The sequence below is a fragment of the Ensifer sp. EB106-05-01-XG146 genome (genome assembly GCF_058791875.1).
The window spans coordinates 2610385-2666463 of sequence record NZ_JBYTDX010000001.1; the positions used below are offsets into that span (position 1 = coordinate 2610385).

General features: G+C 63.3%; 54 protein-coding genes (2 of these 54 cut by a window edge). 25 read left to right on the forward strand and 29 right to left on the reverse strand.

Annotation, left to right across the window (positions count from 1 at the left end; genetic code table 11):
* The 6 genes from AC3WVQ_RS13030 to AC3WVQ_RS13055 all read right to left on the reverse strand — a co-directional run.
* A protein-coding gene (locus AC3WVQ_RS13030) for a DUF6638 family protein (protein ID WP_060581717.1) crosses the window boundary here: on the reverse strand, window positions 1-494 show its start. It extends 796 nt beyond the left edge of the window; 494 of the gene's 1290 nt are visible here — the first part of the coding sequence; its start codon is at window positions 492-494; its stop codon lies beyond the left edge, outside the window.
* 19 nt (window positions 495-513) lie between these two features.
* Window positions 514-2430 carry an AAA family ATPase gene (locus AC3WVQ_RS13035; protein WP_090298408.1) on the reverse strand — a complete coding sequence of 639 codons (1917 nt, stop codon included), beginning with the start codon at window positions 2428-2430 and terminating at the stop codon, window positions 514-516.
* 2 nt (window positions 2431-2432) lie between these two features.
* Window positions 2433-3581, reverse strand: coding sequence for a hypothetical protein (locus tag AC3WVQ_RS13040; RefSeq protein WP_492382794.1), 1149 nt, complete (start codon window positions 3579-3581; stop codon window positions 2433-2435).
* Between the two features lie 58 nt (window positions 3582-3639).
* Complete coding sequence (locus AC3WVQ_RS13045; protein ID WP_060606673.1) at window positions 3640-4728, reverse strand: coiled-coil domain-containing protein; 1089 nt, start codon at window positions 4726-4728, stop codon at window positions 3640-3642.
* A gap of 221 nt (window positions 4729-4949) precedes the next feature.
* Window positions 4950-5351, reverse strand: coding sequence for a c-type cytochrome (locus tag AC3WVQ_RS13050; RefSeq protein WP_090298540.1), 402 nt, complete (start codon window positions 5349-5351; stop codon window positions 4950-4952).
* Window positions 5352-5428: 77 nt separating this feature from the next.
* A complete protein-coding gene (locus AC3WVQ_RS13055; protein WP_060606671.1) occupies window positions 5429-6016 on the reverse strand; it encodes a thymidine kinase in 588 nt (195 codons plus the stop codon).
* Window positions 6017-6265: 249 nt separating this feature from the next.
* Between AC3WVQ_RS13055 and AC3WVQ_RS13060 the strand changes: the two genes are divergently transcribed.
* The 6 genes from AC3WVQ_RS13060 to AC3WVQ_RS13085 all read left to right on the forward strand — a co-directional run bounded on the left by AC3WVQ_RS13060 (window position 6266) and on the right by AC3WVQ_RS13085 (window position 11725).
* A complete protein-coding gene (locus AC3WVQ_RS13060; RefSeq protein WP_034788927.1) occupies window positions 6266-7222 on the forward strand; it encodes a choline ABC transporter substrate-binding protein in 957 nt (318 codons plus the stop codon).
* Window positions 7223-7304: 82 nt separating this feature from the next.
* Window positions 7305-8150 (forward strand): choline ABC transporter permease subunit, encoded by an 846-nt coding sequence (gene choW, locus AC3WVQ_RS13065; protein ID WP_034788930.1) that lies wholly within the window; start codon window positions 7305-7307, stop codon window positions 8148-8150.
* The gene (gene choV, locus AC3WVQ_RS13070) at window positions 8147-9196 is read left to right on the forward strand and encodes a choline ABC transporter ATP-binding protein (RefSeq protein ID WP_090298406.1); all 1050 of its coding nucleotides are present in this window, start codon (window positions 8147-8149) and stop codon (window positions 9194-9196) included. Before choW ends, choV begins: the two co-directional genes overlap by 4 nt.
* A 93-nt stretch (window positions 9197-9289) precedes the next feature.
* Complete coding sequence (locus AC3WVQ_RS13075; RefSeq protein WP_090298404.1) at window positions 9290-10033, forward strand: HugZ family pyridoxamine 5'-phosphate oxidase; 744 nt, start codon at window positions 9290-9292, stop codon at window positions 10031-10033.
* A gap of 119 nt (window positions 10034-10152) precedes the next feature.
* Window positions 10153-10497: an ArsR/SmtB family transcription factor gene (locus AC3WVQ_RS13080; RefSeq protein WP_034788940.1), complete on the forward strand. Its 345-nt coding sequence runs from the start codon at window positions 10153-10155 to the stop codon at window positions 10495-10497.
* Window positions 10498-10687: 190 nt separating this feature from the next.
* The gene (locus tag AC3WVQ_RS13085; protein ID WP_090298403.1) at window positions 10688-11725 is read left to right on the forward strand and encodes a Gfo/Idh/MocA family protein; all 1038 of its coding nucleotides are present in this window, start codon (window positions 10688-10690) and stop codon (window positions 11723-11725) included.
* A 44-nt stretch (window positions 11726-11769) separates the two neighbouring features.
* On the opposite strand, the gene AC3WVQ_RS13090 is transcribed toward AC3WVQ_RS13085, so the two are convergent.
* Entirely contained in the window at window positions 11770-12858 is a 1089-nt protein-coding gene (locus AC3WVQ_RS13090) for a Gfo/Idh/MocA family protein (protein ID WP_210336608.1), read from the reverse strand.
* 60 nt (window positions 12859-12918) lie between these two features.
* Entirely contained in the window at window positions 12919-15171 is a 2253-nt protein-coding gene (locus AC3WVQ_RS13095) for a glycoside hydrolase family 9 protein (RefSeq protein WP_244546797.1), read from the reverse strand.
* 264 nt (window positions 15172-15435) lie between these two features.
* Between AC3WVQ_RS13095 and aptA the strand changes: the two genes are divergently transcribed.
* Window positions 15436-16761, forward strand: coding sequence for an omega-aminotransferase AptA (gene aptA, locus AC3WVQ_RS13100; protein ID WP_034788948.1), 1326 nt, complete (start codon window positions 15436-15438; stop codon window positions 16759-16761).
* Window positions 16762-16891: 130 nt separating this feature from the next.
* The gene (ade, locus tag AC3WVQ_RS13105; RefSeq protein WP_060528885.1) at window positions 16892-18589 is read left to right on the forward strand and encodes an adenine deaminase; all 1698 of its coding nucleotides are present in this window, start codon (window positions 16892-16894) and stop codon (window positions 18587-18589) included.
* 13 nt (window positions 18590-18602) lie between these two features.
* On the opposite strand, the gene aac(6') is transcribed toward ade, so the two are convergent.
* Window positions 18603-19067 (reverse strand): aminoglycoside 6'-N-acetyltransferase, encoded by a 465-nt coding sequence (gene aac(6') / locus AC3WVQ_RS13110; protein ID WP_090298396.1) that lies wholly within the window; start codon window positions 19065-19067, stop codon window positions 18603-18605.
* A complete protein-coding gene (gene bglA, locus AC3WVQ_RS13115) occupies window positions 19067-20698 on the reverse strand; it encodes a beta-galactosidase BglA (protein WP_492382795.1) in 1632 nt (543 codons plus the stop codon). Before bglA ends, aac(6') begins: the two co-directional genes overlap by 1 nt.
* Before the next feature lie 174 nt (window positions 20699-20872).
* Here bglA and AC3WVQ_RS13120 point away from each other — a divergent pair, with 174 nt between their 5' ends.
* Window positions 20873-21790 carry a sugar kinase gene (locus AC3WVQ_RS13120; protein WP_090298387.1) on the forward strand — a complete coding sequence of 306 codons (918 nt, stop codon included), beginning with the start codon at window positions 20873-20875 and terminating at the stop codon, window positions 21788-21790.
* A 78-nt stretch (window positions 21791-21868) separates the two neighbouring features.
* Here the strand turns inward: AC3WVQ_RS13120 and der are convergent, their stop codons facing one another.
* The 4 genes from der to AC3WVQ_RS13140 all read right to left on the reverse strand — a co-directional run bounded on the left by der (window position 21869) and on the right by AC3WVQ_RS13140 (window position 25335).
* Window positions 21869-23299 carry a ribosome biogenesis GTPase Der gene (gene der / locus AC3WVQ_RS13125; protein ID WP_034788953.1) on the reverse strand — a complete coding sequence of 477 codons (1431 nt, stop codon included), beginning with the start codon at window positions 23297-23299 and terminating at the stop codon, window positions 21869-21871.
* 269 nt (window positions 23300-23568) lie between these two features.
* On the reverse strand, window positions 23569-24237 hold the full coding sequence (locus tag AC3WVQ_RS13130) for a tetratricopeptide repeat protein (protein WP_034788954.1): 669 nt from the start codon (window positions 24235-24237) through the stop codon (window positions 23569-23571).
* Between the two features lie 285 nt (window positions 24238-24522).
* A complete protein-coding gene (locus AC3WVQ_RS13135) occupies window positions 24523-25110 on the reverse strand; it encodes an NnrU family protein (protein WP_060518793.1) in 588 nt (195 codons plus the stop codon).
* A 33-nt stretch (window positions 25111-25143) separates the two neighbouring features.
* Window positions 25144-25335, reverse strand: coding sequence for a hypothetical protein (locus AC3WVQ_RS13140; RefSeq protein WP_060609314.1), 192 nt, complete (start codon window positions 25333-25335; stop codon window positions 25144-25146).
* Between AC3WVQ_RS13140 and AC3WVQ_RS13145 the strand changes: the two genes are divergently transcribed.
* On the forward strand, window positions 25334-26341 hold the full coding sequence (locus tag AC3WVQ_RS13145; protein WP_034789068.1) for a polysaccharide deacetylase family protein: 1008 nt from the start codon (window positions 25334-25336) through the stop codon (window positions 26339-26341). The two genes, AC3WVQ_RS13140 and AC3WVQ_RS13145, sit on opposite strands and share 2 nt — an antisense overlap.
* A 21-nt stretch (window positions 26342-26362) precedes the next feature.
* Here AC3WVQ_RS13145 and sbmA read toward each other — a convergent pair whose 3' ends face one another.
* The 5 genes from sbmA to AC3WVQ_RS13170 all read right to left on the reverse strand — a co-directional run bounded on the left by sbmA (window position 26363) and on the right by AC3WVQ_RS13170 (window position 31902).
* Window positions 26363-27622 carry a peptide antibiotic transporter SbmA gene (sbmA, locus tag AC3WVQ_RS13150; protein ID WP_060581794.1) on the reverse strand — a complete coding sequence of 420 codons (1260 nt, stop codon included), beginning with the start codon at window positions 27620-27622 and terminating at the stop codon, window positions 26363-26365.
* 154 nt (window positions 27623-27776) lie between these two features.
* The gene (locus AC3WVQ_RS13155; protein WP_181432615.1) at window positions 27777-28976 is read right to left on the reverse strand and encodes an MFS transporter; all 1200 of its coding nucleotides are present in this window, start codon (window positions 28974-28976) and stop codon (window positions 27777-27779) included.
* Between the two features lie 218 nt (window positions 28977-29194).
* Window positions 29195-29944: a type I methionyl aminopeptidase gene (gene map, locus AC3WVQ_RS13160; RefSeq protein ID WP_034788960.1), complete on the reverse strand. Its 750-nt coding sequence runs from the start codon at window positions 29942-29944 to the stop codon at window positions 29195-29197.
* A 97-nt stretch (window positions 29945-30041) separates the two neighbouring features.
* Entirely contained in the window at window positions 30042-31100 is a 1059-nt protein-coding gene (locus AC3WVQ_RS13165) for an LLM class flavin-dependent oxidoreductase (protein ID WP_090298384.1), read from the reverse strand.
* Between the two features lie 106 nt (window positions 31101-31206).
* Entirely contained in the window at window positions 31207-31902 is a 696-nt protein-coding gene (locus AC3WVQ_RS13170) for a TetR/AcrR family transcriptional regulator C-terminal domain-containing protein (RefSeq protein WP_090298382.1), read from the reverse strand.
* Window positions 31903-32098: 196 nt separating this feature from the next.
* Between AC3WVQ_RS13170 and AC3WVQ_RS13175 the strand changes: the two genes are divergently transcribed.
* Window positions 32099-32587, forward strand: a complete 489-nt coding sequence (locus AC3WVQ_RS13175) for a RidA family protein (protein WP_060581693.1) — start codon at window positions 32099-32101, stop codon at window positions 32585-32587.
* Between the two features lie 70 nt (window positions 32588-32657).
* Here the strand turns inward: AC3WVQ_RS13175 and glpK are convergent, their stop codons facing one another.
* On the reverse strand, window positions 32658-34145 hold the full coding sequence (glpK, locus tag AC3WVQ_RS13180) for a glycerol kinase GlpK (protein ID WP_110819315.1): 1488 nt from the start codon (window positions 34143-34145) through the stop codon (window positions 32658-32660).
* A gap of 254 nt (window positions 34146-34399) precedes the next feature.
* On the opposite strand from glpK, the gene AC3WVQ_RS13185 reads away from it, so the two are divergent.
* The 3 genes from AC3WVQ_RS13185 (at window position 34400) to xdhB (ending at window position 39146) form a co-directional block, all read left to right on the forward strand.
* Window positions 34400-35176, forward strand: a complete 777-nt coding sequence (locus tag AC3WVQ_RS13185) for a 3-hydroxybutyrate dehydrogenase (protein WP_089045040.1) — start codon at window positions 34400-34402, stop codon at window positions 35174-35176.
* A gap of 155 nt (window positions 35177-35331) precedes the next feature.
* Complete coding sequence (xdhA, locus tag AC3WVQ_RS13190) at window positions 35332-36807, forward strand: xanthine dehydrogenase small subunit (RefSeq protein WP_110819335.1); 1476 nt, start codon at window positions 35332-35334, stop codon at window positions 36805-36807.
* A 2-nt stretch (window positions 36808-36809) separates the two neighbouring features.
* Window positions 36810-39146, forward strand: coding sequence for a xanthine dehydrogenase molybdopterin binding subunit (xdhB, locus tag AC3WVQ_RS13195; RefSeq protein ID WP_110819316.1), 2337 nt, complete (start codon window positions 36810-36812; stop codon window positions 39144-39146).
* A gap of 18 nt (window positions 39147-39164) precedes the next feature.
* Here the strand turns inward: xdhB and AC3WVQ_RS13200 are convergent, their stop codons facing one another.
* On the reverse strand, window positions 39165-39413 hold the full coding sequence (locus AC3WVQ_RS13200) for a hypothetical protein (RefSeq protein WP_060518807.1): 249 nt from the start codon (window positions 39411-39413) through the stop codon (window positions 39165-39167).
* A gap of 102 nt (window positions 39414-39515) precedes the next feature.
* Between AC3WVQ_RS13200 and AC3WVQ_RS13205 the strand changes: the two genes are divergently transcribed.
* From AC3WVQ_RS13205 to AC3WVQ_RS13220, 4 genes are all read left to right on the forward strand, one after another.
* Window positions 39516-40430, forward strand: coding sequence for a LysR substrate-binding domain-containing protein (locus tag AC3WVQ_RS13205; protein ID WP_034788978.1), 915 nt, complete (start codon window positions 39516-39518; stop codon window positions 40428-40430).
* A gap of 72 nt (window positions 40431-40502) precedes the next feature.
* Window positions 40503-41741: a urate hydroxylase PuuD gene (puuD, locus tag AC3WVQ_RS13210; protein WP_034788980.1), complete on the forward strand. Its 1239-nt coding sequence runs from the start codon at window positions 40503-40505 to the stop codon at window positions 41739-41741.
* Window positions 41738-43054 (forward strand): guanine deaminase, encoded by a 1317-nt coding sequence (guaD, locus tag AC3WVQ_RS13215; RefSeq protein WP_110819317.1) that lies wholly within the window; start codon window positions 41738-41740, stop codon window positions 43052-43054. The genes puuD and guaD overlap by 4 nt, the downstream gene beginning before the upstream one ends.
* A 115-nt stretch (window positions 43055-43169) precedes the next feature.
* Window positions 43170-44306 (forward strand): alpha-hydroxy acid oxidase, encoded by a 1137-nt coding sequence (locus AC3WVQ_RS13220; protein WP_110819318.1) that lies wholly within the window; start codon window positions 43170-43172, stop codon window positions 44304-44306.
* 217 nt (window positions 44307-44523) lie between these two features.
* Here AC3WVQ_RS13220 and uraH read toward each other — a convergent pair whose 3' ends face one another.
* From uraH to puuE, 4 genes are all read right to left on the reverse strand, one after another.
* Window positions 44524-44886: a hydroxyisourate hydrolase gene (gene uraH, locus AC3WVQ_RS13225; RefSeq protein WP_043623670.1), complete on the reverse strand. Its 363-nt coding sequence runs from the start codon at window positions 44884-44886 to the stop codon at window positions 44524-44526.
* 59 nt (window positions 44887-44945) lie between these two features.
* The gene (locus tag AC3WVQ_RS13230; RefSeq protein WP_090298371.1) at window positions 44946-45443 is read right to left on the reverse strand and encodes an ureidoglycolate lyase; all 498 of its coding nucleotides are present in this window, start codon (window positions 45441-45443) and stop codon (window positions 44946-44948) included.
* Window positions 45444-45539: 96 nt separating this feature from the next.
* On the reverse strand, window positions 45540-46043 hold the full coding sequence (gene uraD, locus AC3WVQ_RS13235) for a 2-oxo-4-hydroxy-4-carboxy-5-ureidoimidazoline decarboxylase (protein WP_060518819.1): 504 nt from the start codon (window positions 46041-46043) through the stop codon (window positions 45540-45542).
* Window positions 46043-46972 (reverse strand): allantoinase PuuE, encoded by a 930-nt coding sequence (gene puuE, locus AC3WVQ_RS13240; protein WP_034789000.1) that lies wholly within the window; start codon window positions 46970-46972, stop codon window positions 46043-46045. Before puuE ends, uraD begins: the two co-directional genes overlap by 1 nt.
* 193 nt (window positions 46973-47165) lie before the next feature.
* Between puuE and AC3WVQ_RS13245 the strand changes: the two genes are divergently transcribed.
* The gene (locus AC3WVQ_RS13245; RefSeq protein ID WP_176960328.1) at window positions 47166-47627 is read left to right on the forward strand and encodes an NUDIX domain-containing protein; all 462 of its coding nucleotides are present in this window, start codon (window positions 47166-47168) and stop codon (window positions 47625-47627) included.
* On the opposite strand, the gene AC3WVQ_RS13250 is transcribed toward AC3WVQ_RS13245, so the two are convergent.
* Window positions 47624-48427: a DUF1045 domain-containing protein gene (locus AC3WVQ_RS13250; protein ID WP_192371003.1), complete on the reverse strand. Its 804-nt coding sequence runs from the start codon at window positions 48425-48427 to the stop codon at window positions 47624-47626. The genes AC3WVQ_RS13245 and AC3WVQ_RS13250 overlap by 4 nt on opposite strands.
* Before the next feature lie 225 nt (window positions 48428-48652).
* On the opposite strand from AC3WVQ_RS13250, the gene AC3WVQ_RS13255 reads away from it, so the two are divergent.
* Entirely contained in the window at window positions 48653-49042 is a 390-nt protein-coding gene (locus AC3WVQ_RS13255) for a PRC-barrel domain-containing protein (RefSeq protein WP_034789006.1), read from the forward strand.
* 58 nt (window positions 49043-49100) lie between these two features.
* Here the strand turns inward: AC3WVQ_RS13255 and AC3WVQ_RS13260 are convergent, their stop codons facing one another.
* Window positions 49101-50243: an NAD(P)/FAD-dependent oxidoreductase gene (locus AC3WVQ_RS13260; RefSeq protein ID WP_492382796.1), complete on the reverse strand. Its 1143-nt coding sequence runs from the start codon at window positions 50241-50243 to the stop codon at window positions 49101-49103.
* Window positions 50244-50282: 39 nt separating this feature from the next.
* Here AC3WVQ_RS13260 and mnmC2 point away from each other — a divergent pair, with 39 nt between their 5' ends.
* Together mnmC2 and AC3WVQ_RS13270 are read left to right on the forward strand one after the other, a co-directional pair.
* Window positions 50283-50999: a tRNA (5-methylaminomethyl-2-thiouridine)(34)-methyltransferase MnmC2 gene (gene mnmC2, locus AC3WVQ_RS13265; RefSeq protein WP_090298364.1), complete on the forward strand. Its 717-nt coding sequence runs from the start codon at window positions 50283-50285 to the stop codon at window positions 50997-50999.
* A 166-nt stretch (window positions 51000-51165) separates the two neighbouring features.
* Window positions 51166-52752 carry a trimethylamine methyltransferase family protein gene (locus AC3WVQ_RS13270; protein WP_090298361.1) on the forward strand — a complete coding sequence of 529 codons (1587 nt, stop codon included), beginning with the start codon at window positions 51166-51168 and terminating at the stop codon, window positions 52750-52752.
* Window positions 52753-52806: 54 nt separating this feature from the next.
* On the opposite strand, the gene AC3WVQ_RS13275 is transcribed toward AC3WVQ_RS13270, so the two are convergent.
* Together AC3WVQ_RS13275 and AC3WVQ_RS13280 are read right to left on the reverse strand one after the other, a co-directional pair.
* Window positions 52807-53256 (reverse strand): host attachment protein, encoded by a 450-nt coding sequence (locus tag AC3WVQ_RS13275; RefSeq protein WP_034789016.1) that lies wholly within the window; start codon window positions 53254-53256, stop codon window positions 52807-52809.
* A gap of 127 nt (window positions 53257-53383) precedes the next feature.
* Window positions 53384-54058, reverse strand: coding sequence for a helix-turn-helix transcriptional regulator (locus tag AC3WVQ_RS13280; protein WP_090298358.1), 675 nt, complete (start codon window positions 54056-54058; stop codon window positions 53384-53386).
* 143 nt (window positions 54059-54201) lie between these two features.
* On the opposite strand from AC3WVQ_RS13280, the gene AC3WVQ_RS13285 reads away from it, so the two are divergent.
* The 3 genes from AC3WVQ_RS13285 to AC3WVQ_RS13295 form a co-directional block, all read left to right on the forward strand.
* On the forward strand, window positions 54202-54501 hold the full coding sequence (locus tag AC3WVQ_RS13285) for a hypothetical protein (protein WP_034789021.1): 300 nt from the start codon (window positions 54202-54204) through the stop codon (window positions 54499-54501).
* 38 nt (window positions 54502-54539) lie between these two features.
* Window positions 54540-55640 (forward strand): DNA alkylation repair protein, encoded by a 1101-nt coding sequence (locus tag AC3WVQ_RS13290; RefSeq protein WP_090298356.1) that lies wholly within the window; start codon window positions 54540-54542, stop codon window positions 55638-55640.
* A 294-nt stretch (window positions 55641-55934) separates the two neighbouring features.
* Window positions 55935-56079 carry the 5' portion of a DEAD/DEAH box helicase gene (locus tag AC3WVQ_RS13295; RefSeq protein ID WP_090298528.1) on the forward strand. Its footprint extends 1406 nt past the window's final position, so 145 of the gene's 1551 nt are visible here — the first part of the coding sequence; it begins with the start codon at window positions 55935-55937; its stop codon lies off the right edge, out of view.

Sequence of the window (56079 nt, forward strand, 5' to 3'; positions counted from 1 at the left end):
TTCAAGCGGTCGACGAGACCACGCAGTTCGGCCGCCTTGCCGAGCATGTCCTCGGCCGAAAGCACCCGGAACCGCACCTCGTTGATCGACAAGAGATCGTCGATGTCGTTTACGACCGAGACCGAATCCTCGATCTCGCCATAGAGCGCATCCTTGATGGTAATCGCGTTGATCGCACGGCTGTTGGCGTTGAAGAACTCGTGCATCAGCGCGGCCGTGTTGGAAAAGCTCGTATGCACGACCGGCAGCTCCGCCTGCTCCGGCGTCATGATGATGAAGCGGCGGTTGACCCGGTTCGGATCGAGGTAGTCACGATCCCCCAGTTCCTCGGCGATCTCGGGCGAAAAGCCGGTCATGTCGATGCTGAACTGGGTCAGAGCCGTCGGTCGCAGGCCAAACCCTTCGAGCGCCTTGTTGTAGCGCGCGATCAGATGCGGCTCGGAGATATCGAGCAGCCGTCCATAGATGAGTTCCGCTTCAAGCAGGCGTTTCATCGGTCAGTTTTTCCTAGCATCACCCCTGCCACCGGCCGTCGCGTTTCATCGCCTCGATCTCGCGGATCGCCTTTTCGCGCTGGCGCTCGCGGCGGATGATGTCGGTGACGGCGGCATCGTCCGACTTGTCGGTGTAGCGGAATTCGCTGTCGGCGTAGCGGTTGATCTCCTGCAGCACCATGTCGATGGTGATCGGACCCCGCAGCGCCTCGATCATCGCTTTCTTCTCGTCATAGCCCTTGTGCATGAAGGAGCCGGCGTCCTTGAACCAGTCATCCGGCAGTTCCACGTCCATTGCTCTCAGCTTGATCGCGTCGGTGATGTTCTTGATCGCCCGACCGGTAAAGCGCGGCTCGGCCTCCTTGATCATGTGCAGATAGGCGCCGACATCGGCAAGCGAGGCGATCGCGCCCTTCTCCTTCTCGTAACGCTCCCAGACAGCGACGAGGCCATCTTCCTTCGGTCGCGCGTGCTCAGCATAGGACTGAGCAACCGCGCGTTTGATCTCCTGCCCCTCGAAAAGCTGGTGCTCGCCAAGCGGGATCTTGTGGTTCTTGCCGACGAGCAGCGCGAAGATGTCGATGTAGTCGTCTTCGGTCTGCGGCCCGTCGACCAGCCAGCGGGCGCCAGCGCGCTGGCGCAGCGCGTCGTCGACATTCTCCGGGTAGTTGGAGAACATGCCGAAGGTGCAGTTGCCGCGCACCACGGTAGAGGCGCCGGCAAAGCTCTCCATCAACACCGCCGTCACCTCGTGCTGGCCGGCAGAGGCTCGATCGTCGGAGCGCTTGGCTGCCACCTGGTCGACATCGTCGATCGTGCCGAAACCGATCGCCCGCGGATTGATGACGTTGTTGACGAACTCCTTGCAGTTTTGCCCGGACTTGCCCTGATAGGAGGAGATCTGGTCGACGCCGAAGTTCTCGTAGTGGAAGGCGTAGCCGGCGATCTCGCAATAATCGTTGAGCATGCCGGCCAGCATCTGGATCAGGATCGTCTTGCCGGTGCCCGGCATGCCGTCGCCGATGAAGGTGAAGAGGAAGCCGCCGAGCTCGACGAACGGGTTCATCTGCCGGTCGAAGTCGTAGGCCATCAGCATCTTGGCAAGCTTCAGCGCCTGATACTTGGCGATGTGGTTGCCGATGATCTCCTCGGGCTTCTTGAAGGTCATGACCAGTGGCTTGCGCTTCTGGCCGGGTGCGACGTCCAAACCGTTCAGCGTAAAATCGTCCTGGTCGAGCCGGATATGCACGGTCTCGAAGCTCTGCAGCCCGGTAAAGCGCGCCTTGCGGGCAATCAGCCCTTCGATCGCCACCCGCGAGAAGGCCCGCGCCCGGGCGGTCAGCGCCAGATCATCGGGGGCCCCGGCAAGACCGCGATCGAGCGCCGAAATCAGGCTCTTCAGCGCGTCCTGCGGCGAGTCGAACAGAAAGTCGGGCTCGACAGCATCGTCGACCGGCTCGCCCTCGCCCGCCAGGGTCGCGCCGAGATAGGCAGCGAGTGTGAAGGCCGCGACGTAAGCCGAAGCCGACAGCAGCGCCTTGAACTGGTTCGCCTCCTCTCCGCCAAGCGGCGAGGTGGCGTTCTTCGCCTGCAGCTGTTCGAGGCTCGTCTGGCGGGCAAAGACATCGGCAACGGCCAGCGCCACCTGGATGCCGCGGCGCGTCCGGTAGAGCACGGCGTGCTGGGCCGGAGAGAACATCGGGTCGCCCTGGCGCACCGACTGGATCGTCTTCGTCAGCTCCACCTCGCGCGTGCGCCGCTGGCCGCCAGTCGAAACTGTCGACACGAAGCGCCGGCCGGTGCCGGCAAGCGACGTTCCGGCGGCGGCATCTTCCCGCTCCAGGATGATGAGCTTCGTCACCAACCCTTGCGCCACCGCCTGGTGCTTGGCGATGTCGTCCTCGTGCAGCGTCGTCAGCCCCGTATTGAGTGTCATCGTCAAACCTCGCTCACGACCTGATTGCCCGAAATGACGTGCACCTTGTAGTCGCCGAACACCTGTTCCGCCTCGCCGGCGGCATAGAGCGCCTGATAGGCGTCGTGCGGCACCAGCGCGTGCTTCTCGTAGGAAGAAACCCCCATGCGCGTCGCTTCCAGATTGGCGGTGTCGATGTGGAATTCTTCCTGCGCCGGGGTCGACGACCAGAAGCCGCGCTTGGCCGGCCGCTCCGACTTGGAGAAGACCTCCTGCACCGTCCAAGTCAGAAGCCAGGCGTTCTCGGTCTTGCGTACCTTCGAGAGGATATCGTTGATGCGCGCATTATTCTCGGTGATCCCGGCCGAGTAGAACGGCCCGAGCACGATGCGGCGCAACTGCTTCGGATGCAGCTCGTCAAAATCCTTGTCGAGATTGGTGGCGATCGTCACCGGTGTCAGCGAATAGCTGCTGTTCTTGGACGCAAAGTCGTCGAAGCGGCTGGCAAGCTCCGGATTGAGCAGGCCGCCAACCGGCAGAGGAATTTCCACCTGCGGGTTGAGCTTGCCATCAGCGGTCACCAGCATGTCGACGATCTTTTCCGAGGAATCCTCGATCGTCGCCATGTAGACCATCGGCAGAGTATTGGCTCCGTCGAAGGCGCCCCAGCTCACGATGTAATAGGGCCGCATCGTCTTGGAATTGACGGCGACACGGATGGTCTCCGGCAGGATGAACGGCGAAAAGATCTCGCCCTTGCCGATCTGCTCCAGATAGAGCCGCTCGGCCATGCGCGTCTGCAGCGCTTCCGGAAACGCCTTCTGGCGCAGGATGAAGTCGACCATCTCGTCGCGCAGCGCATCGGCCGATGGAATATCGGCCAGGCGCTTCGTCGCCGTCTGGCGATCGTTCTCCAGTTCCAGCACGTTCTGAAAGACCGGAAAGCCGCTTTCGGCGCGCGAAATCCGGAACTGGTCGACGAAGCCGATCCGGTTCTCCCAGCAGTCGATCGAGGCCTTCAACCGACCAAGATAGGGAACGATCACTTCACCGTCGACGGTGTTGCGATAGAGCGGCGAGTTGCGGTCGCCGAGAAAGAGCTCAAGCCCGGCGAGTGCCGCGTGGATCGACGCGAAATACTGTGCGACAGCGGATGAAGCCGCGACCTTCATGCAAATCCCCGTGGCGCGTGCCGAAAGGCAAACTCGGTTCGGATCATGCGCCGCCCGTTCACTGCTTCACGTAATTGGCAGTGTTGTGCTTGTCCATGACAGCCTGGAAGCGGCGGGCAAAGGCATCGTCTGCCAGCTTCTTGCGGCGCTGGATATCCTGCGTTGAAAGCATGTTCTTTTCATGCATTTCCAGGAGATCGCCGATGTGGCGTTGCGCTGCGGCACCGATGCCGGCCATCGTCTCCTCGGCGGCCGTGTCGACCTGGCTTCCGAGCGTGTTGATCTTGTGCGCGACGTCCTGCTGGGCGGCGGTCTTCAGCGAATCTTCCAGCGCCTTGTAGAGCACGATGCGCTGCTCCGTATCGATCGTCAGCTTGTTGATCAGCGTGTTCTGCGCGGCGATCTGGTTGTTGAGCGAATCGACGAAGGTCTGGAACATCGAGGTATAGCGCTCGAGCGTCTGGCTCTCGGCCAGCAGTTCCTGCTCCTTGGCCTGCTTCTCGTTATATTCGGTCGCAAGCGCGGAGCGCTCGCCTTCGAGCTCGGTGCGCACCTTCTGCTCGGTCGAGGCGGCGATGCGGTTTTCGATGTCGAGCAGCAGCGGGTTCAGTTCCTCGATGCGCTTCTGCACCGCTTCGAGGTTCGCCATCGTGCCCTTGCGGCGCTCGATCACCTGGATCAGGCTCTGCTCCGAAGTCTTGTAGCGCTGGTCGAGGATCGACTTCTGTTCCTTGAGGATGCCGACGATCATGTCGGACTTGGAAAGCAGTTCCTGCAGGTTGCCGGCAAGCGACATGTTGCGCACGCGGTCGGTGCGCATGCGCTGCATCTTCTGCTTGGAGAAGATGCCGATGAACTTCTCGTAGCCCGTATAGTTCTTCATGCTCTCGAATTCGGAGCCGAAGACATTGGTCGCGTCTTCCAGGCCGATGATCAGGTCGGCGATGTTGGCTTCCATCACCTTTTGCTGGTTGATCACGTCCTGGATGCGGGCATTCTCGATGTCGAAATTGACGTCGCCGAGCTTGGTTTCGGCCTTGGCGAACTGTTCGAGCACGACACCTGATTGTTCGAGCTTGCCGCGCATCTGCTCGACCACGCCCTTCGTCTTTTCGATCTCCGCGTCAAAATTCTGAAGAGTCGCCATGCCCTGCCCCTCGGTCCACCGTGGCGATATCCGCCAGCCCGGCTGAATTATTCAGCCTTCGATTGCAGTTATATAAAGGGTGTTTACCGAAAGAGAACAAGCCTTTCCCGGCAGCTTTTTGATCAGCCACCACAGCGAAGTGCTTGAGATATCGACGGCATTGCCGCGCGCAGGTCCAGGAAAGATGGGAAACGGCTTTCCGTCCGGGGTTTGCGTCGTCCCTATTTGGCAGCCGGCGGCGCCTTCAGGTAGGCAATCACGTCGGCGATGTCCTGCGGCTTCTTCAGACCGGCAAAGGCCATCTTGGTGGCACCGACCATTGCCTTGGGGCTCAGCAGGTATTCGCTCAGCGTCGCCTCGTCCCAGACGCGACCCTCAGCGCCAAAGGCCTTCATTGCATCGGAGTAGTTGTAGTCGGCGACGGATGCGGCCGGGCGTCCGACGACACCCATGAGGCTTGGGCCGACGCGGTTTGTCGGCTCGCTTGCCGTGTGACAGGCCGCGCATTTGCGAAAGACGGCAGCGCCAGCCGTAGCGTCGCCGCCGGCATGCGCGACCGTTGCGCCAAGACAGAGCGTGCCAAGACAGAGCGTGATGGAAAGGCTGGTGACGAGACGCAACATCGAAGACCCCTGGCGTGCGATAGAGGCGAAGAATGGCATCGCGCGCGTGGCGGTTTCAAGCCGCCACGACGCCGCACTCACTCGCAGCGCATCAGGTCGTCCCAATGGCGCCGGCAATAGGAGACATATTTCTCGTTGCCGCCAACCTCGACCTGGGCGCCCTCGCGCGCGACCCTGCCCTCACCGTCCAGGCGCACGACCATCGTCGCCTTGCGGCCGCAATGGCAGATGGTGCGCACCTCGCGCAGCTCGTCGGCAATCGCCAGCAGCGCCATCGAGCCCGGAAACAGCTTGCCCTGGAAATCCGTACGCAGACCATAGGCCATGACCGGAATGCCGATGCGGTCGGCGACACGGGCGAGCTGCCAGACCTGCCCCTCATTGAGGAACTGCGCCTCGTCGACGAAGATGCAGGCGATCTCGCCTTCGCCATCCGAGTGCAACCGATCGATCAGCCCGTAGAGATCGTCGTCGCCGTGAAAGGGAATGGCGTCCGCACCAAGACCAATGCGCGAGGAAATGCGGCCGACGCCGCCCCGGTCGTCATGGGCGGCGATCAGCATCACCACGCGCATGCCGCGCTCCTGGTAGTTGTAGGAGGCTTGCAGGAGCATCGTGCTCTTGCCCGCATTCATCGTCGCATAGCTGAAATAGAGTTTGGCCATAGTCACCGCGTCCGGTTTTTCCGTTTTTTGGGTAATGACGAGGCTTGGCCGGGAAGGCCAGAGCCCGTTTGCAGCACCCACAGTTTTTCGGCGGACTAGACTATTTCGTGGACATTGCGACATCGAGCGTCGCATCGTGCACCCCGCCAGCATATTGACGCAATACACTTCCTCCGACATCAAAGCGCTTGAATTCGCTATCCAATGGTGTTTGGCTAAAACAATAATCGAGGCAGGGGAACGACAACGATGAAAAAACGACTCTCTCTCAAACTGATACTGGCAGGCGCCGTTTCGGTCGTCGCCATCACCGCTCAGCAGGCTGCAGCTGCCGAGCCGGAAAGCTGTGGCACCGTCCGTTTCTCCGACGTCGGATGGACGGATATCACCGCAACCACTGCCACCGTTTCCACCGTTCTAAAGGGCCTCGGCTACCAGACCGACATCAAGGTTCTCTCGGTTCCGGTCACCTACACCTCGCTCAAGAACAAGGACATCGACGTCTTCCTCGGCAACTGGATGCCGACCCAGGAAAACGATGTTCGTCCCTTCCTCGACGACAAGTCGGTCGAATCCTTCGGGCCGAACCTGGTCGGTGCCAAGTACACGCTGGCGACCAACGCCAAGGGCGCCGAGCTCGGCATCAAGGACTTCAAGGATATCGCCACCAAGAAGACCGAACTCGACGGCAAGATCTACGGCATCGAGCCGGGTAATGACGGCAACCGCCTGATCATCGACATGGTCGACAAGGATACCTTCGGCCTCAAGGGCTTCGAAGTGGTCGAATCCTCCGAGCAGGGCATGCTGGCGCAGGTCGCCCGTGCCGAAAAGGACGGCGCGCCGGTCGTCTTCCTCGGCTGGGAACCGCATCCGATGAACGCCAACTTCAAGCTGACCTATCTTTCGGGTGGCGACGACATCTTCGGCGCCAATTTCGGCGGCGCGGAAGTCTTCACCAATGTGCGTGCCGGCTACACCACCGAGTGCCCCAACGTCGGCAAGCTTTTGACCAACCTCAAGTTCTCGCTCCAGATGGAAAACGAGATCATGGGCAAGATCCTGAACGACGGCCAGGAGCCGGACAAGGCGGCCGAGGAATGGCTGAAGGCCAACCCGACTGCCGTCGATCCGTGGCTCGCCGGCGTGACCGCCAAGGATGGCGGCGACGGCTTGGCCGCAGTCAAGGCCGCGCTCGGCCTCTGATCGGCATCAAGGCGGGGAATGACCCCGCCTTTTTTCACCGCGTCATGCGCTCCTTTTTGACCTGACGAGACGGATTACCTTCGTGGAATATCTGACCGATAACCGCATCCCCATCGGCGGCTGGGCCAAGGCATTCGTCGACTGGCTGACGACGAATTTCGATTTCTTCTTCGACCAGCTCGCCCGCTTCCTTCAGGCCGTCGCCGACTCGCTGCTCTGGGTGCTTTATGCCCCGCACCCGCTGATCGTCGTCGCCGTCATCACCGGGCTCGCCTGGTGGTTCCGCCGTTCGATCGGCATAACGCTGTTCACCGGCCTGGGCCTGCTCCTGATTATCAACCAGGGCTACTGGAAGGAAACGACGGAAACCCTGGCGCTTGTGCTCGCTGCCACCGCCGTGAGCATGGCCGTCGGCGTGCCGCTCGGCATCGCAGCCGCCCGTCGCCCATGGGTCTACGCCGTCATGCGGCCGATCCTCGACCTGATGCAGACGATCCCGACCTTCGTCTATCTGATCCCGGCGCTGATCCTCTTCGGCCTCGGCATGGTTCCGGGTCTGATCGCGACCGTGATCTTCGCCATTCCCGCACCGATCCGGCTGACGCGCCTCGGCATCATCTCGACGCCGCCGTCGCTGGTGGAAGCCGCACAGGCCTTCGGCGCGACGCCCGGCCAGGTATTGCGCAAGGTGGAGCTGCCCTTTGCCATGCCGCAGATCATGGCTGGCCTCACCCAGACCATCATGCTGTCGCTGTCGATGGTGGTTATCGCCGCGCTCGTCGGCGCCAGCGGTCTCGGCGTTCCGGTCGTGAGAGCCTTGAACACGGTCAACATCGCCAAGGGCTTCGAAGCCGGCCTTTGCATCGTCATCCTGGCGATCATTCTCGACCGCCTTTTCCGCTCGTCCGACGAAGGAGAAGGCGCATGACCAACGCCGTCGTTTTCAAGAATGTCGACATCATCTTCGGCAACAACCCTCAAGTCGCGCTGCAGATGGTCGACCAGGGCAAGACCCGCGACGAGATCGGCGCCGAAACCGGCCTCGTGCTCGGCGTTGCCGGCGCCTCGCTCGAAATCACCGAGGGCGAGATCCTCGTGCTGATGGGGCTTTCGGGCTCCGGCAAGTCGACGCTGCTGCGCGCGGTCAACGGCCTTGCCCCGGTCGTGCGGGGCGACGTCGAGGTGAAGACCGCAAATGGTGCGCTCAATCCCTATCGAACCAATCCGAAGTCGCTGCGCGACTTCCGCATGCACACGGTCTCGATGGTGTTTCAGCAGTTCGCGCTTCTGCCCTGGCGCACCGTCGCCGACAATGTCGGCTTCGGGCTTGAGCTTGCCGGCATGCCGGACGTCGAACGCAAGGCGCGCGTCGGCGAACAGCTCGAACTCGTCAATCTCTCGAAATGGGCGGGTCGCAAGGTCAACGAGCTTTCGGGCGGCATGCAGCAGCGCGTCGGGCTTGCCCGCGCCTTTGCGACCGGTGCACCGATCCTGTTGATGGACGAGCCGTTCTCGGCCCTCGACCCCTTGATCCGCACCCGCCTGCAGGACGAGTTGCTGGAGTTCCAGCGGCGGCTGAAGAAGACCATCATCTTCGTCAGCCACGATCTCGACGAGGCCTTCCGTATCGGCAACCGCATCGCCATCATGGAGGGCGGGCGCATCATCCAGTGCGGCACGCCGCAAGATATCGTCAAGAACCCGGCGAACCAGTATGTCGCCGATTTCGTCCAGCACATGAACCCGATCACCATGCTGACGGCGAAAGACGTCATGCAGACCGGTGTCCAGCGCGGAGTGACTGTTGCCGGCGTGACCGCGACGGCCAAGCCCACGACACCGCTCGTCGACATCCTCGACGCCATGTCCCGCCAGCCGGGCAGCATCGGGGTCGTCGACAACGGTTCCGTGGTCGGCACCATCGACGCCCAGGATATCGTCCAGGGACTGACGCGCCACCGCAACAAAAGTTGACGAAGCCGCTCAACAAGCCAATAAAAGCCCGGAGCGTCGTTCCGGGCTTTTTTCGTCCCGGCGACGACCGCATGGCAGGAAAAGGGAAAGACCATGAGCGACAAGCCGAACGTTCTGCGCGACACCGATGACGAAGCCCGCACGCTGGCCCGCACGCTTCTGCGGGGCGCGCGCAGCGCATCGCTTGCGGCGATCGAGCCGGAGAGCGGCGGCTTCCCCTTCGTCAGCCGCGTGCTCGTCGGCATGGATGTCGACGGGGTGCCTGTCATCCTGATCTCGAAACTGTCGACACACACGCAGGCGCTGCTGGCCGACGCCAGGGCCTCGCTCCTGACCGGCGAGCCTGGCAAGGGCGACCCCCTCGCCCATCCTCGCCTGACCGTGCAATGTACCGCCGAACAGGTTGCGCGCGACAGCGAAGAACATAGCCGAATCCGCGAGCGATTCGTCCGCCGCCACCCCAAGGCGAAACTTTACGTCGATTTTCCCGATTTCGGCTTCTTCCGGCTGTCGCCGCTGCGTGCCAGCCTCAACGGCGGCTTCGGCCGCGCCTATGTCTTGACCGCCGAAGACCTTCTGATTGACACGCCTGCCATCGCCTCGCTCGCCGCGATGGAGGCGAACGCGATCGATCACATGAATACGGATCATTCTGACGCAGTTCAGCGCTATGCGGTGAAGCTCTGCAAGGCACCGGAAGGCAACTGGAAAGTCGTGGGTATCGACGCCGCGGGGCTCGATCTTGCAGATGGCGATCAGCTAAAACGCCTTGAGTTCCCGACACCTATCGAAGATAGTTCCAATTTACGGGCAATTTTGCGTGAACTTAACGGTTAATCGCTGGAGAGCTACCCCCATTTCTTGCAGTAGGTGGTTGCCCTTTTATGCATCACGACTAATTATCTTGCTTCGTCAACCATAACTACGTGTGATGTAATTTTCGCATGGAGCACGCAATGCAGCCACTTTCGCCTGAAAAACACGATGAAGCCGAGGTAGCAGCCGGTTTCCTCTCGGCCATGGCAAATCCTAAGCGCCTCCTCATCCTCGATTCCCTCGTGAAGGAAGAGATGGCAGTCGGCGCATTGGCCAACAAGGTTGGGCTGAGCCAGTCGGCTCTCTCCCAGCATCTTTCTAAGCTCCGTGCTCAGAATCTCGTCAGCACCCGTCGCGATGCGCAGACGATTTACTATTCGAGCTCATCCGACGCGGTCATGCGGATTCTAGGCACGCTCAATCAAATCTACGGTGACGACCAGAGCGCCACTGCAGAAAAGACTCCGGTCCGTAAATCGGCCTGATATTCGGTCCGCATCTGCGGACCCGTTCGGACAGCCCCACACGAGAAATCGCGCGGGGCTTATTCTTTGGCGGATAGTCTTCCCAGTTTGCACGCGAAAGGTGCCGGCGCTTGCTGGCATTTACCGAGCCTTGAGACTTCCGGGGCACGATGCGCCGCGACAGAATCAGCCGGAAAGCGGACATCGGGATATGCGTGACAAGGTCCGCTGGGGCATCGCCGGAACCGGCACGATCGCAAACAGTCTTGCCTCGGACTTCCGCTTCGCAACCCATGCGAGCCTCGTCGCCGTCTCGTCCCGCAGCGCGCAGAAGGCCGAGAGCTTCGCTGGGCGTTTCGGCGGCATCCGCGGCTATCAGGGCATCGAGGCACTGGCGGCCTCTCCCGATATCGACGCGATCTACGTCGCCTCACCCAATGCTGAGCACCTTCAACAGACCACCCTCGCCTTGGCCGCCGGCAAAGCCGTTCTCGTCGAAAAGCCGCTGACGACGTCGTCGTCCGACGCGCGCACGCTTGCAAACGCCGCTGCCGCCGGCAGCACCTTCGCCATGGAAGCGTTGTGGACCTGTTTCCTTCCGGCGATTTCCAGGGGTCGCGAACTGCTCACGGCCGGAACGCTCGGCGCGATCCGCCATGTCCGGGCGGACCTCGCCTACGAGAAAGCGTTCGATGCCGGCAGCCGGTTCTTCGATCCGGTGCTCGGCGGCGGGTCGATGCTCGACCTCGGCATTTATCCGATCGCCCTTTGCCTCAATCTGTTCGGGCACCCCGGGTCCGTCGATGGCACATGGAAGCGCGCGCCGACCGGCGTCGACAGTTCAGCCAAGATCAAGCTGGCCTATGACGGCTTTGACGCTGAACTCGGCTGCGGCTTCGATCGAAACGGGCACAATCGCTTCGTTATCGAGGGCGAGCGCGGCACGCTGGTTATCGACACGCCGTTTCTGAAGGCAAGCCGCCTCTTCGTTTCCACCGGCGGCGCGGCGCGCAAGCTACTGGCTTTAAACGGAAAAACGGCCTACCGGCTGGCCCGGCATATCCCCCTGCCCGGCCTTACCCGCCACGATCATCACTTCCCCGGGAGCGGCCTGCAATTCGAGATCGAGGCGGCAAGCGCGGCGATTATCGATGGCCGCAGCGAACATCCGTTGATGCCGCTATCGGCCAGCATAAAGGCCCTGGAAATCATCGAGACGGTCCGCTCAAGGACACCTGAGGCAGGCTAGTTCTACCTCGAAACGGAACGCAAAACGTGGCCGACGCTGCGCCTCTAGAGGTCGAGCGGACGGTAGTCCCGCCAGCCGCCGTTGAGCGCCAACACCACCTCCGTCAGATGTCGCGCCGTCGCGCCGGAGAAAAACGGTGTTTCGCCGCCTTTGAGCGCCTGCGCCTGCACTGCAATGCCGCGCACGAAATCGATCTGCGACGGAAAGGCCGGAAGCGCACTTGCCGATGGCGCCGTCGGATAGCGCATCTTGGTTCCGGGATAGAGCCGAAGCGGAAGCTTGCGACCGAGTTTCCACTCCAGCCAGTCGAGCCCGCGATGCAGGAGCGGCCGCTTCGCCCCGAAGATCTCCAGATGGATCGGCGAGCGATCGTCCCAGAGATCGCGAACGGCGATCATGCCCTTTTCGCCGATGATCGTCAGCGAGCGGTCGCGCGGCGCCGCCAGGCCGCAGGTGACCCGCGCCGTCAGGCCGGAGCGGAACGTCAGGCAACCCACGGAAAAATCGGGCCCGAGCGCCAGCGTCTCGGTTCCCGGCCCCTTGTCCGGAAAGGTCAGCGCCGAGACGGCACTGACTTCGGCGACCGGGCCGAAGAGCGAGACAAGCCAGCTTGCTGCATAACCCGCATGTTCGAGCGTGCAGCCGACCTCGAACTCATGCACGCCCGGCCAGCGGGCGCCCGAGCGGCTGCGCCAGGCGCGCCAGTTGGCCTTGAACACCGGGCCATCTTCCATCTCGGCATAGACAAGCCGCGGCGTGCCAATGGCACCGTCCGCAAGCAGACGGGCGCAGAGCGCCTGCGCGTCGCTGAGCCCATTGGCCGGTGCACCGGCCAGAACAAGCCCCTTGGCCCTTGCCAGGTCGACGAGTTCGCTCGCCTGCTCCACCGTCATCGCCAGGGGCTTTTCGCAATAGACGTGCTTTCCGGCCGAAAGCGCCCGGCAATTTACGGTATAGTGGCTCTCCGGCGTCGTCAGATTGACGACGATCGACACCGCGGGATCGGCAAGCACGGCGTCGAGCGAGGCATAGGGCGAAACCTTCCAGTAGCGTGCGAACGCGTCGAGGCGCTCGGCATCGCGGTCCCAGACGCCGGTGAGCCGCAGCTCCGGATGGTTGGCAAGCGTCGTCATGTAATAGTCGGCGACGAAGCCGGTTCCGACAAAGGCAATCCCGGTCACGCTTTCAGTCTCCTATCGCGCGTCAGCCAGGAACGACGCGACGTAAACGAGCGGCGCATTCCAGTTGATGGCGATTTCGTTGGACCCATAGGCTTCGATATCGTCGACATAGCAGGTTTGCGGCGCGCAACCGCGCAGCCGCTCCCTGGCGATGTCGTCGACAAAGGTCGAGTTCGGACCGCCGGCAAGCGAACCGACGGGCGGATTTGGCAGCTGCGGATCGCGCTGACGGGCATACCAGCGGCTGTGCTGGTTCTGCGGCGAGCGGCTGCCATAGCCGGTTATGTAGGAAAGCCCCATCGCATTGCGCCCGAGGATGTAGTCCATGCCCTCGCGCGCGCCGTCGAGAAAGACCCTGTCGCCGGAGAGATCATAGGCGGCCGACAGCACGACGATGTTCTGCAGCATCAACTGGTTCGATCCCCAGTCGTAGCGGCGCTCGTTCGGCCGGTAGACGATACCGAATGGCTCCGCCTGTTGCAGCGACAGCAGGTGCTGAGCGCTCGTGAGCACCGAATTGCGGATCGTTTCCTGATCGACCGCCGGCAGCGCCCTGCCATAAAGGGCGAGTTGCAGCCGCGCGAAGCCGGCAACGTCGCGCCAGTTGAAAGCGCCGCCGGGCGAAAACACATCCGCCTCCCAGAGCGGCGAGGCCCGCAGGGTCTTGAGATATTCGCCGTTGCCGGTCGTCAGATAAAGCTCGGTCGCCGCCCAGAAAAGCTCGTCGGAAATGCTGTCGTCGTCGTAGTCGCCGCCGCCGCCGAACCCATCGGACTTGGGGGCAAGGAGCGCCGGATTGGCATTCGCCGCCACCCACGCCTTGCGCGCCGCCGAAAGCAGCCGCGCAGAAAATGTCGGGTTATGCTCGGCAAAGAGCCGCGCGCCCTGGGCAGCCACCGCCGCAACATCGAGCGTCGCCGCGGTCGAGGGGCGGTAAAGCGCGCGCGGCTGCGGGTCGTCGCCCGGCAGCATCGGTGCGGCGGTCCAGGCCGTATCGTGGATCTTGTGGTGCACCATGCCGGCGAGCGGTTCTCCATCCGGGACCATCATCCGCAGCAAGAACTCCAGCTCCCAGCGCGCCTCGTCGAGAATATCCGGAAGGCCATTGCCGTTTTCCGGAATGCGCGACAGCCCGTCGCGCATCACCGCCGATTTGGGCGCAAACGTCAGGCCGCGTTCGTAGGCGGCAAGCAGTTGCGCAGCAGCCAGCGCTCCGGTCACCGCATATTTGCCGTGGTCGCCCGCGTCATACCAGCCGCCGGTCACGTCCAGTTGGTAGGAACAGGACCAGCCGCCGTAGAGCGCCTCGGCCTGCGCGCCGCCAAGGCACGGAACCGCCTTGTCGCCCTGGTTCGGCGCGACGCCGACATGGCCGGCCGATCGGGCATAGGCCTTGCCGGCGATCGCCCCCCTGATCTCGATCCCGCTTCTTTGCGGGTAGAACCAGGATAGCGCATCGACCCGCAACCGCGTGTAGAGATCCTCGCCGATCGAAAAGCGGTCGCTTGCCCAGTCGCCGGACACCAGTCGATAGCCGTCGCCCGGCGTCTTGAACGCCGAGAAGTCCGCAACCTGCGTCTCGACCCCGGCCGTCGGATCGAAACCGTGGGGCTGCGTCTTGCCCTTGCCGACGATCCTGTCCGCAGAATCCAACAGTCGAAAATCGATGGGTTGTTTCGCATCGGCGACGAAGGTCGCCCGCTTCGGGCCATCCGTCAGGTAGCCGAGCTGGTTGACGCGAATGGCCGGCCCTTCGGCCGCCCGCCGCGCCGCCGGCGAGGAAGCCCCGGTCGCCACCAGCGAGACGTCGTCGAGGCAGACACGGCCGCCCTCGCCGCCGCCAAGCGGAAAAACGAGCTGCGCTTCGTCCGGCTCCTGCCCCGCGAACTCCGCCGAAAAAAGGCTGCCCTCCGGCGTGCCTTCCATCGTGAATTCGTCCACCATGGTCCAGGGATCGGCGGCGCGCTGCACCCTTGCCTGGACGCTGCGCGCCGGCTCGGCGATCACCCTCATCGACAAACGGTAGATGCGACCGGGCTCGAGCTTCAAGCCATTGGTGCCGATGAGTTGGCTCCAGGCTTCACCGCCCCGCGCAACCTCGACGCAAAGCCGGCCGTTCTCGCGCGCGAACGCCAGCCCGTCGCTCGCCCAGAACGTGTCCTGTCTTTTGTCAAAGTGGCCGTCAGCAATCAGTTCGGCGCCCTTTGCCAGGCCCGGCAGGAAGAGCACGGCAATCGCCGCGTGTGCTATCCCGAACCTCGACACGTTTCCAACTCCGAACTCGCCGGCCACCCAAAAGGCGCCACGGAGCCGACAAGCCATGGCAGCAGAGCGTTGCCGCAAACAAGTTAAGCTTGAGAAAAGATCCGGCGGCGCGGCGAAATTTCGCTGTCGCCAAGACCCGTCGCGACCTGTCTGGCGGACCGGTGCGAGGCTTGACGCGCCTCGGCGCCCTGATAGTTTGACCAAAGGGTAAAAATTTGGGCGGCAGCACCGCCCGGACGACAAGAGAGACCGAGGAGAACTGGAATGTCGAACCGCCTTAACACGCCGAACGACCTGCGTGCTTTCTGGATGCCGTTCACTGCGAACCGGCAGTTCAAGAAGGAACCGCGCCTCTTCGTCGGCGCCAAGGACATGCACTACACGACCCATGACGGCCGCACGGTACTGGACGGCACGGCGGGTCTGTGGTGCGTCAACGCCGGCCATTGTCGCCCGAAGATCACCGAGGCGATCCGTGAGCAGGCGGGCGAGCTCGACTATGCGCCGGCCTTCCAGCTCGGCCACCCCAAGGCCTTCGAACTGGCAAACCGCCTGGTCGACATCGCGCCCGAGGGCATGAACCACGTTCTCTACACCAACTCTGGCTCGGAATCGGTAGACACCGCGCTGAAGGTGGCACTCGCCTATCACCGCGCCAAGGGCGACGGCTCGCGTTTCCGCCTGATTGGTCGCGAGCGCGGCTATCACGGCGTCAACTTCGGCGGCATTTCGGTCGGCGGCATCGTCTCCAACCGCAAGATGTTCGGCACGCTTCTGACCGGCGTCGACCATATGCCGCACACCCACTTGCCGGCCCAGAATGGCTTCACCCGCGGCGAGCCCGAGCATGGCGGCGATATCGCGACCGAACTCGAGCGTATCGTTACGCTGCATGACGCCTCCACCATCGCAGCCGTCATCGTCGAACCGGTGGCCGGCTCCACCGGCGTGCTGATCCCGCCGAAGGGCTACCTGCAGAAACTGCGCGAGATCTGCACCAAGCACGGCATCCTGCTGATTTTCGATGAAGTCATCACCGGTTTCGGCCGCCTCGGCACGCCGTTTGCCGCGCAGTATTTCGACGTGAAGCCGGATATCATTACGACCGCAAAGGGTCTCACCAACGGCGTCATCCCGATGGGTGCGGTCTTCGTCACCTCCGAGATCCATGATGCCTTCATGAATGGCCCGGAGCACATGATCGAGTTCTTCCACGGCTACACCTATTCGGGCAACCCGATCGCCTCGGCCGCCGCCCTCGGCACGCTCGACACCTACAAGGAAGAGGGCCTCTTGACCCGCGCCGCCGAGTTGGCACCCTATTGGGAAGAGGGCCTGCACTCGCTGAAGGACTGCCCGCATGTCATCGACATCCGCAATCTCGGCCTGATCGGCGCGATCGAGCTGCAGCCGATCGCCGGCGAGCCGACGAAGCGCGCTTTCTCCGCCTTCCTCAAGGCCTATGAGAGCGGCCTCTTGATCCGCACCACCGGCGACATCATTGCGCTGTCACCGCCGCTGATCATCAGCAAGGCAGAAATCGACGAGCTGTTCGGCAAGCTGCGCGCCGTTCTCAACAGCAATATCTAAGCAGGCCTCGTCGAGACTGTCAGAACCCTTTCCCCGGCAACGGGGGAAGGGTTACTCTTATCCGCAACAATGAAGCCAAGCGTCGTCCCGCCGAGACATCCGGGGCGCGTATAAGAAATGGAGTTGCCTCATGTCCGAAGCGCTGGAACGCTATATCGATCAGGGCGTCGGACGCGAGCCGGCTGACATCGTCTTGAAGGGCGGGCAGTTCTTCGATCTCGTCACTGGCGAACTGGTCGCCTCCGACATCGCGATCTCCGGCGACCGCATCGTCGGCACCTTCGGCAGCTACGAGGGGCGCGAGGAAATCGACATCACCGGCCGCATCGTCGTGCCCGGGTTCATCGACACCCATCTGCACATCGAATCCTCGCTGGTCACCCCGCACGAGTTCGACCGCTGCGTTCTGCCGCTCGGCATCACCACGGTCGTCTGCGATCCGCACGAGATCGCCAACGTGCTCGGTACCGAGGGCATCGAGTATTTCCTGGATTCGGCACTCGAGACGATCATGGACATCCGCGTCCAGCTCTCCTCCTGCGTGCCGGCGACGCATCTGGAAACGTCGGGCGCCGACCTGCCGATCGAACGTCTCCTGCCCTTCCGCCACCATCCGAAAGTCATTGGCCTTGCCGAGTTCATGAACTTTCCGGGTGTTGTGCACAAGGACCCGGTCTGCCTCGCCAAGCTCGATGCCTTCCAGGGCGCCCATATCGACGGCCACGCACCGCTGCTTTCAGGCAAGGACCTGAACGGCTATCTCGCAGCCGGTATCCGCACCGATCATGAATGCACCAGCGCTGAAGAAGCCATGGAGAAGATCCGCAAGGGCATGCACATCCTCGTGCGAGAGGGCTCGGTCTCCAAGGACCTGCATGCGCTGATGCCCATCATCACCGAGCGGCTGTCGCCGCACCTGGCGCTCTGCACCGACGACCGCAACCCGCTCGACATCGCCGAGCAGGGTCACCTCGACCATATGATCCGCACGGCGATATCCGCCGGCGTCGAGCCGCTGGCGATCTACCGCGCCGCCTCGATCTCGGCCGCCCGCGCCTTCGGTCTGCGCGACCGCGGCTTGGTCGCGCCCGGCTGGCGCGCCGATCTCGTGGTCATCGACAGCCTGGAAAACTGCAAGGCCGAAACGGTGTTCTCCGGTGGTCGCCGCGTCACCGACGCGCTCTTTGCCACCCGCAAGACGGTCGCCCCCGTCGGGCTCGACAGCGTCAAGGCCGGCCAAGTCCATGCCAGCGCCTTCGGCATTCCGGTCGCAGACGGCGACACCTCGGTCATCGGCGTTCTGCCCGGCAAGATCATCACCGAGCACCGCCGCTACCGCCTGCCGGCGGTCGGCAACCAGACCGGCGTCGATCTCGGCCGCGACATCATCAAGGTCGCCGTCATCGAACGCCACGGCGTCAACGGCAACCATGCCAATGGCTTCGTGCAGGGGTTCGGGCTGAAGAAAGGCGCGATCGCCTCGACCGTCGGCCATGACAGCCACAACATCTGCGTCGTTGGCGTCAACGACGAGGACATGGCGATCGCCGCCAACCGGCTCGGCGAGATCAAGGGCGGTTTCGTCGTCGTCGAGGACGGCAAGGTGACCGGCGAGATCGCGCTTCCGGTCGCAGGCCTGATGAGCCTCGAGCCCTATGAGAGCGTCCGTGACACGCTGCACGACCTGCGCCACGCCGCCTTCGCGCTCGGCGCAACGCTGGAGGAGCCGTTCCTGCAGCTCGCCTTCCTGCCGCTGCCGGTCATCCCGCATCTGAAGATCTCGGATCGCGGGCTGGTCGATGTCGACAAGTTCATGCTGATCGGGTGATTGGCGGCGGCACTCAGTTGTCGGCCACGGCGGGCGCCAGTTCCTTGCGGAAATAGACGACGCGCTCCGTCTCCTCGAAGCCAAGCGCCATGTGCAGGCTTTGGCTCCTCAGATTGTCGGTCGCCGTGTCGGAGGCGAGTTCCTGGCAGCCCCGGCTTGTCGCCCAGCGTTCGACCGCGGTGATCAGGGCGCGCGCCACGCCGCGACGGCGGTAGGCGGGCAAGACGTAAATGCCTTCGAGGAAGCCGACGGGCGAGGTCTCGCAGCCGTTAACGTAATCGTGGCGGATCGACGCTTCAGCGAAACCGGCAGCGACACCGGCTTCGTCCTCGCAAAGGAACGAAGCGTAGCGGTCGCGCTCCGCGAGACTGGATTCGACTTCGGCGCGATGATCCGCCGCCGGTGTATCCGGCCAGAGCGCCAGACGCATCTCGACCCAGCGGCCGATGGTTTCGCCATCCATCAACAATACGCGCATCAGAACTTCCCTGAGAAGGCCGACAGTCCGGCAACCCTGATGCTAACGGCTTCAAGCCGTGCCGGATATCCGGGCAATTCCAGGGGCTCAACCGCCGACGGCGCCAGAAACTCCAGCGGTTCCCGGGTGAGATTGAAGACGAAGAGCAGCCGCTCGCCGTCTTTCTCGCGAACAAAGGCCAGGAGATCGCTGTTCGTGTCGAGGAACCGCATCGTGCCATCGCTGAGTGCCGGCTGCGATCGGCGGAAGGCGAGCGTCGCGCGATAGTGATCGAGCACCGTGTCCCCGGTCTGCTGGGCGTCGACCGAAAGCCGCCGATGGTCCTCGGGCACCGGCAGCCACGGCTTGCCGGCGGTAAAGCCGGCATTGGCCGCTGCCTGCTCCCAGACCATCGGTGTGCGGCATCCGTCGCGGCCCTTATAGGAGGGCCAGAAACGGATGCCATATGGATCGCGCAGATCCTCGAAAGCAAGCTCCGCCTCCGGCAGCCCCAGCTCCTCGCCCTGATAGAGGCAGATCGAGCCACGCAGGCTGGAAAGCAGTGTGATCGCCAGCCGCGCCACCCTCTCCCGCTCCGCTTCACTGCGGGCAAAGCGGCTGACATGGCGCGTCACGTCGTGGTTGGAAAAGGCCCAGCAGACCCAGCCGTCGGTCACCGCCTTCTGGAAGTTCTCGACGCAGCGGCGGATATGTGTCGCGGTAAAGTCCGGCCCCAGGAGGTCAAAGGTATAGCACATGTTGAGCTTGTCGCCGCCGCTGGTATAGGCGGCCACGGTCTTCAGCGAGCGGGCGCCGTCGCCCACCTCGCCGACGGTCATGCGGCCTTCGTAGCGATCAAGCAACGCCCGGAACCGCGCGAGGAAGGCGATGTTTTCCGGCTGGCTCTTGTCGTGGAGATGGTCCTGCATGCCGTAGGGGTTCACGTCGGGCGCATCGTTGCTGGTGGCATCCGGATCCGGCACGAGCGGCGGGTTGTCCCGCAAGTGCTTGTCGTGGAAGTAGAAGTTCACCGTATCGAGACGGAAGCCGTCGACCCCGCGGTCGAGCCAGAAGCGGGCAGCATCGAGCACCGCGTCCTGAACTTCGGGATTGTGAAAGTTGAGGTCCGGCTGCGAGCCTAAGAAGTTGTGCATGTAATACTGCTTGCGCACCCCGTCCCATTCCCAGGCCGGTCCGCCGAAGATCGACAGCCAGTTGTTGGGCGCCGTGCCGTCCGGCTTAGGATCGGCCCAGACATACCAGTCCGCCTTCCCGTTCGTTCGGCTGGAGCGGCTTTCGACAAACCAGGGATGGCGATCGGCGGTGTGGGAGATCACCTGGTCGATGATCACTTTCAGGCCAAGACGATGGGCCTCGCCAAGCATCTCGTCGAAATCGGCGAGTGTTCCGAACATCGGATCGACGTCGCAGTAATCCGAGACGTCGTAGCCCATGTCGGCCTGCGGCGAGGTGAAGAACGGCGACAGCCAGATCGCATCGACGCCGAGCGAGGCGATGTGCGGCAACCTGCGGGTGACACCCTTGAGATCGCCGATGCCGTCGTCGTCGGTATCCTGGAACGAGCGCGGATAGACCTGATAGATCACCGCACCGCGCCACCAATCGTCACCCGATACCTGCCGAGACGCCATGTAAGCCCCCTGAAGACGGTCTGTCGCGCAAAGGTGTAGCGTTGACCGGCGCCGGAGTAAACGCCATTCACCGCCACGCACGGATCGCCACCAAACAGCCGGAAACTATCTCTTGCCGAGAACGATCGAGACCCTTATCCCGTCTCAGACGAAATCTTGTGAGGAGGAAAGTCGTTGGCCGGAAAGATGCTTGCGATCGGAGAGTGCATGGTCGAGCTCATGCAGGCGGAAGGCGGGCTCTTGCGCAAAGGCTATGCCGGCGACACGTTCAACGCCGCCTATTATGCGCGGCTCTTCATGCCTGCTGATTGGACCGTCGCCTATTGCTCCGCCGTCGGCACCGACACGGTTTCCGACGAGATGCTGGCCTTCATGGCGGAAAAAGCGATCGACACCTCGGCCGTCCGCCGCATCGAGAACCGCTCGGCAGGCCTCTATATGATCCATCTGAAGGACGGCGAGCGCAGCTTCTCCTACTGGCGCTCGCACTCGGCTGCCAAGCTGCTTGCCGACGACGCCGAGCACCTCCGACGCGCGATCGAAAGCTCCGACCTCATCCTCTTCTCCGGCATCACGCTGGCGATCCTTGCGCCCGATGCCGTAGAAACGCTGCTGTCGGAGCTGCGCCGCGCCAAGGCTGCCGGCAAGACGGTGGTCTTCGACCCGAACATTCGCCCGCGTCTCTGGGACGATGCCGAGCGCATGCGCCGCACGCTGACCGACGGTGCCCGCGCCGCGACCCTGGTGATGCCGAGCTTCGACGACGAGATGACCCATTTCGGCGATGCTTCGATCGACGCGACGATTGCCCGTTACAAGAGCCTGGGCGCCACCAACCTCGTCGTCAAGGATGGCGAGAAGGGTGTGACGCTCGCCTTCGGCGATGCCCCGGTTGAGCATGTGCCGGCGACCCCGGTCGAGCGCGTCGTCGATACGACCAGTGCCGGCGACAGCTTCAACGGCGCCTTCGTCTCCCGCTTGGTGGCGGGCGACAAGCCAGCCCAGGCCGCCACCTTTGCGGCAAGCGTCGCTGCCGGCGTCATCGGCCATCACGGCGCGCTCGTGGCGCGGGAGAAGCTGCCTGCCGCGTGAGCGGCGGGGTCACTTTTCAGGAACTTTAGGAAGGATGCAGACGGAAAGCCTGTTTGGTTTTCCGCTCCCTCTTTATCTTTAGCGACGCTTCTTCGCCTTGGACTCGTACGGGTTGTCGCCCGAACGGAAGTGCATGCGGATCGGCACGCCCGGCAGGTCGAAATCGTTGCGCAGACCGTTGATCAGGTAGCGCACATAGGATTCCGGCAGCGCGTCCGGCCGCGTGCAGGAGATCATGAAGCCCGGCGGGCGCGCCTTCACCTGGGTCATGTACTTGAGCTTGAGCCGGCGACCGGAAACGGCCGGTGGCGGATGCTGAACCGTCTGCGATTCCAGCCAGCGGTTGAGCCGCGCGGTGGAGATGCGGCGGTTCCAGGTCTTGTCGGTCTCGATGATCGCCTGCATCAGCCGGTCGAGGCCGTAGCCGGTGTGACCGGAAATCGGCACGGCACGGATGCCGCGGGCCTGCGGCAACAGCCGCTCGGTCTTTTCGCGAAGATCGGCAAGCACCGCCTGCCAATCCTCGACCAGGTCCCACTTGTTGAAGGCGAGAACGGCCGCCCGGCCTTCGCGCAGCACGAGGTCGACGATCTGCAGATCCTGCTTCTCGAAGGGAATGGTTGCATCAAAGACGATGACCACCGTTTCGGCAAAGCGGATGGCGCGCAGCGCGTCTGCGACCGAGAGCTTCTCGAGCTTCTCCTGAACCTTGGCCTTGCGGCGCATGCCGGCAGTGTCGAACATCTTGATGGTGCGACCGCGCCAGTCCCATTCGACCGAGATGGAATCGCGGGTGATGCCGGCTTCCGGACCCGTCAGCAGCCGGTCTTCGCCGAGGAAGCGGTTGATCAGGGTCGACTTGCCGGCGTTCGGCCGGCCGACGATCGCCACCCGCAGCGGCTTGGTCTCGTCATAGGCGGTCTCCACCTCTTCGTCTTCACCGTCGTCCTTGAACGTGGGGCGCAGATCGATATCGGTTTCGGCCACGTCGTCTTCCGGCGGGTAGGCCCGGTCTTCGCCGATCGCAGCGACGATCGCGTCGCGCAGATCGAGCATGCCCTGGCCGTGTTCGGCCGAGATCGGGCACGGCTCGCCAAGGCCGAGCGTGAAGGCATCGTAGAAGCCGCCGTCGGAGCCGCGCGCCTCGGACTTGTTGGCGACCAGCACCACCGGCTTGCCGCGGCGGCGCAGCATTTCGGCAAGCGTCTCGTCTGCCGGCGTCAGTCCGCCCTTGGCGTCAACCAGGAACAGCGAAAGATCGGCTTCGTCGATCGCGGCCTCGGTCTGCGCCCACATGCGCCCCTGCAGCGTGTCGGGTCCCGATTGCTCGAGACCGGCCGTGTCGATGATGCGGAAGCGCAGATCGATCAACTTGGCGTCCCCCGGGCGACGGTCGCGGGTGACACCCGGCGTATCGTCGACGAGCGCCAGCTTCTTGCCGACCAGGCGGTTGAACAAGGTGGACTTGCCGACATTGGGACGCCCGACGATGGCGACGGTGAAGCTCATGGATCTATCCGTTTCCGCTTGGAGCCCTGCTGCCAACAAGGCGGCTGCGCTCATAAATTCGTTTTCTGCCGCATCGGCAGCGACAGTCCCAGCAGGAACTGTTCCGATTGTACTCGGCAATCCCGAACGCAAAACCGCTTAAGCACTTTTGCTGAAACTGCTTTAAACGCTTTAGCGCACAATCCCAAGGTCGAGACCGACATTGGGATCATGCGCTGATTCGAAAGGGTCTTGCACCCCGTGCCTTCCCGTGGGGATGGGCTGTCGTCTTAGGCCTTGCCGCTCGCGGCGATCACGTCGAGCAGCATCTGGGCGCGACCGGTGACGTTGCGCGGGCTCTGCGCATCGTCGACGATCTGCTGGAACCAGGTCTTCGCCTTGGCGTAGTCGCCGGACTTGTAGGCAGCGAGACCAAGGGCTTCACGCGCCGAGTGGCGCATGTTGTTCTGCGGCGTAGCAAGCTGCTCGACCTCGGCCGAAACCTGGTCGTAACCGCCGGTATCGACGAGCAGGTAGGCTGCACGCAGACGCGCTGCCTCCTGGATAGCTGCCGGGACGCTGCTGTCCTTGCCGATAGCGGAGAAGGCCTTGGCAGCCGCCTCTGTCTCGCCCTTCTGCGCCTGCAGCGTGGCAGCGCGCAGACGCGCCAGCACCGGATAGGCGCCGTAGCCGTCCTTCTCCAGCGTGTTCAAGGCGGCGAGCGCCTCGTCTGTCTTGTTTTCCTTGGCGAGGTTCAACGCCTGCAGGAACGCATCGCCCGACTTCGAGGAGGCGCCATCCTGCCAGTAATCGAAGCCGACCTTGCCGATGGTGCCGAGTACGATAAGCACGGCGATGGCCACGATGACGCCGCCGAAGCGGGCCCAGATGCTCTTCATCTGGTCGGAACGCAGTTCCTCATTGACCTCGCGGATAAAGCTGTCGTCTTGGTTCGCCATCTATTGCCCCGGCCTTGCCTGCACACTGGCCCGTCGCGCCAACGGTCATATGACGATCGGCGAAACGGACACTCTCAAACTGTTCGAGCATGCACGAGGGGTCCTTGCCGCACCCGCCGCACTCTCATGGATTTTGCGCCTTCTACCCGATTTTGCGGCGCTTGTAAGGGGGCCGACGCGATTTAGAGCGCCTATGGCCGACACGAGGCCGACTCCGTCGCTCTAAATTTTCTGTTACTGCAATTCCGGACGCAAAACCGCGGTGCACTTTTGCTGGAAATTGCATCAGCCCATGACGACCGGTGCAACGCCGATCAACCATTCGTGCAGCTTCCAGACGAAGAGCACGTAGGCGACGAGGCCGATGATGATGGCGAGCACGTCGTTGGAGGCCGATTTGAACACCGGCAGTACGCGTTCGCCTGCCCGCTCGCGGCGTTTCAGCGAGATACGCAGGATCACCGCCCAGGCGAGAAACGAGCCGAACAGCAGGACGGAGGACGTCTCGCCGTTGGCGAGCAGATGCGCCAGCGCCCAGACCTTGATCGAAAGCACCTGAGGATGCTTGACCGCAACCGCGATGCGCCCGGCCGGAAGGAAGCCGGCAGCAAGGAAGATGAAGGCAAAAAGCATCAGAAGCAGCGCGATGTGGCGCATGAATACGGGCGGATCGTAGAGCATGCCCGTTTCGCTGCGGGCCTGGCCGAAGCCATAGATGATCAGACAGAGGCCGATGAGGCTGAGGATTGCATAGATCCCCATCCAGGTGCCCTTGCCGCGGCGCTCGATGACGCCGGCGCGGAAACCGGGCGCGACGACGCGGATGAGATGCAGGCCGAGAAAAAGAATGATGCCGAGAACGAGTATCGCCATGGGGCCACCGCTTTGTTCGAGTATCGGGCAAACTCAGCGCCGCTCGTCGGAAAAGACGGGAGCTGGCCGCTGAAGCGTGTTGATTTCCAGTGTATTCGGTTCCCGGACCGATTCCGCCCAGGTTGCTATGGAGTAGCCTTGATAGCGCGTTTTTTCCAGACCGATCAAAGGATTGCCGCATTTTCGAACCATTTGCGACAAAACCAAAACAGTGCAGTTGATCATGATCCGTATTCCGCTTGCCCTCTCGCTCGCCCTTCTTCCCGCTCTTGCCAGGGCCGAGCCGGCGTCGCCGGCCACCGCGCCCGCCGGTGACAGGCAGTTGGTGATCGTCTCGTTCGACGGCGCGCATGACAACGCGCTATGGGAAAAAAGCCTGGCGATGGCCAAGCGCACCGGTGCGCATTTCACCTATTTCCTCTCCTGCACCTTTCTGATGACCCGGGCGGACGGCAAGACGCTCTACAAGCCGCCGGGCCAGAAGGCAGGCCGCTCGAATGTCGGCTTCGCGCAGAGCCGTGAAGAGATCGCGGCCCGCGTCGGCCACATCTGGCAGGCCCATCTCGACGGCCACGACATCGCCAGCCACGCCTGCGGCCACTTCGACGGCAAGGGCTGGAGCAAAGCCGACTGGCAAAGCGAGTTTTCGACCTTCAACGCGGCGCTCAAGGACGCCTGGAAGAAGGCGGACAAGCCCGAGGCCGAGCCGGCCGGCTGGGCCGAATTCGCCGCAACCGGGATCAAGGGATTCCGCGCGCCCTATCTGTCGCTGAGCGACGGCCTGCTGCCGGCACTCAAGGCGGACAACTTCACCTATGACGCAAGCCTGGTGACCAAGGGTCCGGGCTGGCCGACGACAAAGGATGGCCTGCCGCGTTTCGGACTGCCGCTGATCCCCGAAGGGCCGTCGCAGCGCCCTGTCATCGGCATGGACTACAATCTCTTCGTCCGCCACTCCATGGGTGTGGAGAACAAGAAGGACAGCGCCCGCTTCGAGGAGCGCACCTACGAGGCCTACAGGAAAGCCTTCGACCGGGAATATGCGGGCGACCGCATCCCACTGCAGCTCGGCTTCCATTTCGTCGAAATGAACGGCGGCGCCTACTGGCGCGCGCTCGATCGGCTGCTGGGCGAAGTCTGCGGCAAGCCCGACGTCGCATGCGTCAGCTATGCCCAGGCGCTGCCGCTGATCGAGCAGGCAAAAAAGAAGGCGGGTCGAACCGCCTTCTGATTGCTATGCGTTCGGCCAAGCTCAGGCCAGTTCCTCTTCACCACCGACCTCGATGAACTTCTGATCGATATGCGGTAGCGGCTCTTCGTCGATCGTCGCCTCGAACGCGCGCAGGCGCTTGTAGATCGACAGGAGCTCGACGATCGTCGGCCAGGAAGAAACCAGATACTGGAACGACGAGGTGACCTGGCCGAAGGCGCCGGAGATTTGGTTCAGCGCGCCAAGCGTGATCTTACCGGCGATAATCGACGGCGCCAGGATCAGCAGCGAAAAGATGTTGTTGATCTGCAGGTAGAAGATGCGGGCGATGTTGAAATAGAGATAGTGGAAGTACAGCCGGAAATAGTTGCGGCGCACGTTCTCGAAAAGGTCGGCAACGGTTGGCGGCTGGGCGCGATCGGCGTGATCTTCGCCATAGACCAGTTCCTTGCGGTAGGCCGCCTCGACGCGCTGGTTGCGGAACTCAAGCCCCGGCAATTTGATGCCGACGACAGCCAGGAACACGGTGCCGAACAGCGACCAGAGCACCGCGGCGGTGACCAGCGGATAGGGAATGGCGCCGACGATCGGCAGTTCGGTGACGTTTGCGGACAGCCGGATCAACACCGGCGTAAACGCGATCAGCGTCATCACGCTGTCGATCAGGCTGACGCCGAGACCTTCCACGGTCGTGGAAAAGCGCATCGTGTCTTCCTGCACACGCTGCGAGGCACCTTCGATATGGCGCAGCTTGCCCCAATGGGCCATGTAGTACTCGTTCATCGCGGTGCGCCACCGGAAGATATAGTGGCTAACGAAGAAGCGCGTCATGACGGCCACGGCGACGGCGACGAGCGCGATCGCGAGGAAGGTGGCGATTTCGCCGTAGAACTCTTCCGCGGTGACGACCTTTGACTTGGAAACCGCCGCCTGGATCAGGTCCCAGAACGGCCCATACCAGTTGTTGATGGCGACGCTGACCTGCACCTGAAAATAGGTGACGAACAGAATGAGGGCGGATCCGAGGATCGACCAATTCTGCCAGCGATGCGGTGAGTAGACGTACCAGAACGCCGCAAATAACCCCGTGACCAGCGCGAAATAGATGTAGAACCAGAGGAAGGCCGGAGACCAGAAGGCGGAAATGCCGACGATCGGCGGCGCGTCGGACGGCAAAGGCGGCATGCCGAAGACTGCGCCCAGTTGCTCGCCTTCCCCATACCAGAAGGCGATGGCAACCAGCGACCAGACGACAAAGGAAATGAAGAAGAGCTTCGGCTTCGGAAAGAAGGATAGGAACAAGTGCGGCACTCTCGTTTCGGTGGAGACGAACAACTCGCCTCCCGAAGCGCCGAAACTAGGGCAAAGCGCCGTCGTCAACAATCGGGTAATGTAAACGTTACTGTTATTTCATCCAGGCGAGCGCCGGTGCCGGAGGGTCTTTTTTCGCCGCTGCTCAGGCCCTCAATGCCTGTGAAATCCGCTTCAACTCGACGACAATGACCCCACCGCACAGGAAAAGAACGGCAGCCGCGATCAAGGTTGGTGCGGTGAAGCTGCCGGTGCGCTCCGCAAGCCAGCCGGCGACCAGCGGACCGACGATTTGCCCAATACCGAAAGCAGCCGTCATCAAAGCAAGCGCCTTGCGCGGGCTCTCGGGCGCCAGCTTCCGCCCGATCTGCAGGCCATAGGCAGTGATCATCATGAAGGTTGCGCCGAGCATCAGGCCGCCGGCAAGCGGCGCATAGGGCAAAGGCAGGCTGACCGTCAGCACCAGCCCGACCGCCTCGACGAGCAGCCCGATTGCATAGACGCCGGCAAGGCCGAAGCGCGGCACGGCAAAGCGCCAGAGATAGACGGAGAGCGCTGCGGCAAGCCCCGTCAGCAGCCAGGCGAGAAACTCGATGCTGTGGCCGCCGCTCGGATCACGCGCCATGGTGACGAGGAACGTGGCGGTGATCACATAGCCGAAGCCGAAGAGCGCATAGGTGAACGTCACTACGGTCAGCGGCCGCGTCCAGCGCAGCGGCCTTTCGCGCACCGGACCAGAACCGGACGACGGAACGCCGGGAAGAAGTGCGGTAACGACGATCGTCCCGACCAATCCGACCAGCGCGCCGGTAAACCAGTCGCCCATGGAGGTCGTCAGGCCGGCGTGACCCGCGATCGGGTTCGCCCAGACGCAAAGCGATGAAAACGCGATACCGAGGCCGACGCCGCCAAAGTGAACGGCCGGCACGTGTTCCGAGCGCGCGAGCACGCCATGGCCGAGCACGATGCCGGAGATGAAGATCATCGCAAAGGCGCTGGCAAGGCCGGCGAGGAAACGGATCAGCGCCAGCACGACGACGGAGGACGAGAGGCCCATGGCCGCCAGCAGAGCCGTCGTGGCGACGAGCGACAGCAGACCGATCCGCCGCTCGTGCCCATGGGCCCAGCCATAGGCCGCAAGAATGGCGCCGGCGAGATAGCCGACGAAATTGGCCGAGGCGATGAGCCCGGCATCACCCGGCGACAGGCCGAGATCCACCATCATCGCCGGCAGGATCGGCGTATAGGAGAAGCGTCCGAAGCCCATGGCGACGGCCATGGCGATGGCGCCGGCAGTCGCGGTGGCGGAGATGTTGGTCTGCAGCGGTCGGTCGAGCGTGGTCATATCATTTTATTGCGCCGCAACACGACGGACGACAAACGACAATAATTGAAGGATCTATTGAAGAAATCGAACGATCACCGATTTCAATGGCTTAGACCAATCACCGGAAAGGTGAGATGCACCACATCACGGCGGCAGATCATGCACCGCGGCGATGGAGCAAAAAATCGTCTGGAGGACGACGGAGGCTGCAGGCCGCCGCCGTATCCCTGGTTCATTCAGCCCGGTAGTGTCACCACCAGCGGCCCGCCGCGGGTGACGACAACTGTGTGCTCATACTGCACCGTCGGCGCGCGCGGGTCGCTGTAGAGCGTCCAGTCGTCGTTGCCGCCCTCGGCCCATTGCGCGCCCATCGACAGGAAGGGCTCGACGGTGAAGACCATGCCGTCGGTCATCCGGCGACGCTCGCGCGGGTCCGGCCAGGTGGCGATCTCGGTCGGCTCCTCATGCAGCGAGCGGCCGATGCCGTGGCTGGCGAGATTGGTGACAAGCGAATAGCGGTTCTTGCGGGCGAAGTCGCCAATCGCGTTGCCGATGGCAGCCAGCGGCTGGTCGGGGCGCACCTGCTTCAGACCGACCCACATGGCCCGCTTGCCATCGCGGCAAAGCCGGTCGATCGCGGCGGTGACCGGCGGTACCGGGAACGAGGCGCCGGTATCGGCAAAGATGCCGTCCTTTTCGGCCGAGACGTCGATGTTGACGAGATCGCCGGCCTTGATCACGCGGTTGCCGGGAATGCCGTGGGCGATTTCCTCGTTGACGCTGATGCATGTGGCACCAGGAAACTGGTAGCAGAGTTCGGGCGCCGAGCGTGCGCCGGCCTCTTCCAGTACCTTGCGGCCGATCGCATCGAGTTCCGCAGTGGTAATGCCGGGCTCGAGCGCCTCGCCCATCGTCTGCAGGGCATTGGCGCAGATGCGGCCGATTTCCTTCAGCCGCAGCAGGTCTTCTTCGTTGTTGAGGGTCATCCGTATCTCGCTTTCGCGCTCACATGTAGCGTGTCATGACGCGTTATGCCAGCACGCAGCGGAACGGCCGGGGGTGACCGCCCCCGACCCTCGACACTCAGGCGATAGCGGGTGCCGCTGCCTTTTCTTCCGCCACGGCCTTGCGCACCAGCGGCGCCACCTTGGTGCCGTAGAGCTCGATGCCGCGCATGATCTGGTCGTGCGGCATCGGACCGATCGCCATCTGCAGCAGGAAGCGATCGTTACGGAACAGCTTCCAGTTCTCGACGATCTTCTCGGCCACCGTTTCCGGATCACCGAGGAAGAGGTTGCCGGAGGGGCTGCGCGCCTGGTCGAAATGCGCCCGGTTCGTCGGTCCCCAGCCGCGCTCGCGGCCGATGCGGTTCATCACTTCCGCCTGCGGCCCGTAGAACTGGTCGGCGGCAAGATCGGTCGTATCGGCGATGAAGCCGTGCACGTTGATGCTGGTTTTCAGGTTTGCCGGATCCTGACCGGCGCGGCGCGCGGCCTCGCGGTAGAGGTCGAAGAGCGGCGCAAACCGGCGTGGCTCGCCGCCGATGATCGCAAGCGCCACCGGCAGGCCGAGCGCGCCCGCGCGCGCTACCGATTGCGGCGTGCCGCCAACGGCGATCCAGAGCGGCAGCACCTCCTGCAGCGGCCGCGGATAGACGCCGCGATCATGGATCGCCGGCCGCATCTCGCCGGCCCACGAGACCTTTTCGCTTTCGCGCAGCGCCATCAGGAGGTCGAGCTTTTCGGCAAAGAGCTGGTCGTAGTCATCGAGCGACTGGCCGAAGAGCGGGAAGGATTCGATGAACGACCCGCGACCGGCCATGATCTCGGCGCGGCCGCCCGAGATCAGATCAAGGGTCGAGAATTGCTGGAAGACGCGTACGGGATCGTCCGAGCTCAACACCGTGACGGCACTGGTCAGCCGGATATTCTTCGTTTTTGCCGCTGCGGCCGCGAGGATGACCGCCGGCGCGGAGGCCGCGTAGTCAGGCCGATGGTGTTCGCCGAGCCCGAAAACATCGAGGCCAACCTGATCTGCAAGCTCGATTTCCTCGAGAAGGTTCTTGAGGCGACGCTGGCCCTCCCTGCCTTTGTGATCCGCGTTCGGATCGACATCCGCAAATGTGTAAAGCCCGAGTTCCATGAGATCTGTCCTTTTTCTGTTTGCACAACAGATAGTTGGCGCACACATGAGCAGCAAATGCGCATCCGGGAAACGCTGTGTTTCCCGGATGCATACGAACGAGACCTTACCCTCTCGGTAGACCGTCAAGCAGGACATCGAGGCCCTTCCGGAACGTGCCATCCCAATCGCTGTCCAGGAGCAGGCGCGTGCGCTCGATCGTCGGATAGCGTTCGCTGAGCGCCGAGAGGCGCTTCTGTCCGGCTGCCTGGTCGGCGTGCGAAAGCGCGAAGCTCGCCCGGGTGACGGTGGCGCCGAGCACGTAGTTCCAGAGCGACCAGATCGCGACATTCATGTCCGCGTCGGCAACGCCGGCTCTCGACAGCACCTCGCTCATGGTTTCCAGGCGGCCGAGTACATTCGCGCCGAGCGCCCGGCGCGGCAGCAGCGACGCCGACCAGGGATGGCGCAGCATGATTCCGCGCCAGTCTTCGAGCATGTGAACCACATCCCTGCGCCAGTCCTCGGGCTCGATCCTTTGCGGGGGCGCGCGATAGGCAAACACCGCATCGAGCGCCAGGTCAAAGACCTCCTCCTTGTTGGCGACATGCCAATAGAGGCTCATGACGCCCGCACCGAGACGGTCGGCGAGACGGCGCATCTTCAAGCCGTCGATACCCTCGGCGTCCAGCAATTCGACCGCAGTCGCCACGATGCGCTCCAGAGACAGGGACGGCTCGCCGCCCGGCTTCTTCCCGGCCTGGGCTGCCGACTCTATCCGCTGGGAGCGTTTGCCCTGCCCGCCGTTCCCTTTCGCCGCCATGCGTCTTCCTTGCTGATTGGAGTGTCGATTTACGCCGACAACGCGCCGGATGTCGATCCTGAACGATTGACTCGTACGGCGTACGATGTAAATGAATCGTACGCCGTACGAGTCAATAGCAAGAGCGACGGCGAAAGGTCAAACCTGCAGGCCTGCAAGCGGCATCGCGCGCGGGCCTCGGAGACGAGAGAACACCATGTCACGCACAATCAGACATCTCATGATCGGAGGACTCATCATCATGACCACGGGCGTTTCCACAGCGGCGACCGCGAGCGAGCAGGCGGCCAAGCTGACGATCGTCAACCCCAAGAACCTCTACGACCCGACGCCGCATGGCTATAGCACCGCGGTGATCGTGCCTGCCGGGGCACGGGTGGCCTACATTTCAGGACAGGGCGGCCAGGATAGCACCGGCGGCCTGTCTCCCGACTTCGCGGTTCAGGTCAAGCAGGCTTATGCCAATCTGGGCGCAGCGCTCGAGGGGCTCGGCGCAAGGCCGGACCAGGTCGCCAAGCTCACCATCTTCGTGGTCGACCACGACATGTCCAAGCTCGAGGTCCTGACCGGCAGCGTCAAGGAAATGTTCGGCGCGACGCTGCCGGCGCAGACACTGGTACCCGTGCCCAAGCTGGCGGTCGACGGCATGCTGTTCGAGGTGGAAGCGGTCGCTGTCATCGACTGACGGCGGCCCGGAAGGCAGAGAATGGTCGGGAGAAACGGACGCGCGGCGAAAATCGCCGCTCGCCCGGCTCTTAGCTCAGCGTCCTTTTGACCGCGTTGCGCCAACCCTTGAACTTGGCCTTACGCATCTTTTCGTCCATGGCGGGCTCGAAGCGGCGGTCGCGTGCCCAGGACTTGGCAAAGTCTTCCTGCTTCGGCCAGACGCCGGCGCGGCTGCCGGCAAGCCAGGCGACGCCGAGCGCGGTCGTTTCCAGGATGACGGGCCGATCGACCGGCGCGTCGAGCAGGTCGGAAAGCCGCTGCATCGTCCAGTCGGAGGCAACCATGCCGCCGTCGACGCGCAGAACCGTCTCCTTGCCGTTGTTGCGCCAGTCCTTGTGCATCGCCTCAAGCAAGTCGCGCGTCTGGTAACAGACGGCTTCGAGTGCCGCGCGGGCAAACTCCGCCGGACCGGTGTTGCGGGTCATGCCGAAGATCGCGCCGCGCGCGTCCGGATCCCAATGCGGCGCGCCGAGCCCGGTGAAGGCCGGCACGAGATAGACGTCCTGCGTCGGATCGGCGCTTGCGGCAAGCGTCCCGGTATCGGGCGCAGCCTTGATCACCTTCAGCCCGTCGCGCAGCCATTGCACCGCAGCACCCGCGACGAAGATCGAGCCTTCGAGCGCATAAGTGGTTTCGCCATCAAGCTTGTAGGCAATGGTGGTGAGCAACCGGTTCTTCGAACGCACCATGTCCTTGCCGGTGTTGAGCAGTGCGAAGCAGCCGGTGCCATAGGTGGATTTCAACATGCCCGGCTTGAAGCAGGCCTGGCCGATGGTCGCCGCCTGCTGGTCGCCGGCAACGCCGAGGATCGGGATCGCCGCGCCGAAAAGTGCGGTATCGGTAACGCCGAAATCGGCGGCGCAATCCTTGACCTCGGGCAGCATGGCGCGCGGCACCTTGAGGATCTTCAGAAGCTCATCGTCCCAGGCATTTTCGGCGATGTTATAGAGCAGCGTGCGCGAGGCGTTGGTCGCGTCGGTCACGAAGGATTTGCCGCCGGTCAGCCGCCAGATGAGGAAGGTATCGATGGTGCCGAAGCAGAGTTCGCCCTTGGCGGCGCGGGCCTGCGCCCTGTCGATGTTGGTCAGCAGCCAGTTGAGCTTGGTGCCGGAGAAATAGGGATCGAGCAGCAGGCCCGTCTTCCGGGTGAAGGTCTTTTCCAGCCCCTGCTTCTTCAGCCGATCACAATAGGAGGCGGTGCGACGGTCCTGCCAGACAATCGCGTTGTGAATGGGATTGCCGGTCTTGCTATCCCAGACGACGACGGTTTCGCGCTGGTTGGTGATGCCGATCGCCGAAAGGTCGCCGGCCTTGATGCCGGCCTTGGCGATAGCGTCCTCAACCGTCGAAAGCACCGTCTGCCAGATTTCCTCGGGATCGTGTTCGACCCACCCGGATTTCGGAAAATACTGCTTGAATTCCTTGTGGCTGGCCCCGGCGATCTGCTGCTGACCGTCGAAGATGATCGCCCGGCTCGAGGTCGTACCCTGATCGATCGCGAGAATGTATCCGCCCATATGCCCCTCCCCGGCCACACGCATGTTTGTTCACCCGGCCTTGAAGGCGGGATCTCATTTCGAAAACTTCAATACGATGGCAAAACGAATGTCAAACGAAAACAAAACGCAACCGTCGACTTCGCCATTCCCCTCCTCAACTCTGCGGTCCGCAACCCAAAAACACAATTGTCAGCGCCGGCGTTTTCCGCGTAGGCTGGCGCTGTTGCGCCGCAACAAAGCAGTGCGCGGCGCCACAAAGGGAGAGAGCAGCAATGACGAAAACAGCGGTCATCACCGGTTCGACGAGCGGCATCGGGCTTGCGATCGCCAAGGCCTTCGCCAAGGGTGGCGCCAATATCGTGCTGAACGGCTTCGGTAGCCCGGACGAAATCAAGAAGGCGACGGACGACGTCAGCGCGCTGACGACAGGAACGGTCGTCTATCATGCTGCCGACATGACGAAGCCAGCCGAGATCGCCGATCTGATCGCCACGGCGACGACCCGCTTCGGCGGCGTCGATATCCTCGTCAACAATGCCGGTATCCAATATGTCGAGAAGGTCGAGGATTTCCCGATCGAGCAATGGGACCGCATCATCGCGATCAACCTCTCCTCGTCCTTCCACACGATCCGCGCCGCTATTCCCGGCATGAAGGCGAAAGGCTGGGGCCGCATCATCAACATCGCCTCGGCCCATGGCCTCGTCGCCTCGCCCTTCAAGGCGGCCTATGTGGCGGCGAAGCACGGCGTGCTCGGCCTGACGAAGACCGTGGCGCTCGAAGTGGCCGAAAGCGGCATCACCGCGAACTCGATCTGCCCGGGCTACGTGCTGACGCCGCTCGTCGAAAAGCAGATCCCCGATCAAGCCCGCACCCGCGGCATCACCGAGCAGCAAGTGATCAACGACGTGATGCTGAAGGGGCAGCCGACGAAGAAGTTCATCACCGTCGAACAGGTCGCAGCCCTTGCCGTCTATCTCGCCGGCGACGACGCGGCACAGATCACCGGCACCCATGTGTCGATGGACGGCGGTTGGACGGCGCAGTAACGGCCGACATCCGTCAAGTGGACGGCAGCGCGGACCGGGTGCCCCCCGCGCTGCCCGCATGGCGTGCAAAAGTCCGCTCAGCCCTTTGCTTTTCTGCATAACCACCTAAGATCAAAGTGATTTCAGGACGTATGCAGCAGCAGGGAATGAATGGCATGCCCCAGCCGACCGGTTCAATCAGCTTCATCCTCAACGACCGCGAGGTCGCTCTTTCCGACATTGCACCGACAACGACGCTGCTCGACTATCTGCGGCTGGAACGCCGGCTGACCGGCACCAAGGAAGGTTGTGCGGAGGGCGACTGCGGCGCCTGCACCGTGCTCGTCGGGCGGCTGGTCAGCGACCGGCTCGTCTATGAAAGCGTCAACGCCTGCATCCGTTTCCTCGGCTCGCTGCAGGCAACCCATGTCGTCACCGTCGAGCATCTCGCCGGTCAGGATGGCACGCTGCATCCGGTGCAGCAGGCAATGGTCGATTTTCACGGCTCGCAATGCGGCTTCTGCACGCCCGGCTTCGTCATGTCGCTCTATGGCCTCTGGCTTGGCAACGACAGCCCCAGCCGCGCCAATATCGAAAAGGCGCTGCAGGGCAATCTCTGTCGTTGTACCGGTTATGAGCCGATCGTGCGCGCGGCCGAAGCGGCGGCAGAGGCGCGCCCCTCCAACATCTTCGATCCGATCACCAGGGAGCGGGAAACGATCACCATCAGGCTGAAGGCGCTGGCACCGACGGAAACGATCACACTCCGCCAGGGCGAAAATTGTCTGATCGTGCCGGCCGACGGCAGTGGCCTGGCGGAAGCGCTCGCCGACCATCCCGGGGGGACGGTCGTTGCCGGCTCCACCGATGTCGGCCTCTGGGTGACGAAGCAGATGCGGGCGATCAACCCGGTGATCTTCATCAACGGCATCACCGAATTGCAGCAGATCGAGGAAACCGCGGACGGTCTGATTATCGGCGCCGGCGTCAGCTACACCATGGCCTATGCCGCCCTCGCCAAGACGTTTCTCGGGCTCGGTCCGCTGATCAACCGCATCGGCGGCGAACAGGTGCGCAACATGGGCACGATCGGCGGCAATATCGCTAACGGCTCACCGATCGGCGACAGTCCGCCGCCCCTGATCGTGCTTGGCGCGACGGTGACGCTGCGCTCGAGCGCGGGCCAGCGGACACTACCGCTCGAAGACTTCTTCATCGCTTATGGCAAGCAGGATCGCCAACCCGGCGAATTCGTCGAAAGCATCTTCGTGCCGCGCCTGCCGGCGGGCGATCTCTTTGCCGCCTACAAGATCTCCAAGCGCCGCGACGAAGATATCTCCGCGCTGCTTGGCGCGTTCCGTCTATCGGTGGATGGCGGCATCGTCCGCTCCGCCCGCATCGCCTTCGGCGGCATGGCCGCGACGCCCAAGCGCGCCAGCAACGTCGAGGCGGCGCTGATCGGCAAGCCATGGACCGAGGAAACGGTCCGCGCCGCGCAAGCCGCCTTCGAGAGCGATTACCAGCCGCTCACCGACTGGCGGGCAACGAGCGACTACCGCATGCTTGCGGCGAAGAACCTTCTGATGCGTTTCCTCCTGGAAAGCGGCGGCGAGCCGGCGCAACTGGTTCGCTTTGCTGCGGGAGGCCGATAGTCATGGACAAATCCACCTTCGAGGAACGCAAGACGATCCGCGGCGAGATGCATGTTTCCCAGCGTCACGACAGCGCCCACAAGCATGTCTCCGGCACCGCCGACTACATCGACGACATGCCCGAGCCGGCGGGCACGCTGCATGGCGCGCTTGGCATGACCGACCGGGCGCATGCGGAAATCACCGCCATGGACCTTTCGGCCGTCGCCGCCGTGCCCGGTGTCATGCTGGTGTTGACCGCCAAGGACATGCCGCATTCCAACGACATCAGCCCGAGCCACCTGCATGACGAGCCGGTGCTTGCCGATGGCCTCGTGCAGTTTCATGGCCAGCCGGCCTTCGCCGTGATTGCAGAAACCCGTGACATCGCCCGTCGGGCGGCAAGGCTCGCCAAGATCACCTATCGCGACCTGCCGCATTTCACCGACATTCTCGATGCCGTCGCCCATGGCGGGCAGTTGGTCACGCAGCCGCTCACCCTGCAGCGCGGCGATGCCGAGGCGGAGCTGGAAAAGGCGCCACGGCGGCTCAAAGGCAGCATGCGCATCGGCGGACAGGAGCATTTCTACCTCGAAGGCCATATCGCCCTTGCCATTCCCGGCGAGGACGACGAGGTCACCGTCTGGTCCTCGACCCAGCATCCGAGCGAGATCCAGCACATGGTCTCGCACGTGCTCGGCGTGCCCTCCAATGCGGTGACCGTGAACGTGCGCCGCATGGGTGGTGGCTTCGGCGGCAAGGAAACGCAAGGAAACCAGTTCGCAGCCCTTGCCGCGGTCGCGGCGAAGAAGCTCAACCGCGCCGTCAAGTTCCGCCCGGATCGCGACGAGGACATGACGGCAACCGGCAAGCGCCACGACTTCCTGGTCGATTACGACGTCGGCTTCGACGACGAGGGTCGCATCCATGCGGTCCATGCCAACTACGCGGCGCGCTGCGGCTACTCTTCGGACCTCTCCGGCCCGGTCACAGACCGTGCGCTGTTCCATGCGGACAGCTCCTATTTCTATCCGCATGTGAAGCTCACCTCGCAGCCGCTGAAGACCAACACCGTCTCAAACACCGCTTATCGTGGCTTCGGCGGCCCGCAAGGCATGGTCGGCGGCGAGCGCATCATCGAGGAAATCGCCTACCAGCTCGGCAAGGATCCGCTCGAAATCCGCAAGCTGAATTTCTATGGCGACAAGGGCTCCGGCCGCGATGTCACGCCCTACCATCAGCAGGTCGAAGACAACATCATCGCGCAGATCGTCGCGGAGCTGGAAGAAAGCGCCGGCTATCAGGCGCGCCGTCAGGCGATCCTCGCGTTCAATCGGGAAAGCCGCGTCATCCGCAAGGGCATCGCGCTGACGCCGGTGAAGTTCGGCATCTCCTTCACCATGACCGCCTTCAACCAGGCGGGCGCGCTTGTGCATATCTACCAGGACGGCTCGATCCACCTCAACCACGGCGGCACCGAGATGGGCCAAGGCCTCTACATCAAGGTCGCGCAGGTGATCGCCGACAGCTTCCAGGTCGACCTCGACCGCGTTCGCATCACTGCGACGACGACCGGCAAGGTGCCAAACACGTCGGCGACCGCCGCCTCTTCGGGCTCTGACTTGAACGGCATGGCCGCCTTCGACGCCGCGCGCCAGATCAAGGACCGTCTCGTCGGTTTCGCCTGCGAGCGCTGGCAGACGACGCCCGAGAATGTCAGCTTCGTCGCCAACCACGTGAAGATCGGCGAGGAGCTGATCCCCTTCCCTGAATTCATCAAGCAGGCCTATATGGGCCGTATCCAGCTTTCGGCCGCCGGCTACTACAAGACGCCGAAGATCCACTGGGATCGCGCCAGCGGCCGCGGCACACCCTTCTATTACTTCGCCTATGGCGCTGCGGTTTCGGAGGTTTCGATCGACACGCTGACCGGCGAATACATGGTCGACCGGGTCGACGTGCTGCACGACGTCGGCCGTTCGCTCAATCCGGCGATCGACCTCGGTCAGATCGAGGGCGGCTTCGTGCAAGGGATGGGCTGGCTGACGACGGAAGAGCTCTGGTGGGACGACAAGGGACGGCTTCGCACCCACGCCCCCTCCACCTACAAGATCCCGCTTGCCTCCGACCGGCCGAAGATCTTCAACGTCAAGCTTGCCGAATGGTCGAGCAACGCCGAGAAGACCATTGGCCGCTCCAAGGCGGTGGGAGAGCCGCCCTTCATGCTGCCGATCTCGGTGCTGGAGGCTTTGTCCATGGCAGTCGCCAGTGTGGCCGATTACCGCGAGTGCCCGCGGCTCGATGCCCCGGCAACACCGGAGCGTGTGCTGATGGCCGTCGAGCGTCTGCGCAATCGCTGACGGCCATCACGATTTGCCTCAGATCCGCGGCAGTTCATTGATGCTGAACAGGCGGCGAGCGTTGGCCATCGCCTCCTCGTCGTCGCGGTGCGGGCTATGGACATCCATGAAACCCATGTCTCTCTTGATATGATCGGAGAGCGCGTTGACATCGAGCATCGGCTTGGGGGCAACAAGGCCGCCGAACAGGGCGGCTGTGAGCCGGGCGACCGGCTCGAATGAAAGAAACGCTTTTCTTTCAGTACGTTCGTAAGTGTCGCAAGTCATTTCAGCACCTGTTTCGTCTTGGGAAGTTGACTTGAAGGATGCCGTGGAGGAGGATCGAAATCCAATCGAACATCCGTCTGGATGCATCAAGAGAACTTATCCATGAAGATGTCGAAGCAGTTTCCGCTGAATGCGCTGCGGGTCTTCGAGGCGGTCGCAAGGCTCGGCAGCTTCACCAAGGCCGGTGAAGAGCTGGGCATGACCCAGACGGCCGTAAGCTACCAGGTCAAGTTGATCGAGGAGAATGTCGGCGAGCCGCTGTTCCTGCGGCGCCCGCGCCAGATCTCGCTGACGGAAGTCGGCCAGCGCATGGCGCCGCGCGTCACCGAAGCCTTCGAGATGCTGCAGGAAGCGGTTTCGAATGCCCGTGGCGATATCGACAGCGCGCTCCTGATCAGCTCGACGCCGACCTTCGCCTCGCAATGGCTTGCCCGCAACATCGGCAGCTTCCAGCTCGCCCATCCGAACATCGCCGTTCGGCTGACGACCAGCGACTCGCTCACCGATTTTACCCGCGAGCCGGCCGACCTTGCCATCCGCTCGGGTGCCGGCGTCTGGCCCGGCCTCGACACGCATCCGCTGATGCGGGTGGAATTCAGCCCGATGCTGAGCCCGGCGCTTGCCGAGACCATTGGCGGCGTGCACGAGCCGCGCGACCTGCTGAAGCTGCGCATCATCGATCCCGGTGACCCCTGGTGGCCGATGTGGTTCAAGGCCGCCGGCGTCAAGGATCCCGATCTCGAAGGACGGCCGCACAGCCGTCTCGGCGCGCAATCCTTCGAGGCGCGCGCCGCCATCGCCGGCCAGGGCGTGGCGATCCTGACGCCGGAATTCTACCCCGATGACGTGGCGCTCGGTCGGCTCTACCAGCCCTTCGAGCTGCGCTGCAGCGATGGCTGCGATTATTGGCTCGCCTATCCGCACGCCCGCCGCAACACACCCAAGATCAGGATTTTCCGCGACTGGATCCTCGGCGAACTTTGCGCGCCGAACTTCCTGCAAGCAAATAGCGCTTGAGGAGCGCCGAAGCCCCTTTTCCCCTCCGCGGTTTATGCGCAAAGTGAGGCAACGGAGACAAAGGGGATCTGAATGTACGAGTTCGCCATCGCCTGGGAATGGCTGGCCTTTGCCGTGCGCTGGTTGCACGTCATCACCGCCATCGCCTGGATCGGCTCATCCTTCTATTTCATCGCGCTCGACCTGGGTCTCGTGAAGCGCGATCACCTGCCCGTCGGCGCCTATGGCGAGGAATGGCAGGTGCATGGCGGCGGTTTCTATCACATCCAGAAATACCTGGTCGCACCGGCCTCGATGCCCGAGCATCTCACCTGGTTCAAATGGGAATCCTACGTGACGTGGCTTTCTGGCTTCGCCATGCTCTGTGTCGTCTACTATGGCGGCGCCGATCTGTTCCTGATCGACCGCCACGTGCTCGACATCTCGGCGACCACGGCGATCCTGATTTCGCTCGCCTCGCTCGGCATCGGCTGGCTGTTTTACGATCTGCTCTGCAAGTCGCCGATCGGCAGGAACACCTGGGGGTTGATGGCACTGCTCTATGTGGCGCTGGTCGTCATGGCCTGGGGCTATACGCAGGTCTTCACCGGCCGCGCCGCCTTCCTGCATCTCGGCGCTTTCACCGCGACGATCATGTCGGCCAACGTCTTCTTCATCATCATCCCCAACCAGAAGATCGTCGTCGCCGACCTGATCGCCGGCCGCACGCCGGATCCGAAACTCGGCGCGCAGGCCAAGCAGCGCTCGCTGCACAACAACTACCTGACGCTGCCCGTCATCTTCTTCATGCTGTCGAACCACTATCCGCTTGCGTTTGCCACCGCGTTCAACTGGATCATCGCCGCACTCGTCTTCCTGATGGGCGTCACCATCCGCCACTGGTTCAACACCACCCACGCCCGCAAGGGCCGGCCGACCTGGACCTGGCTCGTCACCGCCCTCCTCTTCATCCTGATCATGTGGCTTTCGACCGTGCCGAAGGTGCTGACCGGCGGCGAAAAGGCCGAGGTTGCGCCCGCCTTCAGCCGCTTCGCCGCCAATGCCCACTTCCCTGCAGTCAAGGACACGGTCTCGACACGCTGTTCCATGTGCCATGCGGCAGAACCGGTTTATGAGGGTATCACCCAGGCGCCGAAGGGCGTGATGCTCGAAAGCGACGCGGAGATTGCCGCCCATGCCCGCGAAATCTATATCCAGGCCGGGCGCAGCCATGCGATGCCGCCCGGCAACGTGACAGACATGACGACGGACGAGCGCCAGCTTCTGACAGCCTGGTTCGAAAGCGCCGTCGAGGAAGGCAAGACACAATGACGACCACCCTCATCCGCGGCCGATTGCTGAGCTTCAACCGCGCGCCATCGTCGATCGACGACAGCGCCGCCTACAGCTACGAGAGCGACGGTGCGCTTCTGATTGAGGGGGGACAGATCGCCGCGAGCGGCTCCTATGCTGCGGTCAAGGCAAGCGCGCCTGACGGCGTCGCGGAAGTGGACCATCGCCCACACCTGATCGTGCCCGGCTTCATCGACACGCATCTGCATTTCCCGCAGATGCAGGTCATGGCCTCCTATGCCGCCAACTTGCTTGAATGGCTGAACACCTACACCTTCCCCGAGGAGTGCCGCTTCGTCGAGACCGCCCATGCGGAGCGCATCGCGACGCGCTTCTTCGATGAGATGGTGCGCTATGGCACGACAACAGCAACCGCCTATTGCTCGGTTCACAAGGCGTCGGCCGATGCCTTCTTCGCCGAGGCGCTGCGCCGCGACATGCGCATGGTCGCCGGCAAGGTGATGATGGACCGCAACGCCCCGCAAGGCCTGCTCGACACGCCGCAGATGAGCTACGACGAAACCCGCGCGGTCATCCGCGAATGGCACGGCAAGGGCCGCAATCATGTGGCGATCACCCCGCGCTTCGCCATCACCTCAACGCCGGAGCAGATGGACGTCGCGAAGTCGCTGGTGCACGAATTCCCCGACCTGCACGTCCAGACGCACCTTTCGGAAAACCGCGACGAGATCGCCTTTACCTGCGAACTCTATCCGGAAGCCAAGGACTACACAGACGTCTACGCCCGTTACGGCCTGCTCGGACCCAAGAGCCTGTTCGGCCACTGCATCCATTTGTCTGAGCGCGAGGCGGATGTCATGAGCGAGACCGGCTCGGTCGCCGTTTTCTGCCCGACCTCCAATCTCTTTCTCGGTTCTGGCCTCTTCCCGCTGCGCGCGCTCAGCCGCCGCGAAAAGCCGGTGCGCACGTCGGTCGCCTCCGACATCGGCGGCGGTACCAGCTATTCCATGCTGAAGACGCTCGACGAGGCCTACAAGATCCTGCAACTGCAGGGCGAGCGGCTGAACCCGTTCGACAGCTTCTTCATGATGACCCGCGGCAATGCCGAGGCGCTATCGCTGGTCGACAAGATCGGAACCTTGGAAGCCGGCACCGATGCCGATTTCATCGTGCTCGACATGGCCGCGACGTCGGCGATGGCGCTTCGGGCCGAAGTGGTCAACTCTCTGGCAGACGAACTCTTCCTGCTGCAGACCATGGGCGACGACCGGTCGATCGTCGAAACCTATGTCGCCGGCAAGCCGGCAAAATCGGCCCTTGCCGCCGCATGACCGACCAAAACCAAAGAGGTCAAGAAAATTGACCTCTCTGCGTTCTGGCTATTAACAAGCCTCTGCCAAACATGGTAATGGCTCGTTCAATCTCCGTTGGACGAAGGCCTTATCCATGACGCAAATCCTCGAAATCAGCGATCTCAAGGCGCTCGCCAAGCGCCGGGTGCCGAAACTCTTCTTCGACTACGCCGACAGCGGCGCCTGGACCGAAGGCACCTATCGCGCCAACGAGGAGGATTTCGGCAAGGTGAAGCTGCGCCAGCGCGTGCTGGTGGATATGACCGACCGGTCGCTGGAAACGACGATGATCGGCCAGAAGGTGTCGATGCCGGTGGCACTCGCCCCGACCGGCCTCACCGGCATGCAGCACGCCGACGGCGAGATGCTGGCAGCCCAGGCGGCGGAAGCCTTCGGCGTGCCCTTCACGCTCTCGACGATGAGCATCTGCTCGATCGAGGACGTCGCCTCGGTCACCACCAAGCCCTTCTGGTTCCAGCTCTACGTCATGCGCGAACGCGAATTCGTGCTGAACCTGATCGACCGGGCCAAGGCGGCGAAGTGCTCGGCGCTGGTGCTGACGCTCGACCTGCAGATCCTCGGCCAGCGTCACAAGGATCTTCGCAACGGCCTCTCGGCACCGCCGAAGATGACGCCGAAGCACCTCTGGCAGATGGCGACGCGCCCTGGCTGGTGCATGAAGATGCTCGGCACCAAACGCCGCACCTTCCGCAACATCGTCGGCCATGCGAAAAGCGTCACCGACCTCTCGTCGCTCGGCGCCTGGACGGCGGAACAGTTCGACCCGCAGCTCTCGTGGAAGGATGTCGCCTGGATCAAGGAGCGCTGGGGCGGACCGCTGATCCTCAAGGGAATTCTCGACCCCGAGGACGCCAAGATGGCAGCGGCGACCGGTGCCGACGCGATCATCGTCTCCAACCACGGCGGCCGCCAGCTCGACGGCGCCCATTCCTCGATCAGCATGCTGCCGCGCATCGTCGATGCGGTCGGCCACCAGATCGAGGTGCATATCGATGGCGGTATCCGCTCCGGCCAGGACGTGCTGAAGGCCGTCGCCATGGGCGCCAAGGGCACCTATATCGGCCGCCCCTTCCTCTACGGCCTCGGCGCCATGGGCAAGGAGGGCGTCACCAAGACGCTGGAAATCATCCGCAAGGAGATGGACATCACCATGGCCCTCTGCGGCAAGCGCGATATCAACGACGTGGATCGTAGCATTCTGGCGGAATAGGCCGCGGCACCAGCCACTCCCGCCCTCATTCCTGTGCTTGTCACAGGAATCTCTAGCAGTTCCGTTGGAACTGCGGGACCAGCACAAGTCCTTGGGCTGAAAGGTCTTTTGACCCGACGGACGTCGGGCCGCTGGATCCCCGCCACAAGGGCGAGGATGAGGGAGCTTGGAGTGACCCTTCCGGCAAAACGCGAAGCGAGCGCAAGCCTCCTAAGCCTCAACTACCCCGGTAGGTCGAATAGCCGTAGGGCGAGAGAAGCAGCGGCACGTGATAATGGCTCGCCGGATCGGCGATGCCGAAGCGCAAGGGGATGCGGTCGAGGAAGGCCGGCTCCGGCAGTGTAACGCCGGACCGGCGCAGATAGTCGCCGGCATGGAACACCAGCTCGTAATTGCCGGCCATGAAGCCGATGCCTTCGACCATCGGGCCGTCGACGCGGCCGTCGCTGTTGGTATGTACGGTGCGGATCAGCTGCCGCTCTTCCCCCTCCAGCCAGTAGAGGTCGATGCGCAGACCCTCGGCCGGTTTGCCGAGAGCGGTATCGAGAACATGGGTGGTCAGGCGGCCGGTACTGCTCATGGCTTCTCTCTTCTCACACATTGGCGCGGGATGCTGTCAGAAGCCGCGCGCACGTCCTGCTAGATCGCGCTGTCTATGACGAAAGGCTCGTCATAGAAGAACTCCTCGAGATTGTTGCCCGGCCCTTCGCGGTCGACGATGAGGAAATCGCTGACGGCGCCGACGGACATCAGCGGGTGGTGCCAGATATTGCGGCCGTAGTTGACGCCCTGCCGGCCGTTCGCCTGGAAAACGCGCGGCGTGCCCGGGCGCCCGTCCTCGTCGTCCGCCACCACGACGAGCCATGGGCGGTCATCGAGCGGCGAAAAGCTCTGGCTGCCGAACGGGTGGCGCTCCATCATCGTCACCGAATAGGGGAAAGACCGCGGCTGGCCGCGGAAGATGTTGATGATGACATTGGCGCCGTCGCCGACGACATCGGCACGCGCAAGACCGTGGAAACGTTCCGTGTTGCCGCCGTTGATGTGGCGCATCGTTGCGGGATCGGCTTCGATGATGGTGCCGAAGGGAGCGAAGGCCTCGCGTGTCAGCGGTTCGATTTTGAGCAGGCGCGACATTATGCGGAGACCTCGCAAGACGATTTTGCGCTTGCGGATGTCCGATCCAGTTCGAGGGCCCTCCTCATGAGCGGGGACAGGCATCGAACGGTTTTGTCAGGCATTTTCGTCTCCAGGAATCATCGACTGCAGGCGCAGGCGGGCGATTTTCTCGACCTGTGCGCAAGCGGTTTCAAATTCCTCTTCGGGCGAATTGTCAATGCGGCTTTGGAAGGAGGCAAGAATTTGCCCCTTGGTCAGCCCCTTCACCGCGATGATGAAGGGGAAGCCGAATTTTTTCGTGTAGGCGTCGTTGAGCGCGGTGAAGCGCTCATGCTCCTCTGGTGTCAGTCGGTCGAGGCCGGCAGACGCCTGCTCTGCCGTCGAGTCCGCCGTCAGCTTACCGGCGATCGCCAGCTTGCCGGCAAGATCGGGGTGCGCGCGCAGCACCTGCATCTTCTCGCGCGGCAGCGCCGTGCGAAAGGCCTGGCAGAGCGCCGAATGCACCGTGCCCGCCGTCAGCCCGGTCGCCGCGGCTCGGTCGTAGGCGCGTTCGGCAACCCAGGGCGAGTGCTCGAACACGCCACCGAAACGGGCAACGAAGGCATCACGGTCGGTCATCAGAGCGCCCCTTCCGGCTTGTGGTGCTGGTACCAATGGTTGGCGATGTCAATGCGACGCGGCACCCAGACCTTGTCGTGCGACATGACGTAGTCGATGAAGCGAGCGAGCGCAGCAGCGCGGCCCGGGCGGCCGACGAGACGGCAGTGAAGGCCGATATTCATCATCTTGGCGTCGCCCTGGCGACCTTCCTCGTAGAGCACGTCGAATGTGTCCTTGAGGTAGCTGAAGAACTGGTCGCCGCTGTTGAAGCCCTGCGGCGTCGCAAAGCGCATGTCGTTGGCATCAAGCGTATAGGGAATGATCAGGTGCGGCTTGTCGGCCGAAAGACCCGGCACCCAGTAGGGCAGTTCGTCGGCGTAGCTGTCGCAGGAGTAAAGGAACCCGCCTTCCTCCAGCACCAGCTTCAGCGTATTGGCCGAAGGCTTGCCCTGGTAGATGCCGAGCGGCCGCTCGCCGGTGAGCTCCGTGTGCAGGCGGACGACCTCGCGGATATGCTCGCGTTCGACCTCTTCCGGCACGTCCTTGTATTCCAGCCAGCGCAGACCGTGGCTGGCGATTTCCCAGCCGGCTTCCTTCATGGCAGCGACCGCTTCCGGATTGCGCGCCATGGCCTGCGTCACGCCATAGACGGTCAGCGGGACGTTGCGGCTGGTGAACATGCGCCACAGCCGCCAGAAGCCGGAACGGGCACCGTATTCGTAGATCGATTCCATGTTGAGGTTACGCTGGCCAGCCCAGGGCTGCGCGCCGACAATTTCCGACAGCAGGCACTCGGACGCTGGGTCGCCATCGAGAATGCAGCTTTCGCCGCCCTCTTCGTAGTTCAGCACGAACTGCACGGCGATGCGCGCATCGCCCGGCCAGTTTGCCTTCGGCGGATTGCGGCCGTAGCCAACGAGGTCGCGCGGATACTTAGTCTCAGACATCAAATCACCCTTCGAATTTTTAGGAACGGTATCACCGCCGACCGGATTGTCGATACCGAAATGACGTGAGGCAGGGCAGCGGCAGCGCCACGGCCCGGACGGAAATTACCAGAAAAATTCGGCTGAGCCCGAGGTTGAGAGATTTTTCGAAACAGCGTTGAATGGATCGGCAAGGACAACGGCCCTCATCGAGATGAAATCCTACATTCAAGCGCTCCGCGAAAAAGTCGGTTCCGGCCTGCTTCTCTGCCCGTCAGTGGCGGCCGTCATTGTCGATTCCGATGGCCGGGTCCTCTTGCAGGAGAAAGCAAGTGGCGAAGGCTGGAGCCTGCCGGCCGGCGCGATCGAGCCGGGCGAGACGCCTGTCGATGCGGTCATCCGCGAGGTCATGGAGGAAACCGGCTATCCGGTCTCGGTCGAGCGGATACTGGGCGTCTTCGGCGGAGAAGCGTTTCGCTACACCTACCCGAACGGCGACCACGTCGAATATGTGGTTACCCTCTATCGATGCCGGATCGTCGGTTCCCAGCAGCCGATCAACGATGGCGAAACGAAGTCGCTGCGCTACTTCGCGCCAGCGGACATGCCGGACCTCGGCCTGCCCTATCCGAAAGCGCTGCTCTTTGCAGCTTCGCCCGCGTCCGTTTCCGATTAGCGCTGCGCCATCAGCGCAGCGACGATCAGCGGCAGCGGCCGGACCGCGCCTTGCGGCGCCAGCGACGGATCGGCGGCGGCCCGCTTCGCCCGCTCTGCGCGCGTGTTCGTCGAGATCTTGCCGAGCGGGTGCTGTGAATGCACCCGCATGGGTGCGCCCGTCTCCTGCTCGACAAACAGCGCAAGGCTGCCGATCGAAAGCGGTTTTGATAGGCAGGACTCGAACAGGTCACGGAGCGGCGCCTCGACCCGCCGCATCGCGTCTGGCGCAAGCGGACCGGTCAGCATCATGTGGAAACGGTATTCGTCCATCACATGCGGATCGCCCCAACGGTGCAGGTTGGAGAACTGTGGGGCGGTCAGCCTGTCCGGATCGGAGCGCTCGATCTCATATTCGCTGAGCGGCGCGCGGAAGGCGTCGAACTCCTGGACGACGTTGGCCGCAAGCAGATGCATGGCCGTGCTCGGCACCTGCGGCATCAGCCCGAAGCATCGGCCGATGCGGGCGACCTCCAGGCGATCGATTTCGAACGGAGTCTGGGCGCCGGCAAAATGCATCAGCGCCTTCAGAAGCTTCGGTTCCGTCATGTCCGGATGCAGACGGAACGGCGACATCATCACCGCATGAAAGCCGAAGCGTCGCGGAACCGCCGTGTGATAGGCGACATCCGCGGCGCTCAAGCCAGCGACCGACGGCAATTCGGCAGGTTCCCCGGAATAGACATTGCGCCCCAGCCAGCTTGCAGCGGTCGCGGAAAGCGGGTCGGCCATCGGCGGCGTAAAACAAATGGCATAGCGCATCGGCTGGCTCCGGGTATCCGTCAGCGCAGGATGAGCAATAGCTGCGGTTTTCCGCCCTCACCCCGACTTGTCCAATGGCCGCGTCTTAGGTGATTTGCGTGACAGATTGACGAAGTCGGCCGGGGATGAGCGCGGCAGCGGTGCGAACGTCACCCCTCGTTTTTCGGAACCATCCGGCCCATCGCCCGTTCCTAAAAGGTAGGAAAACAAGGATGGAGAAGAAGCGTGACCTATCACAATGCGAACCTTCAGGACGCCCGGATCAAGGAGACCCACGACCTGATCGCAAGCGACAAGGTTGAAGGCACGAGGGTCTATGGCCCCGACGACAAACACATCGGCTCGATCGAGCGCGTGATCATCGAGAAGCGCAGCGGGCGCGTCGCCTATGCGGTGCTCGGCTTCGGCGGTTTTCTCGGCCTCGGCGAAGACCACTATCCATTGCCTTGGGCAAAGCTGACCTATGACGAGAAGCTCGGCGGCTATCGCACTGATGTGACTCGCGATCAGGTCGAAAACGCGCCGAAATATCACGGCACCGAAGAATACGACTGGAACGCGGAAAACGGACGCCGTGTCTACGACTACTACGGCGTGCCGCCCTACTGGATGTAATGCCTGACTTTCGATCTTTCGGGTCCCGCCGCGGGCGGGGCCCTTCGCATGTCCGGCCCTAAAGATGTTTCTCGCGAAGTGCGGCTATGTGATTCCGGCAGAAGAAAGAATCGGGAATATCGATCGCCGGAGAACCGGCGATCTCTTCGACGACGAAACGCGCCAGGCGGTGTGCGATGCCGAAGCTCACCTTGAACCCGCCGGTCAGGACCGAGACGTTCGGATGGTCCGGATGCCGGCCTGCCATCGGCTCGCGCCCCGTCGCTTTCGGGCGCAACCCTGCCCATCGCTCCACCACCTCGGCACCCGCCAGGCGCGGCGCGAGCGCTACGGCGCGCCGAAGCAGCTCATCCAGCTGCTCGTCCGTCGACAGGGGATCGGCAAAACTGTTTTCGCTGGTGCTGCCGACCGCCACATGGCCGTCGTCATGGGCAATAATGTAGACGCCGTCGGCAAAGATCACCGGAAGCGCCGGATCGATCTCCGCCCGCAGCAGTGCCGCCTGCCCCTTGACAGCCGTGCCGCTCGTTTCCGCCAGCGGCACCGACGTGTCGTCGATCAGTTGAAAACTGCCGACGCCGGCCGCGATGATGCAATGCTCGAAATCGATCCGGGTGCCATCGTCGAGTTCGGCCCGGCCGCGTTCCGGCTCGATCCGGCGCACGCCCCTGCCCTCGTCTAAATAGGCGTTCGGTGCCTGCAGGAGCGCTGTGCGGAGCGCAGCAAGCATGCGACGCGGCGAAACCCGTGCGGCGAGCGTGTCGAAGACCATGCCATGCGCCGCCGCGGCAGCACCCGGCCAGACCTCAGGCCCGTCGTCCTTCACGTGCCAGTGGAACTGCCTGTCGGCCGCGCGCCAATGGCTCCGTGCATCCTGCTCGTGCCGGAGGGCGATATCGCGCAGGTGAGGCTTGGCAAGCGGGATCAAACGACCCGTCCGCCGATAGCCGGTCGAAAGCCCTGTCTCCGCCTCGAGCGCCGCTATCTCTTCCTCGAGCGTCACAAGCGCGTCGAATTGGAACTGTTTCTTATCGTTCCAGCGATCCGGCATATGCGGCATGAGCGCGCCCAAAAGGCCACCGCTGGCGCCTGCGCCGATCGCTTGTTGCTCGGCGACCCGCACGGCCATGCCCCTGCGCGTGGCGCAAATGGCGGCCCACAGCCCCATGATGCCGCCGCCGACGACCAAAAGCTCGCTCATCGATTGACCTTCTCCGGCCGGCGGATTATCGCCTTGGCCATGACAGGATCCGCAGACCCGATCGAGCCCCCGGCGCACCAGAACCTTGATTGGCACGAGGGCGATATGCCCTATTCCCGGGAGTTTGGCGATCACTTTTATTGCCGCACCGACGGGCGGCTGGAGTGCGGCCACGTCTTCCTGTCGGGCAACGGCCTGCCCGATCGTTGGGTCGGTGCGGGCACCTTCCGCATCGGCGAACTCGGCTTCGGTACCGGGCTCAATTTCTGCGAGACGTGGCGCCAGTGGAAGATGACCGCGGCCGCTGGCGATCAGCTGCAGTTCGTGTCCTTCGAACGCTTTCCGATGGCGGCCGAAGAGATTTCGCGCGCCCTCAGCCATTGGCCAGAGATCGACACGGAGCACCAGGCGCTGGCCTCGCGCTGGCCGGTCGAGCCTGATGGTGATGTCCAGATCGACTTTGGTGACGGCGTCAGCCTCACGGTCGTCTGCGGCGCGGCACTCGGCGGCGTCGCCCGCGCGGAAGACCCGTTCGAAGCCTGGTATCTCGACGGCTTCGCGCCGTCGCGCAATCCCGACATGTGGTCGGAGGAACTGATGCGGCTGGTCTTCGAAAAGACCACGCCCGGCGGCAGCTTCGCCACCTATGCCGCCGCCGGTTTCGTCCGACGCAATTTGCAGGCCGCAGGCTTTGCCGTCGAGAAGCGCAAGGGTTTTGCCGGCAAACGCGAGATGCTGCGGGGCGACCGAGCCTAGCGCTCGTCGCGATTGCGGCCTGTCTTGAACGGTTGCGCCATCCGACTGCAGAAATGCGTCAGCGCAAGCGTTTTACTCCACAAGAGAACTGAACTGTCGCAAATGGCGGGCCATCGCCGTCTCGAATCTGCGACACACTCCCCATCGGCAACACGGTGGGTCTTTCATGAACGACGATCAGTTTCCCGATGCAGCAACCGGCGACGCAGCCTCGACCCCGCTGGAGCGCCGACGCCGCCCGGGCGGGCGCAGCGCCGAGCGTGTGCGCAAGTCTCCCGGCGGGAAATACCTCAATCTTGTCAATACGCTGGCGAAATCCACCGTACTTTCGGATGATGCACTTGAATCTGTGCATGAGGCATCGCTGACGATCCTCGAAGAGATCGGCATGGACGTTATCCTGCCGGAGGCGCGCGAGCGGATGAAGGCGGCTGGCGCCGCCGTGACACCCGGCACCGACCGGGTGCGCTTCGACCGCGGCCTGATCATGGACATGATCGCCTCTGTTCCTCCGGCCTTCACCATGCACGCCCGCAACCCGGCCCGCAATGTCGCGATCGGCGGCAACAATCTCGTCTTCGCCCAGATCGCCAGCGCGCCGTTCGTCGCAGACCGGGACGGCGGCCGCCGCACCGGCAACCAGGAAGACTACCGAAAGCTGGTGAAGCTCGCGCAGTCCTATGACATCGTCCACACGACCGGCGGCTATCCGGTCGAGCCGGTCGACATCCATGCCTCGGTGCGCCACCTCGATTGCCTCTCCGACATGGTGAAGCTCACCGACAAGGTGTTCCACGTCTATTCGCTGGGCAAGCAGCGCAACACCGACGGCATCGAGATCGCCCGCATCGGCCGTGGCATCACGATGGAGCAGATGGAGCGCGAGCCGTCGCTCTTCACCATCATCAACACCTCCTCGCCGCTCCGGCTCGACGGGCCGATGCTGCAGGGCATCATCGAGATGTCCTCGCGCAACCAGGTGGTGGTGGTCACGCCCTTCACGCTCGCCGGCGCCATGGCGCCGGTGACGATCGCCGGTGCGCTCGTCCAGCAGAACGCCGAAGCGCTCTGCGGCATCGCCTTCACCCAGATGGTCAGGCGCGGCGCACCTGTAATGTATGGCGGCTTCACCTCCAACGTCGACATGAAGACCGGAGCGCCCGCCTTCGGCACGCCGGAATACATGAAGGCGGTGGTCGCCGGGGGCCAGCTCGCCCGCCGCTACAACATCCCCTACCGCACCTCGAACACCAACGCCGCCAATACGCTGGACGCTCAAGCGGCCTACGAATCCGCCATGTCGCTCTGGGCGCTGACGCAAGGGGGCGGCAATTTCGTCATGCATGCCGCCGGCTGGACCGAAGGTGGGCTTACGGCCTCCTTCGAGAAGTTCATTCTCGACGTCGACATGTTGCAGATGGTGGCGGAATACCTGACCCCGCTTGATGTCAGCGAAGATGCGCTGGGCCTCGATGCCGTGCGCGACGTCGGCCCGGGCGGCCATTACTTCGGCACGCTGCACACGCTGCAGCGCTACGAGACCGCCTTCTATTCACCGATCCTGTCGGACTGGCGCAACTTCGAGACCTGGACCGAAGCCGGGCGGCCGACGACATACGATCACGCCAACCGGATCTTCAAACAGAAGCTGAACGAATACGAGCGCCCGCCCCTCGATCCGGCGATCGAGGAGGAACTCGATGCCTTTGTCGCCAAGCGCAAGGCCGAGGGCGGCGTCCCCACCGACTTCTGACGGGACGCCTTGGGTAAACCGGAAAGCGTTACGAAGTCCGGCTGCGGCCGAGCCTTAAGGAAACACCGCGGCCCGTGCCGTTGCGATCAGTTGCTCGGTGGTTGCAGCCACGCAGTTGCGGTCGATCTCGGCGACTGTCCGCTCGCGGACATGGGCGGAAAGCTGCTTGCGGAGATCGCCAAGCGTCCGGGGTGCTGCGCAAATCACCAGGCTGTCGAAGGCATGGTTGGCGGCGTAGCTCTCCAGCCTTCCGGCCACGTCCGCAACAAAGCGCTGCTGCTCCTCGCGAACGGGATCGCTCTTGTATTCCATGGCCGAGCGTCCGTGTCCGACGGACGAATGCGACCGGCCCGGCTTGTCGGCCATGATGTCCTGAACGCGCTTCGGTTCGGTGTGAAAGGTCTCCTCCTCCGGCCGCTGGCGCTCTTCCTTCAACAGGTTCACGCCCTTGACGATGCGCGCGGTGTTGCCATCCGCGGCCAGTATCCAAGTCCGGTTCTGCACGATTGTCTCCCAGTGAAAGGTGTGGATCGCGAAGGGTCATGAAGACCCTGTAAAGGAAACGAACGAGCGGCGATCCGGTTCCATCGGAAGGTGGCGATGATGCTGATTATTTGGCCGGATGCGCCGGTCACATCCGCGCGATATAGGCTTCGAAGCTGCGTTCCGGCGTCACCTCGTAACGCTCGCGCTGGACATGAAGCGTGCTGATCCTGTCGACCCGGAAATCGCGGAAATCCGACCTCAGTTCGCACCAGCCCGTCAGCAGCCAGAAGTGGCCGAAGACGCTGAGGCCGAGCGGCCAGATGGTGCGCTCGGAATGTTCGTCCTTGAGGCTGTCATAGGCCAGGCGAAGCTTGCGGCGACCGGCGATCGCCAGGCGGATCTCGCCGAGCAGCGCCGGCGGTTCCGGCTGGAGCGAAGAGCGGAAGGCGCGAAGGGGCGCGGCTGTCAGCCGCTGCCGATGTTCGGGCGGCAGACCATGGGCGATCTTCTCCATCGCCTCGCGCGCCGCCTGGGCGAGCCTGCCGTCGCCGAGCATCTGCACGGCGCGGGCGCCGAAAGCGAGCGCTTCCAGCTGCTCGAAGGTAAAGGCAAGCGGCGGCGCATCGAACGCACCGCGCAGGAGATAGCCGACACCGCGTTCGCCGTCGATCGGCGCGCCGGAGGCGATCAGGTGCTCCATGTCGCGATAGATGGTGCGCTGGGCGACCTCCATCTTCTCGGCGATCTCGCGCGCCGTCATCACCCGGCCGCTCGCGCGCAGGAGCTGGATGATGCGAAACAGCCGGTCGGCGGGTCTCATGCCTGGCCTCCCCGCGGCAAGACTTCGTTCAAAAGGGCTACCGCGCGCCTCGCGTGTCCACAAGCACGGCACCGTCGATAATGGCCATAAGGCTGTCAGTTGCCCTGTGTTAAATCAAGCGACAACTCACAGGGAGCCTCATCATGACCAGCGATCACATCCTTGAACTCGCCGTCTGCATCGTCACCGACAGGCCGGCGGCCACAGCCACGCGCCAGCGAGCGATGCAGGCCGTTTCCCGCTATCCGGGCTTCGTCTCCTGGCGTGCGGTCGATTCCTGCGAGACCTCGGGCATGTTCGCAGACCTGGTCGAATGGGAGACACTGGAGGCTGCGCAATCGGCCGGAGAGCGCGTCCGGGTCGATCCGGAGTTCGCACCTTACGCAGCGACGATCAGCGCGGTAATGCTCGTGCAGCATTTTAGCGGCGGCCAGAGGATCTGACCGGCCCGGAATTGGACGAGCAAAGGACTGCCTGAGCGATGGCCGAACCACTGAAGAATCTGCTGCACCCCGGTGTCGTCATCGCCATCGCCGATGCGCTCGAACGCAACGCCGCCGGTTTCGACCGCAAGAGGTTCGTGGCGCTTGCGGGTGACGGGCTGGAGGCGCTGGAGCTGATGCAGCGCTCGCTGCAGATCCGCGACGCGCTGGTCGAGACGCTGCCGAAGGCGTTTCCGGAGGCGGCCGCCAACCTCCACGCCTGCCTTCCTCGCGACGGCGCCGACGGCATCAGCGGCTGGTCGCTCCTGCCCTTCAGCCAGTACGTCGCCTTGCGCGGCCTCGACGACTTCGACCTTTCGCTGTCGCTGCTGCGGGCGCTGACGCCGCATTTCACAGCCGAGTTCGGCATCCGCATCTTCATCGATCGCGACCAGGAGCGCGCCCTCGCGACGATCCGGGACTGGACGAAGGATCCCAACCATCACGTCCGGCGACTGGCGAGCGAAGGCACCCGCCCGCGCCTGCCCTGGGCGATGCGACTGCCGCAGCTCATCCGCGATCCGCAGCCGATCCTGCCGATCCTGATCGCGCTTCTCGACGACCCCGAGGAGTATGTGCGCCGCTCGGTTGCCAACAGCCTCAACGACATCGCCAAGGACCATCCGGATCTGGTGGCTGCTTTCGTCGCCGAACAGATCGGCGACGCATCGCCGGAGCGCCGCCAGCTTCTGCGCCACGCCTCGCGCACGCTGTTGAAGCAGGGGCACGCGGACGCGCTCGGCAATTTCGGTTTCGCTCCCCCGGCCGGCATCAATGCGCGCTTTTCGCTCGATCGTTCGGACATCGTGCTTGGCGAAAGCCTCGGCCTGCGCCTCGCCGTCAGCCATGACGCCGAAACGAGCCAGAAGGTGATGATCGACTACGCCGTGCACCATCGCAAGGCAAACGGTGCGACCTCGCCGAAAGTCTTCAAGTGGACATCCGCGACGCTTGTCCCCGGCGGCTCGATCGAGATCGAGAAACGCCATGCGATCCGGCCCATTACGACCCGTCGCTATTACCCGGGCGCGCATCGCATCGTCATCCTCGTCAACGGCCAGGAAGCGGCAGAAGCGGGCTTCGATCTCGCGCTTGAGTAGATCTCATTTCGCACCTGCGAAAAGATGGACCTTGACTTTTTCGTCCAAACCAACGACATGGTGCCCAGCGTCACCTTCCGGCCGCCGCGTGAGCGCGCCCTCGGCAGACATCGAAAGCCGTGAAGAAGGATAGCGCACATATCACCGCGATAGGCGGTACAGCACAGGCGCTTGACGACTTAATTCAACCCACAAGTTCCCAATTCACGCGGGGTTCTTGACGCCGAACGACACCGGAACAGCAACAATGCGGTTCCGGCGAATGCGTTTGGCGCCCCCAAAAGGTATATGCATTTGTCCACCTTTAAAGATCTCGGCCTCTCCGAGCACATTCTGGAAACCCTGACTGCCAACGGCTTCGAAAAGCCGACCCCGATCCAGGCTCAGGCGATCCCGCTGGTGCTGAAGGGCAACGATCTCATCGGTCTCGCCCAGACCG

Excerpts from the sequence above, each read along its gene's own strand:
- AC3WVQ_RS13035 (WP_090298408.1), bottom strand. The coding sequence starts at position 2,430 with ATGACACTCAATACGGGGCTGACGACGCTGCACGAGGACGACATCGCC.
- AC3WVQ_RS13040 (WP_492382794.1), bottom strand. The coding sequence starts at position 3,581 with ATGAAGGTCGCGGCTTCATCCGCTGTCGCACAGTATTTCGCGTCGATC.
- AC3WVQ_RS13045 (WP_060606673.1), bottom strand. The coding sequence starts at position 4,728 with ATGGCGACTCTTCAGAATTTTGACGCGGAGATCGAAAAGACGAAGGGC.
- AC3WVQ_RS13050 (WP_090298540.1), bottom strand. The coding sequence starts at position 5,351 with ATGTTGCGTCTCGTCACCAGCCTTTCCATCACGCTCTGTCTTGGCACG.
- AC3WVQ_RS13055 (WP_060606671.1), bottom strand. The coding sequence starts at position 6,016 with ATGGCCAAACTCTATTTCAGCTATGCGACGATGAATGCGGGCAAGAGC.
- AC3WVQ_RS13060 (WP_034788927.1), top strand. The coding sequence starts at position 6,266 with ATGAAAAAACGACTCTCTCTCAAACTGATACTGGCAGGCGCCGTTTCG.
- choV (WP_090298406.1), top strand. The coding sequence starts at position 8,147 with ATGACCAACGCCGTCGTTTTCAAGAATGTCGACATCATCTTCGGCAAC.
- AC3WVQ_RS13075 (WP_090298404.1), top strand. The coding sequence starts at position 9,290 with ATGAGCGACAAGCCGAACGTTCTGCGCGACACCGATGACGAAGCCCGC.
- AC3WVQ_RS13080 (WP_034788940.1), top strand. The coding sequence starts at position 10,153 with ATGCAGCCACTTTCGCCTGAAAAACACGATGAAGCCGAGGTAGCAGCC.
- AC3WVQ_RS13085 (WP_090298403.1), top strand. The coding sequence starts at position 10,688 with ATGCGTGACAAGGTCCGCTGGGGCATCGCCGGAACCGGCACGATCGCA.
- AC3WVQ_RS13090 (WP_210336608.1), bottom strand. The coding sequence starts at position 12,858 with ATGACGACGCTTGCCAACCATCCGGAGCTGCGGCTCACCGGCGTCTGG.
- aptA (WP_034788948.1), top strand. The coding sequence starts at position 15,436 with ATGTCGAACCGCCTTAACACGCCGAACGACCTGCGTGCTTTCTGGATG.
- ade (WP_060528885.1), top strand. The coding sequence starts at position 16,892 with ATGTCCGAAGCGCTGGAACGCTATATCGATCAGGGCGTCGGACGCGAG.
- bglA (WP_492382795.1), bottom strand. The coding sequence starts at position 20,698 with ATGGCGTCTCGGCAGGTATCGGGTGACGATTGGTGGCGCGGTGCGGTG.
- der (WP_034788953.1), bottom strand. The coding sequence starts at position 23,299 with ATGAGCTTCACCGTCGCCATCGTCGGGCGTCCCAATGTCGGCAAGTCC.
- AC3WVQ_RS13130 (WP_034788954.1), bottom strand. The coding sequence starts at position 24,237 with ATGGCGAACCAAGACGACAGCTTTATCCGCGAGGTCAATGAGGAACTG.
- AC3WVQ_RS13135 (WP_060518793.1), bottom strand. The coding sequence starts at position 25,110 with ATGGCGATACTCGTTCTCGGCATCATTCTTTTTCTCGGCCTGCATCTC.
- AC3WVQ_RS13145 (WP_034789068.1), top strand. The coding sequence starts at position 25,334 with ATGATCCGTATTCCGCTTGCCCTCTCGCTCGCCCTTCTTCCCGCTCTT.
- AC3WVQ_RS13140 (WP_060609314.1), bottom strand. The coding sequence starts at position 25,335 with ATGATCAACTGCACTGTTTTGGTTTTGTCGCAAATGGTTCGAAAATGC.
- AC3WVQ_RS13155 (WP_181432615.1), bottom strand. The coding sequence starts at position 28,976 with ATGACCACGCTCGACCGACCGCTGCAGACCAACATCTCCGCCACCGCG.
- map (WP_034788960.1), bottom strand. The coding sequence starts at position 29,944 with ATGACCCTCAACAACGAAGAAGACCTGCTGCGGCTGAAGGAAATCGGC.
- AC3WVQ_RS13165 (WP_090298384.1), bottom strand. The coding sequence starts at position 31,100 with ATGGAACTCGGGCTTTACACATTTGCGGATGTCGATCCGAACGCGGAT.
- AC3WVQ_RS13170 (WP_090298382.1), bottom strand. The coding sequence starts at position 31,902 with ATGGCGGCGAAAGGGAACGGCGGGCAGGGCAAACGCTCCCAGCGGATA.
- AC3WVQ_RS13175 (WP_060581693.1), top strand. The coding sequence starts at position 32,099 with ATGTCACGCACAATCAGACATCTCATGATCGGAGGACTCATCATCATG.
- glpK (WP_110819315.1), bottom strand. The coding sequence starts at position 34,145 with ATGGGCGGATACATTCTCGCGATCGATCAGGGTACGACCTCGAGCCGG.
- AC3WVQ_RS13185 (WP_089045040.1), top strand. The coding sequence starts at position 34,400 with ATGACGAAAACAGCGGTCATCACCGGTTCGACGAGCGGCATCGGGCTT.
- xdhA (WP_110819335.1), top strand. The coding sequence starts at position 35,332 with ATGCCCCAGCCGACCGGTTCAATCAGCTTCATCCTCAACGACCGCGAG.
- xdhB (WP_110819316.1), top strand. The coding sequence starts at position 36,810 with ATGGACAAATCCACCTTCGAGGAACGCAAGACGATCCGCGGCGAGATG.
- AC3WVQ_RS13200 (WP_060518807.1), bottom strand. The coding sequence starts at position 39,413 with ATGACTTGCGACACTTACGAACGTACTGAAAGAAAAGCGTTTCTTTCA.
- AC3WVQ_RS13205 (WP_034788978.1), top strand. The coding sequence starts at position 39,516 with ATGAAGATGTCGAAGCAGTTTCCGCTGAATGCGCTGCGGGTCTTCGAG.
- puuD (WP_034788980.1), top strand. The coding sequence starts at position 40,503 with ATGTACGAGTTCGCCATCGCCTGGGAATGGCTGGCCTTTGCCGTGCGC.
- guaD (WP_110819317.1), top strand. The coding sequence starts at position 41,738 with ATGACGACCACCCTCATCCGCGGCCGATTGCTGAGCTTCAACCGCGCG.
- AC3WVQ_RS13220 (WP_110819318.1), top strand. The coding sequence starts at position 43,170 with ATGACGCAAATCCTCGAAATCAGCGATCTCAAGGCGCTCGCCAAGCGC.
- uraH (WP_043623670.1), bottom strand. The coding sequence starts at position 44,886 with ATGAGCAGTACCGGCCGCCTGACCACCCATGTTCTCGATACCGCTCTC.
- AC3WVQ_RS13230 (WP_090298371.1), bottom strand. The coding sequence starts at position 45,443 with ATGTCGCGCCTGCTCAAAATCGAACCGCTGACACGCGAGGCCTTCGCT.
- uraD (WP_060518819.1), bottom strand. The coding sequence starts at position 46,043 with ATGACCGACCGTGATGCCTTCGTTGCCCGTTTCGGTGGCGTGTTCGAG.
- puuE (WP_034789000.1), bottom strand. The coding sequence starts at position 46,972 with ATGTCTGAGACTAAGTATCCGCGCGACCTCGTTGGCTACGGCCGCAAT.
- AC3WVQ_RS13245 (WP_176960328.1), top strand. The coding sequence starts at position 47,166 with ATGAAATCCTACATTCAAGCGCTCCGCGAAAAAGTCGGTTCCGGCCTG.
- AC3WVQ_RS13250 (WP_192371003.1), bottom strand. The coding sequence starts at position 48,427 with ATGCGCTATGCCATTTGTTTTACGCCGCCGATGGCCGACCCGCTTTCC.
- AC3WVQ_RS13260 (WP_492382796.1), bottom strand. The coding sequence starts at position 50,243 with ATGAGCGAGCTTTTGGTCGTCGGCGGCGGCATCATGGGGCTGTGGGCC.
- mnmC2 (WP_090298364.1), top strand. The coding sequence starts at position 50,283 with ATGACAGGATCCGCAGACCCGATCGAGCCCCCGGCGCACCAGAACCTT.
- AC3WVQ_RS13270 (WP_090298361.1), top strand. The coding sequence starts at position 51,166 with ATGAACGACGATCAGTTTCCCGATGCAGCAACCGGCGACGCAGCCTCG.
- AC3WVQ_RS13280 (WP_090298358.1), bottom strand. The coding sequence starts at position 54,058 with ATGAGACCCGCCGACCGGCTGTTTCGCATCATCCAGCTCCTGCGCGCG.
- AC3WVQ_RS13285 (WP_034789021.1), top strand. The coding sequence starts at position 54,202 with ATGACCAGCGATCACATCCTTGAACTCGCCGTCTGCATCGTCACCGAC.
- AC3WVQ_RS13290 (WP_090298356.1), top strand. The coding sequence starts at position 54,540 with ATGGCCGAACCACTGAAGAATCTGCTGCACCCCGGTGTCGTCATCGCC.